The organism is Micromonospora sp. NPDC007220 (assembly GCF_040634035.1).
In the GTDB taxonomy this organism is placed as follows: domain Bacteria; phylum Actinomycetota; class Actinomycetes; order Mycobacteriales; family Micromonosporaceae; genus Micromonospora; species Micromonospora reichwaldensis.
Genome location: NZ_JBEYEU010000035.1, coordinates 1 through 42704 on the forward strand (window position 1 = coordinate 1; position 42704 = coordinate 42704).

Below are 42704 nucleotides of genomic sequence, written 5' to 3' on the forward strand. Positions count from 1 at the left end.
GCCACCTCCTGCACCGCCGCCGAATGCGACGCGTAGTCCACCGGGATCAACCGGGCCCGCACACCGTCGGCCTGGCAGGACTCGACCAGGTCGGCAACCGGCTGCGGCGGACCCGACACCACGACCGTGGACGGGCCGTTGACCGCCGCGACACCCACGCCGGGGAACTCCCCGAGCCGCTCCGCGACCGCCTCTGCGGAGAGGTCGACCGAGGCCATGGTGCCGGTGCCCCGCAGCACGGTCAGCGCCCGCGACCGCAGCGCCACGGCCTTCGCCGCGTCCTCGATGCTGAGGATCCCGGCCACGCACGCCGCACCGATCTCACCCTGCGAGTGACCGACCACCGCCGCCGGGGTGACCCCGGCGTGCTGCCACACGGCGGCGAGCGCCATGCCGACAGCCCACAGCACCGGCTGCACGACCTCGACCCGCGCCAACCACGACTCGTCGTCACCGGTGAGCACCGACACGAGGTCGACGTCCAGGTACGGCGCCAGGGCCCGCTGACACTCCGCCAGCCGCGCGTCGAACACCGGCGTACGACCCACCAGACCGGCCGCCATCCGCGCCGACTGCGCACCCTGACCCGGGAACACGAACACCGGACCCGCCCCGTGGGGCGTGGCGGTGCCTGCGACGACGTTGCCGGCCGGCGCCCCCGACACCAGCGCGTCCAGCCCCGCCAGCAACTCCTCCAGGCTCGACCCGACGACGGCGGCCCGCTGGTCGAACACCGACCGGGTGGCGGCGAGGGACCAGCCCACCGCCGCCGCATCGACCTCGCCGCGCTCACGCACGTACTCCGCCAGGCGGGCGGCCTGGCCCGCCAGGGCGGCCTTCGACCGCGCCGACACCGGCCACGCCACGACGCCCGACGCCACCAGTCCGGGGCCGGCCACGGCGGGGGCGACGGCCTCCGGCTCGTCGGCCTGCTCGATGATCACGTGGGCGTTCGTGCCGGACATGCCGAACGACGACACCGCCGCCCGGCGCGGCCGCTCCACCGCCGGCCACGGCCGCGACTCGATCGCCAACTCGACGGCCCCGGCGGACCAGTCGATGTGCGGGGACGGCTCGTCCACGTGCAGCGTCGCGGGGACCACGCCCTCGCGCATCGCCAGCACCATCTTGATCACACCCGCCACGCCCGAGGCGGCCTGGGTGTGGCCGAGGTTCGACTTGATCGAGCCGAGCAGCAGCGGCTCGTGCCCCTCGCGGCCCTGCCCGTACGTGGCCAGCAGCGCCTGCGCCTCGATCGGGTCGCCGAGCGTCGTGCCCGTGCCGTGCGCCTCGACCACGTCCACGTCGGCGGTGCCCAGCCGGGCACCCGCGAGGGCCTGCCGGATCACCCGCTGCTGCGACGGGCCGTTCGGCGCCGTCAACCCGTTGGAGGCACCGTCCTGGTTGACGGCACTGCCCCGCACGATCGCCAGGACGCGGTGGCCGTTGCGCCGGGCGTCCGACAGCCGCTCGACCAGCAGCATGCCGACGCCCTCGCCCCAGCCGGTGCCGTCCGCAGCCGCCGCGAACGCCTTGCACCGGCCGTCGGCGGCCAGCCCACGCTGCCGGGAGAACTCGAAGAAGGTGCCGGGGGTGGCCATGACCGTGACGCCGCCGGCGAGGGCCATGTCGCACTCGCCGCGCCGCAGCGACTGCACCGCCAGGTGCAACGCCACCAACGACGACGAACACGCCGTGTCCACCGACACCGCCGGCCCCTCCAACCCCAACGCGTACGCCACCCGACCCGACACCACACTGGCGGCGTTGCCCGTGGCCCCGAACCCTTCGGCCTGCTCCCCCGCAGCCATGAGCAGGGCCCCATAGTCCTGACCATTCGTGCCCACGAACACCCCTGTTCGCGAACCCCGTAGGACCCCAGGCTCAACCCCTGCCCGCTCGACCGCCTCCCACGAGACCTCCAGCAGCAACCGCTGCTGCGGGTCCATCGCCGCCGCCTCGCGCGGCGAGATCCCGAAGAAGCCCGGGTCGAACTCCGCCGCCCCGTCGAGGAAGCCGCCCTTGTCGGTGTAGGTGGTGCCGGGGTTGGCCGGGTCGGGGTCGTAGAGCCGGTCGAGGTCCCAGCCCCGGTCGGTCGGGAAGTCGCCGATGGCGTCCACGCCGTCCGCGACGAGGCGCCACAGCCGCTCGGGGTCGTCGACGCCCCCGGGGTAGCGGCAGGCCATGGCGACGATGGCCACCGGTTCGTCGTCGTCGACGGCGGCCGGGGCGGCGACGGGGGCCGGCCCGGCGTCGGCGTCGGCGCCGAAGAGGCCGGTGAGCAGGAGCCGGGCCAGCACGACCGGGGTGGGGTGGTCGAAGACCAGGGTGGTGGGCAGCGCCTGCCCGGTGGCGGCGACGAGCCGGTTGCGCAGCTCCACCGCGGTCAGCGAGTCGAAGCCGAGGTCCCGGAACGCGGTGGTCGCCGGGATGGCCGCCGCCCCGCCGTCGTGGCCGAGCACGTCGGCGGCGAGTTCCCGGACCAGGTCGGCGACGGCCTCCTCGCGGCGGGCCGGGGCCAGCCCGGCGAGCCGCCGGCGCAGGGTCGCCGCCGGGCCCTCGTCGCCGTCGTCGACCGCGACGCCGCCGTCGAGGGCGGCCCGCGCCTCCGGTACGCCCTCCAGCAGTGGCCGGCGGCGGGCGGAGGCGTACGCGGGGGCGAACCGGGCCCAGTCCACGTCGGCCACCGTCACGGTGACGTCGTCGTGGTCGAGGGCCTGTTGCAACGCGCCCATGGCGACGGTCGGGTCCATGGCGGGCAGGCCCCGGCGGCGCAGGTTGCGCTCGGCGTCCGCCGCGTGCATGCCGCCGTCGGACCACGGTCCCCAGGCGATGGCGGTGCCGGCCCGGCCCTCGGCCCGCCGCCGCTGCACCAGCGCGTCGAGGTAGGCGTTGCCTGCCGCGTACCCGGCCTGCCCGCCGCTGCCCCAGGTGGCGGCGATGGACGAGTAGACGACGAAGGCGTCCAGTTCCCGGTCGGCAAGGAGGTCGGCGAGGTGGGCGGCGCCGGCGGTCTTGCCGACGGTCACCTCGGCCAGCTCGGCGGGGGTGACCTCCGCCAGCGGGGTGGCCTGCGCGATGCCGGCGGTGTGCAGGACGGTGCGCACGGGCGGGCCCTCGGCCTCGACCCGGTCGAGCAGGTCGGCAAGGGCGGCCCGGTCGGCGATGTCGCAGGCGGCGACGGTGACCCGGGCCCCGAGGCCGGTCAGCTCGGCCTCCAGCTCGGCGGCGCCGGGGGCGTCGGGTCCGCGCCGGCTGACCAGCACGACGCGCTCGGCTCCGGCGGCGGCGAGCCAGCGGGCGGCGCGGGCGCCGAGTCCGCCGGTGCCGCCGGTGATCAGGGCGGTGCCGGTGGGCGTGAAGCGGCGCGCCGGCGGGCGGTCGCCGAGGGCGGCGCGCACGAGGCGGCGGGCGAAGACGCCGGGGCCGCGTACCGCGAGCTGGTCCTCGCCGGTCGATCCCGTGAGGATCGCGGCGAGCCGGGTGGCGGCCCGGTCGTCGGGCTCCGGCGGCAGGTCGACCAGGCCGCCCCAGCGGTGCGGGGCCTCGACGCCGACCACCCGGCCGAGGCCCCAGACGGCGGCCCGCGCCGGGTCGGTGAGCCGGTCGTACGAGGCGGCGGCGACCGCGCCCCGGGTGACCAGCCACAGCGGCGCGGCCAGGTCGGCGTCGCCGAGCGCCTGCACGAGCGCGAGGGTGGCCGCCAGGCCGGGCAGGGCGGTGCTGTCGGCGGCGGGCGGCTCGGCGGCGAGCAGGGAGACGACGCCGGCGGGGTCGGTGCCGGCGAGGGACGCCGCGAGGCCGGCCCGGTCGGCGTCCGGCTCCACGGTCAGCGGCAGCACGTCGGCGCCGGCGCCGGTCAGCGCGGCCCGGACGGTCTGCACCGCCGGGTCGTCGGCGCCGCCGGCGGGCAGCGCCAGCAGCCAGGTGCCGGCCAGCCGGGCGGGGGCGGGTTCTCCGGTCACCTGCCAGTCGGCCCGGTACCGCCAGCCGTCGAGCACCGAGTGTTCCTGCCGCTGCCGCCGCCAGTCGGCGAGGACGGGCAGCAGGGTACGCAGCGACTCGGCGGCGGCGGTGTCGGTGACGGCGAGGGTGTCGCGCAGCGCGTCGAGGTCGGCGCGTTCGACGGCTGCCCAGAACCGCCGGTCGAGCGCGCCGGCTCCGCCGGCGGTGGCCTCGTCGGCGGGCGCCTCGGCCGGCACCCAGTAGTGCTGCCGCTCGAACGGGTAGGTGGGCAGGCCGACGAGCCGGCCGGGCCGGTCGGCGAGCAGATCCGCCCAGCGCACCGGGGTGCCGGCGACGTGGAGCTGGGCGAGGGCGGCGAGCAGGGCGCGACGGTCCGGGCGGTCCCGGCGCAGCACCGGCACCACCACGGCGGGGGCGGCGTCGCCGGCTTCGGCCTCGGCGAGGGTCTCCTGGATGCCGGCGGTGAGGACGGCGTCGGGGCCGACCTCCACGAAGGTGCCGACGCCGTGGGCGCGCAGGGTGCGTACGCCGTCGGCGAAGCGGACCGCCTCCCGGACGTGGCGCACCCAGTAGTTCGGGTCGGTGAGCTGCGCCGGGTCGGCCAGCTCGCCGGTCAGGTTGGACACCACCGGCAGGGTGGGGGCGCGCAGGTCGAGGCCGGCGGCGACGGCGGCGAACTCGGCGAGCATCGGCTCCATCAGCGGGCTGTGGAAGGCGTGGCTGACCCGCAGCCGCCGCACCTTCACCCCCCGGCCGGTCCAGAGGTCGGCCAGCTCGTCGATGGCCGCGCCGTCGCCGGAGACGACGACGGCGCCGGGGGCGTTGACGGCCGCGACGGCGACCCGGTCGGTCAGCGCGGCGATCGACTCGGCGACCCGGGCCTCGTCGGCGGCGACGGCGAGCATCGCGCCGCCGGCGGGCAGGGCCTGCATGAGCCGGCCCCGGGCGGCGACGAGGGCGCAGGCGTCGTCGAGGGTGAGCACGCCGGCGACGTGGGCGGCGGTCAGCTCGCCGACGGAGTGCCCGGCGACCATGTCCGGGGCCAGCCCCCAGGAGCCGAGCAGCCGGTGCAGCGCCACCTCGACGGCGAAGAGCGCGGCCTGGGTGAAGACGGTCTGGTCGAGCAGCGCCGCCTCGTCGGTGCCGGGCTCGGCGTGCAGCAGCGGCTTCAGCGGCCGGGGCAGCCGGTGGTCGAGGTGGGCGCAGACCTCGTCGAGCGCCTCCGCGAAGACGGGGTACGTCTCGTACAGCTCCCGGCCGGCGCCGGCGCGCTGGGCGCCCTGGCCGGAGAAGAGGAACGCGACCCCGCCGCGTTCGGCGGCGGCACCGGTGACCAGGCCGGGGGCGGGCCGGTCGTCGGCGAGGGCGTGCAGGGCGGCGAGCAGGCCATCGCGGTCGTCGGCGAGGACGACCGCCCGGTGTTCCAGGGGCGAGCGGGAGACCACCGAGGTCCAGGCGACGTCGGCCGGGCGCACGTCCGGGTCGTCGGCGACGTACCGCGACCAGCGCCCGGCCTGGTGGCGCAGCGCGGCGCGGGTGCGGCCGGTGAGCAGCACCGGCGCGGGCGCGGGCGGCTCCGGCCGGTCGGCCTCGACGCGGGCCGGCTCGGGCTGTTCGAGAATGAGGTGGGTGTTGGTGCCGCTCATGCCGAAGGAGGAGACGGCGGCGCGGCGCGGCCGGTCCACGGCCGGCCACGGCGTGGCCTCGGTGACCAGGGTGACCGCGCCGGTGGCCCAGTCCACGTGCGGGGTGGGCTCGTCGACGTGCAGGGTGGCCGGCACGACGCCGTGCCGCATCGCCTCCACCATCTTGATCACCCCGGCGATGCCGGCGGCGGCCTGGGTGTGGCCGATGTTGGACTTGATGGAGCCGAGCAGCAGCGGCGCGGCGTCGCCGCGCTCCCGGCCGTACGTGGCGAGCAGGGCCTGGGCCTCGATCGGGTCGCCGAGGGTGGTGCCGGTGCCGTGCGCCTCGACCACGTCGACCAGGTCGGGGGTGAGCTTCGCGCCGGCCAGGGCCTGCCGGATGACCCGCTGCTGGGACGGGCCGTTGGGGGCGGTCAGGCCGTTGGACGCGCCGTCGGAGTTGACCGCCGAGCTGCGGATGACGCCGAGCACCGGGTGGCCGTTGCGGCGGGCGTCGCTGAGCCGTTCCAGCAGCAGCATGCCGACGCCCTCGGACCAGCCGGTGCCGTCGGCGGACGCGGCGAAGGACTTGCACCGGCCGTCGGCGGCGAGGCCACGCTGCCGGGAGAACTCGACGAACGGGCCGGGGGTGGCCAGCACGGTCGCGCCGCCGGCCAGGGCCAGGCCGCACTCCCGCTGACGCAGCGCCTGGCAGGCGAGGTGGATGGCGACCGACGCCGACGAGCAGGCGGTGTCCACGGTGACCGACGGGCCCTCGAGGCCGAACGTGTACGCCAGCCGGCCGGAGACCACGCTGGCGGCGGTGCCGGTCAGCACGTACCCCTCGACGCCGGGGGCCCGGTGCAGCACGGCGGCGTAGTCCTGGCCGGAGGTGCCGACGAAGACGCCGGAGCGGCTGCCGCGCAGCGACAGCGGGGCGATGCCGGCCCGCTCGAACAGCTCCCAGGTGGTCTCCAGCAGCAGCCGCTGCTGCGGGTCCATGGCGACCGCCTCGCGCGGCGAGATGCCGAACAGCGCGGCGTCGAAGCGCCCCGCGTCGTGCAGGAACCCGCCGGAGGTGGTGTACGAGGTGCCGGCGTTGTCCGGGTCGGCATGGTAGAGCCGCTCCAGGTCCCAGCCCCGGTCGGTGGGGAAGTCGCCGATGGCGTCCCCGCCGGACGAGACGAACTCCCACAGCTGTTCGGGCGAGCTGATGCCGCCCGGGTAGCGGCAGCTCATCGCCACGATCGCCACCGGCTCGGACTCCTCGGCGGTGACCTCGCGCAGCCGTTGGCGGGTCTGCTGAAGTTCGGCGACGACCCGCGTCAGGTATTCGCGCAGCCGCTCTTCGTCCGCCATGACATCTCGCTTTCTCGTGACACCACAGGTCCCCGGGCGGCTCAGGAGAGCCCGAGGTCCTGGTCGATGAGGTCGAACAGCTCCTGGTTGCTGGCCACCCGCAGCCGGTCGGCGACCTCGGCGGTCTCCTCCCGGCGTTCCTCGGCGGTGCCGAGCCGTTCGAGCAGGCTGTGCAGCCGCATCGTGATCCGCACCCGGCCGATGTCGTCCGGGTCGCGCAGCGCGAGGGCGCTCTCCAACTGGTCCAGCTCCGCCAGCGTCGGCAGGGCCTCCACCGAGGCCTCGCTGAGCAGTTCGGCCCGCAGGTGCTCGGCCAGCGCCTGCGGCGTCGGGTAGTCGAACACCACCGAGCTGGGCAGGCTCAGCCCCGTCGAGCGGGCCAGCCGGCCCCGCAGCTCCACGGCGGTCAGCGAGTCGAAGCCGAGGTCCCGGAAGGGCCGGCCGGCCTCGACGGCGTACGGGCTGTCGTGGCCGATGACCTCGCCGGCGGCGGTGCGGATGAGGTCCACCAGCAGCCGTGCCTGTTCGGCCTGCGACAGCTCGCCGAGCCGCTTGCGCAGCTCGCCGGCGACCTGGTCGCCGTCCTCGGCGTCGGCCCGCGCCGCCGCGGCCTGGGCGGCCACCTCGGCGATCTCGCTGATCAGCGGCCGGGGCCGGGCGGAGGCGAACACCGGCGCGAAGCGGTCCCAGTCGATGTCGGCGACGGTGAGGGCGGTGTCGTCGCCGTCGAGGCCGGCGCGCAGGGCGGCCATCGCCGGTTCCCGGTCCAGCAGGGACACCCCGCGCCGGCTCATGGCCGCCGCGTGCGCGTCGGTCACCATGCCGCCGCCGGCCCACGGCCCCCAGTTCACCGAGAGGTGCCGGGGACCCCCGGCCGGCCGGGACTGCGCCCAGGCGTCCAGGAAGGCGTTGCCGGCGGCGTACGCGCCGTGGTCGCCGACGCCCCAGACGGCCGCGATGGAGGAGAAGTGCACGACCAGGTCGAGCGGCTCCGGGTCGAGGAACTCGTCGAGGTGCCGGGCGCCGGCGATCTTGCCGGAGACGACGTCGGCGAGTTCCGCCCCGGTCACCGCGGCGACCGGGTTGAGCCGGCCCACCCCGGCGGCGTGCACCACCGCGTGCACGGTCTCGCCGTCGGTGCGCAGGCCACGGACCAGCTCGGCGACCGCGTCCCGGTCGGCCAGGTCGCAGGCCAGCACCCGGGCCTCGGCGCCGAGGGCGGCCAGTTCCGCCACCGCCTCGTCCGCGCCGGGGGCCGCCGCGCCGCGCCGGCTGACCAGCAGCAGTCGCCGCGCGCCGTGCCGGGCGAACCAGGCGGCGGCGTACCGGCCGACGGCGCCCGTGCCGCCGGTGACCAGGACGGTGCCCGGCGCCTGCCAGTCGGCCGCCGCCTCGGCGCGGGGCGCGCGGGCCAGCCGGCGCAGGTACGTCCCGGAGTCGCGCACCGCGAGCTGGTCCTCGTGCCCGGCGGCGGTGAGCGCCGCCAGGACGTGCTCGGCGGCGGCCGGGGTCAGGGTCTCGGGCAGGTCCAGCAGGCCACCCCAGTGCCGGGGGTGTTCCAGCGCGGTCACCAGGCCGAGGCCCCACGTGGTGGCCTGGGCGGGGCGGACGACGGGGTCGCCGTCGGCGGTGGCGACGGCCTGCCGGGTGAGCAGCCAGAGTGGCACCGGGGGCAGGGCGTCCGTGACCGCCTGCACCAGGGCGAGGTTCGCGGTCAGGCCCAGCGGCACGGCGGGCCGGTCGGGCTGCGGTCGCTCGTCGAGGGCGAGCAGCGACACGATCCGGGTCGGCGCGGCGCCGGCCAGCTGCGCGGCGAGCGCCGTGCGGTCGGTCGTGGCCGGGTCGACGGCGAGCTGCCGCACGGTGCCGCCCCGGGCGGTGACGAGCTCGGCGAGCCGGTCGACGACCGGCTGGTCCGTGCCGCTGTGGACCAGGGTCCACGTGCCGTCGACGGCACCCGGGGCGAGGGCCTGCGGGCGCCAGGTGACCCGGTAGCGCCAGCCGCCGGCGAGGGTGTCCTCCTGCTGCTGGCGCCGCCACCGGTCCAGGTCCGGCAGCAGTTCGCGCAGCGGCCGGTCCGCGTCGAGGCCGAGCCGGCCGGCGAGCGCGTCGCCGTCGCCCGACGCCACGGCCCGCCAGAACGCCGAGTCGACGTCGTCGGGCGCGGCGGCGGGGGTGTGCGCCGGCGCCGCGTCGAGGGTCGGCCAGAACCGCTGGTGGTCGAACGCGTACGTGGGCAGGTCCACGGGACCGGCGCCGGGCAGCAGCCGCGACCAGCGGACGGCCACGCCGTGGCAGTGCAGTCGGGCCACCGCGCCGAGCAGGGTGGCCACCTCGTCCTGGCCGGGCCGCTGCACGCCGGTCACCATGACCGGGGCGTCCGCCGGCAGCGCGTCGGCGGTCAGGGCGGTCAGCACGGTGTCCGGCCCGATCTCCAGGAACCGGGTCACCCCGTGGGCGTGCAGGTGGGTGACGGTGTCGGCGAAGCGGACCGCCTCGCGGACGTGCCGGACCCAGTAGTCGGGGGTGCAGAGCTGCTCGGCGTCGATGACCGCGCCGGTCAGGTTCGACACCAGCGGCACCGTCGGCGGGGCGTACGACAGGCTCGCCGCCACGGCCGCGAAGTCGGCGAGCATCGGCTCCATCAGCGGGCTGTGGAAGGCGTGGCTGACCCGCAGCCGCTTCGTACGCACGCCGAGGCCGGCGAAGTGGTCCGCCAGCTCGGTCAACGCGTCCTGCGCCCCGGCGACGACGACGGCGGCCGGCCCGTTCACGGCGGCGACGGCGACCTGTCCCGACGTGCCGTCCAGCGCCCGCAGCACGTCGACCTCGGGCGCGGCGACGGCGAGCATCCCGCCGCCGGCGGGCAGGGCCTGCATCAGCCGGCCCCGGTTGCCGACGAGCGCGCAGGCGTCGGGCAGGTCGAGCACCCCGGCCACGTGGGCCGCGCTGATCTCCCCGACGGAGTGCCCGGCCACGAAGTCGGGCCGGATCCCCCAGTGTTCGAGCAGCCGGAACAGCGCCAACTCGACGGCGAAGAGCCCGGCCTGGGTGAAGGCCGTCTGGTCGAGCAGGTCGGCCTCGGCGGTGCCGGGCTCGGCGAAGAGCACCGTGCGCAGCGGCTGCGGCAGGTACGCGTCCAGGTGCTGGCACGCCTCGTCGACCGTCGCGGCGAAGACCGGGAACGTCTCGTACAGGCGACGGCCCATCCCGGCGTGCTGGGCGCCCTGGCCGGAGAAGAGCGCCGCCAGCGCGCCGCCGGGCTCGGCGACGCCCCGGGTGAGTCCGGGGTGCTCCTCGCCGGCGGCGAGTGCCCGCAGGCCGGCGAGGGCGGCGTCGGCGTCCGCGGCGAGCAGCACCGCGCGATGCCGCAGCGGGGAGCGTCCGGTGGCCAGTCCCCGGGCCACGTCGGCGGCGGGCGTCGCGGTGCCCGGCAGCCAGTCGGCCAGCCGGGCCGCCTGGGCCCGCAGGCTGCCGGCGGCGTCGGCCGAGACGACCCAGGGCAGCACCGGCGGTCCGTCGGCCGGCCGGGGCGTCCCGGTGTCGGCCGGCGCGGCGGCGGGCGCCTGTTCGAGGATGACGTGCACGTTGGTGCCGCTGACCCCGAACGACGACACGCCGGCCCGGCGCGGCCGGTCCGCCTCCGGCCACGGCTGCGCCTCGGTCAGCAGCGCGACCGCGCCCGCCGACCAGTCCACGTGCGGCGAGGGCTCGTCCACGTGCAGGGTGGGCGGCAGCAGGTCGTGCTGGAGCGCCATCACCATCTTGATCACGCCGGAGACGCCGGCGGCGGCCTGGGTGTGGCCGATGTTCGACTTGACCGAGCCGAGCAGCAGCGGCCGGTCGGCGGGCCGGTCCCGCCCGTACGTGGCCAGCAGCGCCTGCGCCTCGATGGGGTCGCCGAGGCGGGTGCCGGTGCCGTGCCCGTCGACGGCGTCCACGTCGGCGGCGGTCAGCCGCGCGTTGGCCAGCGCCTGGCTGATCACCCGCTCCTGCGCCGGCCCGTTGGGGGCGGTCAGCCCGTTGCTGGCGCCGTCCTGGTTCATCGCCGAGCCGCGCACGACGGCCAGGATCCGGCGGCCGTCGCGCTGGGCGTCGGAGAGCCGCTGCAACATCACCAGGCCGACGCCCTCGCCCCAGCCGGTGCCGTCGGCGGCCCCGGCGAACGACTTGCACCGGCCGTCGAGGGCCAGCCCCCGCTGCCGGGCGAACTCCAGGAACGGGCCGGGGGTGGCCATCACCGTCACGCCGCCGGCGACGGCGACGTCGCACTCGCCCTGCCGCAGGGACTGGCAGGCCAGGTGCAGCGCCACCAGCGACGACGAGCAGGCGGTGTCGACGCTGACGGCGGGGCCCTGCAACCCGAAGTGGTACGCCAGCCGACCGCTGATGACGGCGGCGACGTTGCCGGTGGCCTGGTAGCCCTCGGTCTCGACCCGGGCGGCCATCAGCAGCGTCGCGTAGTCCTGGCCGTTGGTGCCGACGAAGACGCCGGTGTTGGTCTCCCGCATGTCGGCCGGCGCGGTGCCGGACCGCTCGAACAGCTCCCAGGCGCTCTCCAGCAGCACCCGCTGCTGCGGGTCCATCACCATCGCCTCGCGCGGAGAGATGCCGAACAGGGCGGCGTCGAAGCCGGCGGCGTCGGTGAGGAAGCCGCCCTCCCGCACGTACGAGGTGCCGGGCCGGTCGGGATCGGGGTCGTAGATCGCCGCTAGGTCCCAGCCCCGGTCGGCCGGGAACTCCGCGATGCCGTCGCGCCCCTCGGCGACGAGTCGCCACAGGTCCTCCGGGCCGGCGACGCCGCCGGGGTAGCGGCAGCTCATCGAGACGATGGCGATCGGCTCGTCCAGCGCGGTGGCGGCCCGCACGGGCTCGGCCGCCGGGGTGTCGTCGCCGGTGAGCCGGGTCGCCAGGTGCTCGGCGAGGGCGTCGGGCGTCGGGCGGTCGAAGACCAGGGTCGCCGGCAGGTTCAGCCCCACCGCCTCGGCGAGCCGGTTGCGCATCTCGACGGCGCTGAGCGAGTCGAAGCCGATCTCCCGGAACGACCGGTCCGCCGCGAGCGCCTGCGGCGAGGACAGTCGCAGCACCGCCGCCGCGTGGACCCGGACGAGGTCGAGCAGGACGCGGCGCCGTTCCGGTGCGGCGAGTCCGGCCAGCCGGCCGCGCAGCGGCGAGGCCGCGTCGGGCCCGTCGCCGTCGCGCTGCCCGGCGGCGAGCAGCCGCGCCACCTCCGGGACGTCGGCGATCAGCGGCCGGGGGCGGGCCAGCGTGTAGGTCTGGAGGAACCGGTCCCAGGCGATGTCCGCCACGGTGAGCGTGGTGTCGCCGTGGTCCAACGCCTCGGCCAGGACGGAGACCGCGAGGTCGGGGCGCATGGCCCGCACGCCCGAGCGGAACATCTGGTCGGCGGCGCCCTCGGCGTCGACCATGCCGCCGCCGTCCCAGGCGCCCCAGGCGACGGCGGTGGCGGCCCGGCCGCGCCGGCGCCGGTCCTCGGCGAGCGCGTCGAGGAAGGCGTTGGCCGCGGCGTAGCCGCCCTGGTGTCCGCCGCCCCAGACGCCCGCGCCGGAGGAGAAGAGCACGAACGCCGACAGCTCGTCGCCGCACACCTCGTCGAGGTTGACCGCGCCGGCCACCTTGGCCCGCAGGGCGTCGGCGAGGTCGGCCACGTCGGTGGCCGCGACCGGTGCGGCGTGGGCGACGCCAGCGGTGTGGAACACGGCCCCGATGCGGGTGCCCTGCCCGGCGAGCCGCTCGACGAGGGCCCGCACGGCGGCGGGGTCGGCGACGTCGCAGGCGGCCACGGTGACGGTGGCGCCGGCGGCGCGCAGTTCGTCCGCCAGCTCGTCGGCGCCGGGCGTGGCGGGGCCCTGGCGGCCGGTCAGCACCAGCTCGCCGACGCCCTCGCGGGCCAGCCAGCGCGCCACCTGGGCCCCGATCGACCCGAGGCCGCCGGTGACCAGGACGGCGCCGCTGGCGGGACGCCAGTCCCCCGTCGCGGTGCGCTCGGCGCGGGCCCGGACCAGTCGCCGGGCGAACACCCCGGAGGGGCGCAGCGCCAGCTGGTCCTCGGCGTCGACGCCGGCCAGCACCGCCACGAGGCGGCCCCGGTCCCGGGGGTCCAGCTCGGTGGGCAGGTCGACGAGGCCGCCCCAGCGGTCCGGGTGTTCGAGGGCGACCACCCGGCCGAGGCCCCAGAGCATCGCCTGGCGGGGGCGGTCGAGCGGGTCGGCCCGGCCGGTGGAGACCGCGCCGGTGGTGGCGCACCACAGGGGGGCGGTGATCCCGGCGTCGCCGAGGGCCTGGACCAGGGCGTACGTGCCGGCGAGTCCCGCCGGCACCACCGGGTGGGTCGGGTGCGCGACGTCGTCCAGGCCGAGCAGGGAGAGCACGCCGGCGACGGCGCCGGTGCGCGCCAGCCGCTCGGCCAGCGCCTGCCGGTCCGTCCCCGGCACGTCGATCCGGACGACCTCGGCCCCGCCCTCGGTGAGGGCCCGGGCGACGCCGTCGACCAGGGGGCGCGCGGCGCCGTCCGCCGGCACCAGCAGCAGCCAGGCGCCGGACAGGGTGACCTCCGGCGCGACGGTCACCGGCTTCCAGGTCACCCGGTAGCGCCACGAGTCCACCGTGGACTCGTCGCGGCGGCGTCGGCGCCACGAGGAGAGCAGCGGCAGCGCGGGGTCGAGGGACCGGGCCGCCGTCTCGTCGATCCGCATGGCGGCGGCCAACGCCTGCGGGTCGGCGCGTTCCACGGCCTCCCAGAAGTGCCGGTCCGCCTCGTCCTGGCCGGCAAGGGCGGGGCCGGTCGTGACCTGCGCCTGCGGCCAGTACCGCTGGCGCTGGAAGGCGTACGTCGGCAGTTCCACCGGCGGGCCGGTGCGGGCGCCCAGGACGGCCGTCCAGTCCACGGGCACGCCGTGCACGTGCAGCCCGGCGAGGACGGTCAGCATCCGGGGCCAACCGCCGGCGTCGGTGTCGTCGGCGGCCACCACGACGGCGTCGTCGACGCCCTGCGCGATCTCCCGCATTCCGGCGGCGAGCACGGGCCCGGTGGCGGCCTCGACGAGGACCTGGTGGCCCTCGTCGAGCAGGGCGCGCACGACCGGGTCGACGTCGACGCCGTCGGCCAGCCCCCGGTACCAGCGGGCGGCGTCGAGGCCGTCGGTGTCGACCCGTCCGCCGGTCGCCGCCGAGTACAGCGGCACCTCGGCCGCCCCGAGGGTGGTCCCGGCCAGCGCGCCCGGGTCGGCGTCGGCCCGGCTGCCGAGGGCGATCGTCCTCGCCGCGTCCTCCAGCGACAGCGCGCCGGCCACGCAGGCGGCCGCGACCTCGCCGTGGGCGTGCCCGACCACGGCGGCGGGCCGGACGCCAAGCGAGCGCCACCAGCGGGCCAGCGAGACCGCCACGGCCCACCGGACGGGGTGCGTCACCCAGGTGTCCGTCGCGGGCGGGGCGCCGTCCGCGCCGCGCAGCACGGCGGTGAGCGACCAGTCCACGTGGGGTGCGAGGGCCGCTTCGCAGGCGGCGATCGAGGCGGCGAACTCCGGCGCCCGGTCCAGCAGCTCGACGGCCGTGGCGGGCCATGGGTCGCCGTGGCCGGGGAAGACGAGGACCGGGTCGCCGCCGCGCAGCGCGGTGCCGGTGACCGTGTCGGGGGTGGCCTCGCCGAGGCGGAGCGACTCCAGGGCCCGCGTCAGGCCGACGGTGTCGCGGCCGAGGACGACGGCGCGGTGCCCGAACGCGGCCCGGGTGGTCGCCAGGGCGTGCGCGACGTCGGCCGGGGCCAGCTCCGGGTGCGCCGCGAGGTGCGCGCCCAGCCGGGCCGCCTGTTCGCGCAGCGCCGGGGCGTCCACGGCGGAGAGCACCAGGGGTACGACGCCGGCGCGCGGACGGTCGGCGGCGCGTGCCTCGACCGGCTCGGCGGGCGGCTGCTCGATGATCACGTGGGCGTTGGTGCCGGAGATGCCGAACGACGACACCGCCGCCCGACGCGGCCGGCCGACCTGCGGCCACGGGGTGGGCTCCGTCGCGAGGGCCACCGCCCCGGCCGTCCAGTCGACGTGCGGCGACGCCTCGTCCACGTGCAGGGTCGCCGGGACGAGGCCGTGCCGCATCGCCATGACCATCTTGATCACACCAGCCACACCGGCAGCCGCCTGCGTGTGCCCGATGTTCGACTTCACCGACCCCAACAACAGCGGCCGGTCCTGCGGACGCTCCTGCCCGTACGTCGCCAGCAGGGCCTGCGCCTCGATGGGGTCGCCGAGGGTGGTCCCGGTGCCGTGCGCCTCGACGGCGTCCACGTCGGCCGGGGTGAGGCGGGCGTTCGCGAGGGCCTGGTGGATCACGCGCTGCTGCGACGGGCCGTTCGGGGCGGTCAGGCCGTTCGAGGCGCCGTCCTGGTTCACGGCCGTGCCCCGCAGGACGGCGTGGATGCGCCGGCCTTCCCGCTGGGCGTCGGAGAGCCGCTGCACGAGCAGGACACCCACGCCCTCGCTCCAGCCGGTGCCGTCGGCCGAAGCGGCGAACGACTTGCAGCGGCCGTCCTGCGACAGGCCCCGCTGCCGGGAGAACTCGATGAACGTCCCCGGCGTCGCCATCACCGTCACGCCACCGGCCAACGCCAGATCACACTCGCCGGAGCGCAACGCCTGCGCCGCGAGGTGCAGCGCCACGAGGCTGGAGGAACAGGCGGTGTCGACGGTGACGGCCGGGCCTTCGAGGCCGAACGTGTACGCCACCCGGCCGGACAGGACGCTGCCCGAGTTGCCGGTGCCGACGTAGCCCTCCACCTCGTCGGCCAGCTCCATGAGCTGGGAGGCGTAGTCGTGGTACATGACGCCGGCGAAGACGCCCGTCCGGCTGCCCCGCAGCCGCTGCGGATCGAGACCGGCGGACTCGAACGACTCCCACGACGCCTCCAGCAGCAGCCGCTGCTGCGGGTCCATCGCCAGGGCCTCGCGCGGCGAGATGCCGAAGAAGCCGGGATCGAACTCGCCGGCGCCGTAGAGGAAACCGCCGTGGCGCGTGTACGACGTGCCGGGGTGGTCGGGGTCGGGGTCGAACAGGCTCTCCAGGTCCCAGCCGCGGTCGGTGGGGAACTCCCCGATGCCCTCGCCGCCGGCGGCCAGTAGCGCCCAGAGCTGGTCGGGCGTCTCGACGCCGCCCGGGTAGCGGCAGGCCATGCCGACGATGGCGATCGGCTCGTCGAATCCGGCCGTGGCCCGCGCCCCGGACGCGGCGGGACCGGCGGCGGCGCCGGCCAGTTCGGCGTGCACGTGGGCGGCGAGCGCCTGGGGCGTCGGGTAGTCGAACACCAGCGTCGAGGGCAGCCGGAGGCCGGTGGCCGCGTTGACGCGGTTGCGCAGGTCGACGGCGGTCAGCGAGTCGAAGCCCAGCTCCCGGAACGCCCGGTCGGCCGGCACGGCCTCCGCGCCGCCGTGCCCGAGCACCTGCGCGACGAGGCCGCGTACCAGCACGTCGATCTGGGCCCGCGCCTCGTCGGCGGCGAGGCCGCTGACGCGGGTCGCCCAGGTGGTGCCCTGTCCCGCCTGGCGGCGCGTCGTGGTCGTACCGACCAGGGCGCGGAGCATCGGCGGCACCAGGCCGGCGCCGGCCGCGGCCCGGAGGGCGGTCAGGTCGATCACGGCCGGTACGAGGGCCGGCCGGTCGGCGGTCAGGGCGGCGTCGAACAGCCGCAGCCCGGTCTCGGCGCTCATCGCGGTGACGCCGCCCCGGGTCGATCGCGCCCGGTCCGCCTCATCGAGGGACGCGCCCATGCCGGGGGTGTCCCACATGCCCCATGCCAGGCTGACGGCCGGCAACCCGAGCTGCCTCCGGTGGACCGCCAACCCGTCCAGGAACGCGTTGCCCGCCGCGTACGCCGACTGGCCCGGCGAGCCGAGCACCCCAGCCACCGACGAGAACACCACGAACAAGTCGAGATCCAGCGACGCCGTCGCCTCGTGCAGGAACCAACCCGCCGACACCTTCGGCGCCAACACTCCGGCGAGGCGCTCGGCCGTCAGCCCTTCCACGATCCCGTCGTCGAGGACACCAGCGGTGTGCACCACGCCCGCCAGGCGTTCCCCGGCGGTGACCTCGGCGACCAGCGCACCGACCTGGTCCCGGTCCGTCACGTCGCAGGCGGCAATCCGTACCGACGCACCCAGCGCCGACAACCGCTCCGACAGCTCGCCAGCGCCCGCAGCCTCCGGACCGCGCCGCGACACCAGCACCAGCGACCGCACGCCGTGCACCGACACCAGGCGCTCCGCCACCAGCGCACCCAACGCACCCGTACCACCGGTCACCAGCACCGCACCGCCACCCACAACCGGCGCCTCCACCGACGCCGAGGCGACCGCGCGCACCAGACGCGGCACAAACACCCCACCCGCACGCACCGCGACCTGACCACCGAACGCCACCGGCTCGTCAGCCACCGAGGCCAGCACACCCAGCAGCCCGGCATCCACGTCACCGTCGACGTCCGCCAACACGATGCGACCCGGGTGCTCCGACTGCGCCGAACGCAGCAGACCCCACACCGCCGCACCGCCCAGGTCGGACACCCGGTCGTCGGCACCCACCGACACCGCGCCCCGGGTCACCACCACCAGCCGCGACTCCGCCAGCGCGTCCGCCGCCAGCCAGGACCGGACGGTCGCCAGCACGGCCGTGGTCGCCGCGCGTACCGCGTCGGGGTCGTTGTCGGCGGCGTCCGCCGGCAGGTCGGCGTCCTCGTCGTGCGCCCCACGGTGGACCGGAAGGGTCCCCGTCCCGACGCGGTCGGGTCGGCGCAGGCTGCCCGCCGGCACCAGCAGCAGGCGCGGCGCCACGCCCGACGATCCGGCGGCGGCCGCGGTCACCGCCTCGACGTCGGCGAACGCCGGCAGGTCGGCGGCGGCGGGCGAGCCCACCAGCGCCCACCCGGAGACGTCCCCGGCCGGGGTGACCTCCTGGGCCTGCCAGGCGACCTCGAACAGCGACCGGGCCGACGCGTCCGGGGACGACGAGACCCCGGTCAGCTCCCGCAGCGCCAGGGAGTCCACCGACACCACGGCCGCACCCGACTCGTCGCACGCGACCAGGCGCACCGCCGAGCCCGCGCGCGACAGCCGCACCCGCAGCACCCGCGCACCCGAGGCGTGCACCTGCACACCCTCGAACGCGAACGGCACCCGCGCCCCGCCCGAACCCTCCGCACCGGGCAGCAGCCCGATCGGGTGCAGGGCGGCGTCCAGCAGCGCCGGGTGCACCCCGAAGCCCGCCGCGTCGCCCGCCACCTCGTCCGGCAACGCCACCTCGGCGAACACCTCGTCGCCGCCGGTCGTCCACACCCGGCGCAGCCCCCGGAACACCGGCCCGTACGCCAGGCCGCGCTCGGCCAGCGCCGGGTACCAGCCCGCCACGTCCACCTCGGCCGCGCCGGCCGGCGGCCACTCCCCCACGCCCGGCTCGTCGGCCGTCGCCGGCTCCAGCACGCCCTCCGCGTGCCGGACCCACTCCGGGTCGACGGTCTCCTCCGGCTGGGAGTGCACGGTCACCGACCGGGTGCCCGCGTCGTCGGCCGCGCCGACGCGCACCTGCACCCGCACCGCGCCGGCCTCCGGCAGCACCAGCGGCGCGGCCACGGTCAACTCCCGCACCCGCGACGCGCCCACCTCGTCGCCCGCCCGCACCGCCAACTCCACCAGGGCGGCGCCCGGCACGATCACCACGCCGGAGACCGAGTGGTCGGCGAGCCACGCGTGCGTCGACGTGGACAGGCGGCCGGTCAGCACCACCATGTCCTCGCCGGCCACGGAGACGGCCGCGCCGAGCAGCGGGTGCCCGGCCGCCCCGAGGCCAGCCCCGGAGACGTCCGTCCACCGGCCCGCCGGCTCCAGCCAGTAGCGCTGGTGCTGGAAGGCGTACGTCGGCAGGTCCAGGTGCCGACCGCCGGCCCGGTCGAGCAGGTCGGCCCACCCGACGGTCACGCCGTGCACGTGCAGCAGCGCGAGGGCCTCCAGGAGGGCCTGCGGCTCAGGCCGGTCGTGGCGCGACACCGGGGCCAGCAGGGGCGCGGTGTCCTCCTCCGCCCGCTCGGCGAGGCAGTTCTGCGCCATGGCGGTCAGGACGCCGTTCGGCCCCACCTCCAGGTAGGTGTCGACCTCCTCGGCGCGCAGGCAGTCGACGGCGTCGGCGAAGCGCACGGTGCCGCGTACGTGGCGCACCCAGTAGCCCGGGTCGCAGAGCTGGTCGGCGTCGGCGACGCGGCCGGTCAGGTTCGACACCACCGGGATCGTCGGCGGCCGGAACGTCAGCCCCTCGGCGACGGCCGCGAACTCGGCCAGCATCGGGTCCATCCGCGCGCTGTGGAAGGCGTGGCTGACCCGCAGCCGGCGGGTCTGCACGCCCCGCTCGGACCACACCCGCTGGACCTCGTCGAGGGCCTCGACGTCGCCCGCCACCACCACGGCGGCGGGGCCGTTCACGGCGGCCACGTCCAGCCGGCCGGGCAGCCCGGCGAGGGAGGCGGCAACGGCGGCCTCGTCGGCCGCCACGGCGAGCATGCCGCCGCCCGCCGGCAGGGCCTGCATGAGCCTGCCCCGCGCGGCGACCAGCGCGCACGCCTCGGCCAGGGAGAGCACGCCCGCCACGTGCGCCGCCGCGATCTCGCCGATGGAGTGCCCGGCCACCAGGTCCGGCGCGACCCCGAACGACTCGACGAGCCGGAACAGGGCCACCTCGACGGCGAACAGGCCCGCCTGGGTGAAGACCGTCTGGTCCAGCAGCTCCGCCTCGGGCGTGCCCGCCCCGGCGAACAGCACCTCGCGCAGCGCGCGCGGCAGCAGCGGGTCGAGGTGCCCGCACGCCTCGTCGAGGGCGGCGGCGAAGACCGGGAAGGCCGCGTACAGCTCGCGACCCATGCCGGCGCGCTGCGCGCCCTGACCCGAGAAGAGGAAGGCCACCCGGCCGCGCGGGGCCGACGCGCCGGTGGTGACGGCGCCGGTCGGCTCGCCGGCGGCGAGGGCCCGCAGCCCGGCGAGCAGGTCGTCCGCGTCGCCCGCCAGGACGACCGCGCGGTGTTCGAGCCCCGCGCGGTTGACCGAGGAGGCCGCGACGTCCAGCGGGCGCAGGGAGTCGACGCGGGCGAGGTGGTCGGCCCAGCGGCCGGCCTGCCCGGCGAGCGCCTCGGGCGTACGGGCGGAGAGGAACACCGGGGCGAGCGGGAGCGCCACCGGCGCGTCGGCGGCGGTCGGGGCCTCGTCCGTGGACGGGGCGTCGTCGACGGGCGCCTCCTCCAGGATGACGTGCGCGTTCGTACCGCTGATGCCGAACGACGACACGGCGGCCCGGCGCGGCCGGTCGGTGCCCGACCACGGGCGTGCCTCGGTCAGCAGCGACACCTGCCCGGCGGACCAGTCGATGTGCGGGGACGGCTCGTCGACGTGCAGGGTGGCGGGCATGGTGCGGTGCCGGATCGCCTCGATCATCTTGATCAGTCCGGCGGCGCCCGCGGCGGCCTGGGTGTGGCCCAGGTTCGACTTGACCGAGCCCAGCCAGAGCGGCCCGCCCTCGCCCCGGTCCTGCCCGTACGTGGCCAGCAGCGCCTGCGCCTCGATCGGGTCGCCGAGGGTGGTGCCGGTGCCGTGCGCCTCGACCACGTCGACGTCGGCCGGGGACAGCCGGGCGTTCGCGAGGGCCTGCCGGATCACCCGCTCCTGCGACGGGCCGTTCGGGGCGGTGAGCCCGCTGCTGGCGCCGTCCTGGTTGACGGCGCTGCCCCGGACCACGGCGAGGATGCGCCGGCCGTCGCGGCGGGCGTCGGAGAGCCGCTGCAACAGCAGCACGCCGACGCCCTCGGACCAGCCGGTGCCGTCGGCGGCGGCGGCGAACGACTTGCACCGGCCGTCCGAGGCAAGGCCCCGCTGGCGGGAGAAGTCGGCGAAGGTGCCCGGGGTGGACATGACCGTCACGCCGCCGGCGAGCGCGAAGTCGCAGTCGCGCTGGCGCAGCGCCTGCGTCGCGAGGTGCACGGCGACCAGCGACGACGAGCAGGCCGTGTCCACCGTGACCGCCGGGCCCTCGAGCCCGAAGGTGTACGCCACCCGCCCGGACACCACGCTGCCGGAGTTGCCGGTGCCGATGTAGCCCTCGACGCCGTCGGGCAGGTCCAGCACCCGCGACGCGTAGTCGTGGTACATCACCCCGGCGAAGACGCCGGTCCGGCTGCCGCGCAGCCGCTGCGGGTCGATGCCGGCGTGCTCGAACGCCTCCCAGGAGGTCTCCAGCAGCAGCCGCTGGTGGGGGTCCATCGCCAGGGCCTCGCGGGGGCTGATGCCGAAGAAGCCCGGGTCGAACTGCGGCGCGTCGTAGAGGAAGCCGCCCTGGCTGCTGGTCGACGTGCCCGGGTTGTCCGGGTCGACGTTGAAGAGCCGCTCCAGGTCCCAGCCCCGGTCGGCCGGGAAGTCGCCCACCCCGTCGCCGCCCCGGTCGACGAGGTCCCACAGCTCGGCCGGGCTGGACACGCCGCCCGGGAACCGGCACGCCATCCCGATGACGGCCATCGGCTCGCGGTCCTTGGCCTCCACCTCGCGCACCCGCCGACGCGCGTCGCGCAGGTCGGCAGTCGCACGCCGGAGGTAGTCGAGGAACTCTGCCTCAGTGGGCATCGGGCCACTCCGTATCGGGGTTCGAGGTGTGCGACATGCCGGATCAGGCCGAGCCGAACTCTTCGTCCAGCAGGCTGAAGATCTCCTCGGCGGAGGCCGACTCGAGGCTGGCGCCCTCGTCGGCGGCGGAGTCCGCACCGGACTCGGTGTAGGTCCACAGGGAGAGCAGTTCACGCAGCCGGGCGCCGACGGCGGCCCGGTCGGTGTCGGCCGAGGCCACCGCCCGCATGGCGTGCTCCAGCTTGTTCAGCTCGCCGAGCACCGTCAGCGCGGAGGTGCTCCGCTCCGCCAGCAGCGCGCCCCGCAGGTACTCGACCAGCGCGGCCGTGGTCGGCCGGTCGTAGATCAGCGTGGACGGCAGCCGCAGCCCGGTGGCCGCGTTGAGCCGGTTGCGGAACTCGACGGCGGTCAGCGAGTCGAAGCCCAGCTCGACGAAGCCGCGCTCGACGTCGATCGAGCGGATCGACGCGTAGCCGAGGACCGCCGCGGCGTGGGTGCGGACCAGGTCGGAGAGCACCTGGTCGCGGTCGGCCTCCGCCGTGGCGGCGAGGGTCTCCCGCAGCGCCTCGGCCGGATCGCGTTCGGCGGCCCGGGCCGCGCCGGTCGTCGCCGGCCGCACCAGCGACCGCAGCACCGGCGGCACCGCCGCCGGACCGTGCCGGCCGATCAGGGCGAGGTCCAGGTTGACCGGTACGACCACCGGCTCGGCGAAGCGCAGCGCCTCGCTGAACAGGTCCATGCCCTCGTCGGCGCCGAGCGGCACGAAGCCGCCCCGGTTCATCCGGGCCTCGTCGACGTGCCCGGTCTGGCCGTCGCCGGTGTCGTTGACCCACGGCCCCCAGGCCAGCGAGAGCGCCGGGAGTCCCCGGTCGCGCCGGTGCTGGGCGAGGGCGTCGAGGAAGCAGTTCGCCGCCGCGTGGTTGGCCTGCCCGGGGCCGCCGAAGAGGCCGGCCGCCGAGGAGAAGAGCACGAACGCGGCCAGGTCCAGCTTCTCGGTCAGCTCGTGCAGGTGCCAGGCCGCGTCGACCTTGGGGCGCAGCACGGTGTCGAAGCGGTCCGGGGTGAGCGCGGGCAGGACGCCGTCGTCGAGCACCCCGGCGGCGTGCACCACGCCGGTCAGCGGCAGGTCGGCGGGGATCTGGTCGACCAGCAGGGCGAGCGCGTCGCGGTCGGTGACGTCGCAGCCGACCACCCGGGCGGTGGCGCCCAGTCCGGCCAGCTCGTCGACCAGCGCGGCGACGCCCGGGGCGTCCGCCCCGCTGCGGCTGACCAGCAGCAGGTGCCGTACGTCGTGCCGGGTCACCAGCCGTCGCGCCACGAGCCGCCCGAGCAGGCCGGTCGCCCCGGTCACCAGGACGGTGCCGGCGGCCAGGTCGGGGCCGGACGCCTCGGCCGGGGGCGGGCCGAGCCGGGCCAGCCGGGGCACCCGGAGCTGGCCGGCGCGTACCGCGAGCTGGGGTTCGCCCGTGGCCAGGGCCGCCGGCAGCAGCGCGGCGGCCGAGGCGTCGTCGTCGACGTCGAGGAGCACGATCCGGTCGGGGTTCTCCGACTGGGCGGAACGCAGCAGGCCCCAGGCGGTGGCGGCCGGCACGTCGGCGATCCGCTCGTCCGGGTCGACCCGGACCGCGCCGCGGGTGACCACCACCAGCCGGGCGGCGGTGAGGGACTCCTCGGCGAGCCACTGCTGGGCCAGCGCGAGCATGCGGTGGGCGACGCGGTGCGCCTGGCGGGCCGGGTGCGGCTCGTCGGCGGCGGGTCCGACGCAGGTCACCACCACCGCGTCGGGCACCGGACCGCCCGCGCGCACCTCGGCGACCAGCGCGGAGAGGTCCGGGTGCCGGTCGGCGCCGGGCCAGTCGTCGCCGAGGGCGACGAGCCGGGACGTGCCGTCGGCGCGGCCGGTGGCGGGGGCGACCCAGTCGAGGCGGTGCAGGGACCGGCTGGCCGACCGGCGGGCGGCGCTGAGCTGCTCGCCGGAGATGGGCCGCAGGACCAGACCGTCGACGGAGGCGACCGGGGTGGCGCCGGTGTCGGTGATGGTCAGGGCCACGGATGAGGCGTCGGTGGCGCGCAGCCGGATCCGCAGCTCGCGGGCGCGGGTGGGCCGGATGGTCACGCCCGACCAGGTGAACGGCAGGCCCGGGCGGATGTCGGGGCCGCCCGCGGCGCCCGACGCGCCACCGGCGGGGTCGCCGGCCGTGGCGTCGGTGGCGCCCGCCGTGGCGCTGGCGCCGATGGCGTGCAGCGCCGCGTCCATCAGGGCCGGGTGCACCGAGAAGGCCGTGGTGTCGGTGGACGCGTCGGCGTCCAGGGCGACCTCGGCGAGGATGTCCGGGCCCGACCGCCAGGCGGCGCGCAGCGCCCGGAAGGCCGGGCCGTAGTGGTAGCCCTGGGCGGCGAGCCGGGCGTAGAGCCCGTCGAGGGCGATCGGCTCGGCGTCGGCGGGCGGCCACACGGCAGCCGGCGCGGGCTCCGGGTCGACGGTGTCGGCGAGCTGGCCGGAGGCGTGCCGCTGCCAGGCGCGGGAACCGTCGGGTCCGGTGTCGTCGTCGCGCCGGGTGTGGATGGCGACGGGCCGGTGCCCGGTCTCGTCCGGCGGGCCGACGCGGACCCGCAGGTCGATTCCTCCCTCGGTGGGGATCGCCAGCGGCGCCTCCAGGTTCAGCTCGGCGACGGTCGCCGCGCCGGCCTGCCGGCCGGTCCAGGACGCCAGCTCCACCAGCGCCGTCCCGGGCAGCAGCACCGTGCCCAGCACGGCGTGGTCGGCCAGCCAGGGGTGGGTGGCGAGGGTGATCCGGCCGGTGAACAGCAGCCCCTCGTCGCCGGGCAGGTCGGCCACCGCGCTGAGCAGCGGGTGGTCGACCACGTCGAGGCCCACGGCGGGCAGGACCGAGCGGTGCGCGCCGGTGCGCTCCAGCCAGTAGCGGTTCCGGTCGAAGGCGTACGTGGGCAGGTCGACCGGCTCGGCCTCGGGCAGCAGCCGGCGGTGGTCCACCGTCAGACCCAGGGTGTACGCGGTGGCGAGGCCGGTCAGCAGCCGGGTGGCTGCGTCGGCCGACCCGGCGAGGGTGTCCAGGACGTGGCCGGTGACGCCGGTCGCGTCGAGGACGGCGGCGACCCGGTCGGTCAGCGCCGGCTCCGGCGAGATCTCCACGAAGGTCACGTGTCCGGCGCCGACGGCGGCGCGCAGGGCGGCGTCGAGCTGCTCCGGCCGGGCCGCCTCGTCGGTGCCCGGACCGGCCGGGTGCGCGGCCCCGGAATCGGCCGGGGCGTCGGCGCGGAGGTCGGCCCAGTGGTCGGCGCCGAGGGTGGCCGCGTCGGCCCAGTCCCCGGTGAGCGTGGAGGCCAGCCGGGCGGTCCCGGGCTGCGGGGCGAGCCCCGCCAGGGCGACGCGGAGACCGTCGGGGTCCAGCTCGCCCGCGGCGGCCCGGGCCCGCAGCGCCACCGTCCGGGCGGCGTCGGACAGGGACAGCAGGCCCGCCACGTGGGCGGCCACGACCTCGCCGTCGCCGTCGCCGACGACCGCGGCCGGGGTGAGCCCGGCGTGCCGCCAGACGGCGGCGAGCGCCACCCCGACGGCGAACAGCACGGGCCGGGCCAGCTCCGGCCGCTCGCCCCAGGAGGCGTCCGCGCCGGTCAGCAGGGCGGCCGGGTCGACGTCGACCCAGGGGGCGAGGGCCTGCCGGCACTCGGCGAGGGCGTCGTCGAAGACCGGACAGCGGCCCACGAGTCCGGCCGCCGCGCCCGCCGGGGCGGCGCCCGGGAAGACGAACACCGGGCCGGCGCCGTGGTTGGCGACGGTGCCGGTCAGCACGTTGCCGGCCGGGGTGCCGGCGGCGAGCGCGTCCAGGCCGGCCAGCAGCTCGCCGGGGGTCGCGCCGAGCACCGCGGCACGCCTGTCGAACGCCGAGCGGGTCGCGGCGAGGGACCAGCCGACCGCCGCCGGGGCGAGGCCGGGGTGGGCCCGCAGGTGCCGGGCCAGCCGGGACGCCTGCGCGGCCAGGGCCGAGGTCGAACGGGCCGAGACCGGCCACACCACCACGTCGGCGGCGACCAGCCCGGCGGCGTGTTCCCGCGCCTCCGCGCCAGCGGCCAGCGGCGTCGGGGCGTCGGCCGCCTCGGCGTCGGCGGGCGCGTCGATGGGCAGCTCGACGACCACGTGGGCGTTGGTGCCGGAGATGCCGAACGAGGAGACCGCCGCGCGGCGGGGCCGGTCGACCGCCGGCCACGGCCGGGACCGGGTCACCAGCTCCACGTCGCCGGCCGACCAGTCGATGTGCGGCGACGGCTCGTCCACGTGCAGCGTCGCCGGGACGGTGCCCTCCCGCATCGCCAGGATCATCTTGATCACGCCGGCCACGCCGGCGGCGGCCTGCGCGTGGCCCATGTTCGACTTCACCGAGCCCAGCAGCAGCGGGCCCGCGTCGCCCCGGTCCTGCCCGTACGTCGCGAGCAGCGCCTGCGCCTCGATCGGGTCGCCGAGGACGGTGCCGGTGCCGTGGGCCTCGACGACGTCCACGTCGGTGACCGCCAGCCGGGCGCTGGCGAGCGCCTGCCGGATCACCCGCTGCTGGGAGGGGCCGTTGGGGGCGGTCAGGCCGTTCGACGCGCCGTCGGAGTTCACGGCGGAGCCGCGTACGACGGCGAGGATGCGCCGGCCCTGCCGGCGGGCGTCGGAGAGCCGCTGCACGAGCAGCATGCCGACGCCCTCGGACCAGCCGGTGCCGTCCGCCGTGGCGGCGAAGGACTTGCACCGCCCGTCGGAGGCGAGGCCGCCCTGGCGGGAGAACTCCTGGAACGCCGTGGGGGTGGCCATCACGGCCACGCCGCCGGCCAGCGCCAGGTCGCACTCGCCGCGCCGCAGCGCCGCCCCGGCGAGGTGCAGCGCCACCAGCGACGAGGAGCAGGCGGTGTCGACGGTGACGGCGGGTCCCTCCAGCCCGAGGGCGTACGCGACCCGGCCGGAGATCACGCTGTGCGCGGCACCGGTCATCAGGTAGCCCTCGACGCCCTCGGGGACCTCGGTCAGCCCGGTGCCGTAGCCGGAGGTGGAGGCGCCCACGAAGACGCCCGTACGGGTGCCGCGCAGCGTCGCCGGGTCCACCCCGGCCCGCTCCAGCGCCTCCCAGGACGTCTCCAGGGCGAGCCGCTGCTGCGGGTCCATGGCGAGGGCCTCGCGGGGCGAGATCTCGAAGAAGGCGGGGTCGAAGTCCGCCACGTCGTAGAGGAAGCCGCCCGCCGGGGGGTGCGTCCCCTCCGCCGGCTCGGGGATCTCCCAGCCCCGGTCGGTGGGGAACGGCGAGATGGCGTCCACCCCGTCGGCGACCAGCCGCCAGAACGCCTCCGGCCCGTCGATGCCGCCGGGGTAGCGGCAGGCCATCCCGACGATCGCGACGGGCTCGTCGGCGTCGACGACGACGGTCTGCGGGGCGTCGGCCGGAGCGGCGCCGGAGACCAGTTCGCGCAGGTGTGCGGCCAGCTCGGCGGGGGTCGGGTAGTCGAAGACCAGCGTGGTGGGCAGCCGCAGGCCGGTGGCCGCGTTCAGCCGTCCCCGGAAGTCCACGGCGGTCAGCGAGTCGAAGCCGAGGTCCTTGAACGGGCGTCCGCGCAGCTCGTCGGGCGTGGCGTGCCCCAGCACCGCGGCGGTCTGCTCGTTGACCAGCCGCAGCAGCTCCCGCTCCTGCTCCGCCGCCGGCAGCGCCGCGAGGTGGCGCAGCGGCGCGGCGACCCCGCCCGTGGGCGCGGCGGCCTCCTCCTCCTGCGCGACGAGCGCCCGCACCTGCGGCACGCCGCCCAGGAACGGGCTGGGCCGGGCCACGGTGAACGCGGGGTGGAACCGGCTCCAGTCGACGTCGGCGACGGTCACGCAGGGCGTCGGGCGGCGCAGCGCCCGGTCGAGGGCGACGAGCGCCTTCTCCGGGTCGATCGGCGGCAGGCCCATCCGGTTGAGCTGCTCGGTGGCCACGTTCTCGGCGGCCATGCCGTGTTCGCCGCCCCAGGCCGTCCAGGAGACGGCGGTGGCCGGCAGGCCCCGGTCGCGCCGGTTGACGGCCAGGGCGTCCAGCAGGGAGTTGCCGGCGCCGTAGGCGCACTGCCCGGCGCTGCCCCACACGCCGGAGATGGAGGAGAACATGACGAACGCGCCGAGGTCGCGCTCGGCGAGGCAGGCGTCGAGGTGCAGGGCGCCGAGCACCTTGCCCGCGACGACGTGGGAGAACTCGTCGAGGGTGGTGTCGGTCAGCGGGGTGAGCTGGTCGGTGCCGGCGGCGTGCACGACCGCGGTCAGGTCGGGCAGCGCGTCCACCAGGTCCGCCACGGAGCGCCGGTCGGTGACGTCGCAGGTGGCGACGGTGACCCGCCCGTCGGCGCCGTACCGGTCGACCAGGTCCGCCACGCCCGGGGCGGCGGTGCCCCGGCGGCTGGCCAGGACCACCCGCCCGGCGCCGCGGCCGAGCAGCCAGCGGGTGACGTGGCCGCCGAGGGCGCCGGTGCCGCCGGTGACCAGGACGGTGCCGGAGCACCAGTCGCCGGTGGGGGGCTCGTCCGCCGCCGGCGGGGCCGGGGTGAGCCGGCGGGCCCAGGTCCCGCCGGGCCGGACGGCCACCTGGTCCTCGCCGACGTGACCGGCCAGCACGGCGGCGAGCCGCCGGGTGGTGGCGTCGTCGACGGTGGCCGGCAGGTCGACCAGGCCGCCCCAGCGGTGCGGCTGCTCGACGGCCGCCGCGCGGCCGAGGCCCCAGACCTCGGTCTGCAACGGGTGCGCGACCCGGTCGCCCGGGGCCGCCGCGACCGCGCCGCTGGTGACGCACCACAGCGGCGCCACCAGGTCCAGGTCGGTCATCGCCTGGACCAGGGCGAGGGTGCTGGCCGCGGCGAGGGTCACGCCGGGGTGCTCGGCCAGCAGCCGGTCCTGGCCGGCGACCACGGCGAGCACGCCGTCGACCGGCCGGCCGTCGAGGAGGTCCCGCAGCCGGGCGGTGAGCGCCGCGCGGTCGAGGTCCGCCGCGCCGACGCGCAGCACCAGCGGCTCGTCGTCGCCGAAGAGCCCGGCCAGGCCGTCGGCCCACGCCGGCGCGTCGTCGGCCGGCAGCACGACCAGCCAGCGGCCCGCCGGGCCGTCGCCGTCCTCGACCGGCACGGGCTGCCAGGTCACCTGGTACGACCAGCCGTCCACGAGGGAGCGTTCCCGCCGGGAGCGGCGCCAGGAGGTGAGTACGGGCAGGGCCGGCAGCAGCGCCTGGACCTGCTCGTCGTCGTCGCCCAGTTCGCCGCGCAGCGTGTCGACGTCCGCCTGCTCCAGGGCGGTCCAGAACTCGTCGTCGCCGTCCGCCGACACGGTGTCGGGGGCGGCGGGCGGCGGCTCGGGCCAGAAGCGCTGCCGGCGGAAGGCGTACGCGGGCAGGGGCACCCGCGCGGTGTCGGCGCCGGCGAACAGCTCCGCCCAGCCGACCTCGACCCCACCGACGTGCAGCTCGGCGAGGGCGGTGAGGGCGGAGGCGGGCTCGGGGCGGTCGCGGCGCAGCAGCGCCACGGCGGCGGTGTCGTCGTCGGCGCCGGCGGCGGTCAGGACGTCGCGGGCCAGCGCGGTGAGCACGCCGCTGGGGCCGACCTCCAGGAACGTACGCACACCCAGGGCGCGCAGCTGGTCGACGCCGTCGGCGAACCGGACGGCCTCCCGCACGTGCCGCACCCAGTACTCGGCGGTGCGGATCTCGTCGGGGTCGGCGACCGTGCCGGTCAGGTTCGACACGATCGGCAGCGTCGGCGGGTGCAGTTCCAGCCCGCGCACCACGGCGGCGAACTCGGCGAGCATGGGTTCCATCAGCGGGCTGTGGAAGGCGTGGCTGACCCGCAGCGGCCTGGTGCGTACGCCCTGGTCGGCCCAGCGGCGTTCGAGTTCCTCGACGGCGTCGGCCGCGCCGGAGACGACCACGGCGGTGGGCCCGTTGACGGCGGCCACGGCGACCCGGTCCTCGACGCCGGCCAGGGCGGCCCGGACGGCGTCGGCGGGGAGCTGGACGGCCAGCATCGCGCCGCCGGCCGGCAGGGCCTGCATCAGCCGGCCCCGGGCGGCGACGAGGGTGGCGGCGTCGGGCAGCGACAGCACGCCGGCCGCGTGCGCGGCGGAGAGCTCGCCGATCGAGTGGCCGAGCAGGACGTCCGGGACGATCCCCCAGCTCTCCAGGAGCCGGAACAGCGCGACCTCGACGGCGAACAGGCCGGCCTGGGTGTAGAGGGTCTGGTTGAGCAGCCCGGCGGCCTCGTCGCCCTCGGGCGCGAAGAGCACCGGGGTGAGCGGGCGGGGCAGGTGCCGGTCCAGCTCGGCGCAGACCTCGGCGAGCGCCCGGCCGAAGACGGGGACCGCGGCGGCCAGCTCGCGGCCCATGCCGCTGCGCTGCGCGCCCTGGCCGGAGAAGAGTAACGCGAGCTTGCCGCCGCGCGGGCCGGCGCCGGTGACCAGGCCCGGGGCGTCGCCGCCGGTGGCGAGCGCGCGCAGGCCGTCGGCCAGGCCGGCGCGGTCGGCGGCGAGCAGCACGGCCCGGTGCTCGAGGCTGGCCCGGGTACGCGCCGACGACCAGCCGACGTCGGTCAGCCGCAGCTCGGGGCGGTCGTCGAGCCAGTCGGCCCAGCGGGTCGCCTGCGCGGCCAGGGACCCGGCGTCGCGGGCGGAGACCAGCACCGGCACGAGGCCGGCCCCGTCGACCGGGGCGGTGTCGGCGGCGGCCGGCACGGCGACCGGATCGGTCGCGGCGGCGCCGTCCGGGGCGTCCACGGGGGCCGGGTCGGCGGCGGGCGCCTCCTCGATGATCACGTGGGCGTTGGTGCCGCTCATGCCGAAGGAGGAGATGCCCGCGCGGCGGGGCTGCTCCCCGGCGGGCCACGGCTGCGGCTCGGTCGCCAGCGACACCGCGCCGGCCGTCCAGTCCACGTTGGGGGTGGGCTCGTCGACGTGCAGCGTCGCCGGCACGGTCTCGTGCCGCAGCGCCATCACCATCTTGATCACCCCGGCCACGCCGGCGGCAGCCTGGGTGTGCCCGATGTTCGACTTGACCGAGCCGAGCCAGAGCGGCCGGTCCGGCTGCCGGCCCTGCCCGTACGTCGACAGCAGCGCCTGCGCCTCGATGGGGTCGCCGAGGGTGGTGCCGGTGCCGTGCGCCTCCACGACGTCGACCTGCTCGGGCGCGAGCCGGGCGCTGGCCAGCGCCTGGAGCACGACCCGCTGCTGGGACGGGCCGTTGGGGGCGGTCAGCCCGTTGCTCGCGCCGTCCTGGTTGACCGCGCTGCCGCGCACGACCGCGAGGACGGGGTGGCCGTTGCGCCGCGCGTCGGAGAGCCGCTCGACGAGCAGCAGGCCGACCCCCTCGCCCCAGGCGGTGCCGTCGGCGGCGGCGGCGAACGACTTGACCCGGCCGTCCATGGCCAGGCCGCGCTGGCGGCTGAAGCCGATGAAGGCGGACGGGGTGGACATGACGGTGGCCCCGCCGGCGAGCGCCAGGGTGCACTCCCCCTGCCGCAGCGCCTGGCAGGCCAGGTGCAGGGCGACCAGCGACGACGAGCAGGCGGTGTCGACGGTGACGGCGGGGCCCTCGATGCCGAGCGCGTACGAGATCCGGCCGGACACGACGCTGGCCGCGGTGCCGGTGAGGATGTAGCCCTCGGTGCCGGGCGGCGGCTGCTGGAGCAGGCCCACGTAGTCCTGGCCGGTGGTGCTGGCGAACACCCCCACCTGGTGGCCGCGCAGCGCCGAGGGGTCGAGCCCGGCGTGCTCGAACGCCTCCCAGGCGGCCTCCAGCAGCAGCCGCTGCTGCGGGTCCATGGCGAGCGCCTCGCGCGGCGAGATGCCGAAGAACGCGGCGTCGAACTCGGTGGCGGAGTCGATGAAGCCGCCCTCGGCGACGTACGACGTGCCGGGGTGGTCGGGGTCCGGGTGGAACAGCCGCGCCAGGTCCCAGCCGCGGTCGGCGGGGAACGCGGAGAAGGCGTCGCGGCGGGAGTCGACGAGCTCCCACAGCTCCTCGGGCGAGCTCACCCCGCCCGGGAACCGGCAGGCCATGCCGACGATGGCGATCGGCTCCCGGTTGGCCGCCTCAAGCTCGCCGAGCTTCCTCCTGGTCTGGTGAAGGTCCGCCGTCACCCATTTCAGGTACTCCCGGAGCGTATCTTCAGTCGCCATTGACGCCACCTCTTCGGGCCGGAAAGAAACAGGCGGCCCAATACCGTCCACAGACGCCACAAGCCGCGAAGATCTAAGCCCATTCAGCCGACCACGAATTGCCAGACAAAAAGCGTTTCAGCCCCCACCAGGTCTTACGCGCCGGACGAAAGGTAATTGTCGCCGGACTGCGGTCACAACCCCTAGCGTGCCCCTACGGGTGCCCCTAGCCCGTGTTTCGTTAGGGACTGCCGGGCGGGGAGGTGGGCCCAGCGTGGCGGTGATCGATAAGAGCGGCGCTCCGGCAGATCGGTTAGCGGCCGAGGGAATCGACGACCGACCGGAGACCTGGCGCCAGGGTAGCGGCTGCGAGGCGGCCTGGCGTGCACGACGCCCGGTGGGCGAGGCTGCGGCTCGTCCGGCCTGCGGGTGCCGGGCCGAGGGCATCCGCCATATCGGACGAAACGGCAGATCGTCGACGGGGTCCGGTGGGCCGTCCCCGCCGTCGTCCGGCTCGCCGACCACCTCGATGCCGGCCATCCGACGGTCCGGACCGGGCCCGGGGCGGGATGAGCCCGAGGTGTACGCGCCGTGGCGGACCTCGTACCGCTGGTTCGGCGCCGGTGTGGCGTGGCCACCGGGGCACGGGCTGGCCCGCGGCCCCGGGACGGTCGACCGCCGGGACACGCCTCGCCTGCGAGCAGGGCCGCAAGCATCCCGGGCAGGGCGGCCAGGACACCCACCGGAAGGCCGAGAAATCCAGCGGTGGGCGGCCGCCCCGCGTGAACCGCCGTCGACTACCGCCTGCGACGCGCCGCGGAATGGGCCGTCACACGTGCTGCGAAGCCACCGGCACTGTCGTCGTCACCAGACCAATGGCCCGAGCCGCAGCAGCGGGATTGTCACGGAAACCCACTAGTACTGCATCACGCAATAGACGACAGTCGGATGCGTGAACCGGTACCAGCGGTTCCACCGGTAGTCCCGTGTGCAGTTTCTGTCGTTGGCCGCCCCTGGGACGATGTCGACGATGTGCACCGTGCCCTTTGCCTTGCACTTCGACGCGCCGACGATCCAGCCATTGCCCTTCGGGAATTTGTAGCAGTAGTTGCGCACCAGATGGCGCTCGAGACACAGGCGGTAGCCGTCTTCCCCGATGTACGCGGACTTGGGATCAGCGCACGCGCCCTGGTCGTAGTCCACCGACACCACCCGATAGGTGCCCCGCGTGCCGTTGCAGTTGCCGACACCCAGGAAGTCGCCGTCCTCGCTGACGACGATGCACTGCCCGATCTTCGCGGGCGGCGGTGGTGGTGGGGCCGCTTCGGTCGTGGGCGGCGGCTCCGGCGGAGCGTACGTCTCCCGCGTGGACGGTGGTGGGGGTGTCGTCGGCGACGGCACGGGAGGGGTTCCGTCCGCGACGGCCACCGGCCGGCCGTCGTCGCCCCTGTTGGCGACGACCAGCGCACCGGCCGCGACCACGCAGGTCCCGAGCAGGCACAGCGCCAGCACCCCGGCGATGACACCGATGATGAGAGGTCCGTTGTTCTTCGGCGGCGGCGCCGGTGGCAGCGGTGGCGGTGGCGGTGGTGGCGATGCCGGTGGCGGTGGCGGTGGCGGTGGCGCCGCGTTGCCGGGTCCCGGTGGGGTAGCACCCTGGTCGTCAGGCACGTCGGACGTCGGAGGCAGCGTCACCCGGGCAGTGTGGCACAGCTCCACTAGGGACGGCCAAATCTCCTGCCCGGGCCTGAGTTACCGCTGGCCGGCGGCCGGCGGAACCGGAGGGGCTTCCGTCCTCAGATCGCGAATCCGCTGCCGCAGCGTGTCTTCGGTCCCCGGCGGCGGCGGGTCGCCCCGGTGGCGGCGCCATCTGGCGAATGCCAGGTCCAGTTGCGCGGAGTGCAGACGCTTCATCCGCGTGTAGGCCGGACGGTCACCACGCAGGAGTGCCTGTAGCCGCATCCGGAGACGCAGCGACGGATTCACCAGTACGGGCACCTCGGTCCGGGTGATCGCGCCGCGCGGGTCGCACGCCTCACCCCGGAGCTGCCGATGCAGTGACCTGGTTTCCTGGCGCAGAGCGATGACGATGAGAAACAGCAGGATGGCGAACGCCGGCCCCTTGAGCACGATGAGGTTCAGCGGCTGCACAACGAACAACTGGAGCGTGGAATTGTCGGACTCCCAGTACAGGCGGCCCATTGCAAAGATGTCCCAGATCAGGTGGGCCGCGATGGCGACGGCGAAGCCGCTGCCAACGCAGACCGCCCGCCGTCGCCAGTCGCGGAACTGCATGGCGAGTCCGATGCCGGCGCCGATGATCCCCGTGTAGGTGGCATGGCTGACCAGGAGCCCGGTGACCTGCCGGTACCAGTGCTGGTAGAGCACGGCGCCGAAGTCCCCGGTCATGTAGGACATCGACTCGGCGAACTGGAAGCCGATTCCGACGCAGGCGCCGATGACGATGCCACCGAGCATGCCGTCGACGCGCCGCCAGGCGAGCAGGACGACCACGAGGACCCCGGCGCCCTTGCCCAGTTCCTCGGGGACCGCGGCGGCGGCCGCGTGACTGACGATCGCCGCGGTGCCCGGCATGAGCTCTGCCGTGATGACGACGTGCAGGATGCCCTCGACCATCTGGGCGAAGTAGGCGGCGACGAACAGGCCCCAGGCGAAGGCGGCCACGACCAGTCGCCACGGTGGCTTGCGGTTGCGCTGCATCCGGCGGAACGTCCACAGCGCGAAGAGGGTCGTCGGGATGCTCAGCAGCGCGCCCCGCCAGGCGATTCCCACCTGTAGGAGGGTGAGAAGCACGATCAGGAGGGCCGGCGCGGCGAACGCCAGCGCACCGCCGAAGGCCCAGGTCTTGAAGCGGCCACGCGGCGAGGCACCCGTGGCGGAGGTCATGGCGACGACGACGGCGGCGATGCAGGCGACGAAGAGCGAGACGCCGGCGGCCCCGAGGCTGACCATGCCAAGGACGCGTACCCCGGTGCCGTCGTCCCGGATGACGGCGACCAGCGACGCCACGGCGATCATCACCAGCAACGCCTCGCCGGTGGTGAGCGCGGCGCCGAGCCGGTCGAGCCGGTACGCAGCCGGCGCCGTCGGGTCCGCCACCACCGGGTCCGGTGCCACCGGCCGGTCCACCGACCGGGGCGGCGGGGCGCCGCTCGGCTGCGTGGTCGTCTCCGTCACCGCTCGATCTCCACGTGCACCCAGACGAGCACCTCCTCCGCCCGGTTCCCCCGGACGGTGGCCAACACGAACTGGTAGGTCCCCGCGGGTACGGCGGAGGTGGCGCTCAACGGCACCGGCTTGGCCCGCAGGTCGTCGAGATCCGGCAGGTCCACGCTGTTGGTCCGGTGGCCGAAGACGTCATACCAGCTCGCCCGCGCGGGTCGCGTGGCTGCTGCCCCGGCCACACCCTCGTCGATCGTGGCGGCCGGAATCTGCCCCTCTCGGAACCTCTTCTGCGGTCGATCGACGATGCGCGCGGTCGCCAGGTCGTACGCGTGCAGCCGGATCGCCAAGGCGGGAGAACGCTGTGGGGTGCTCGGCCAGGACACGGCCAGGACGCCGGCCGAGGCGAGGAGGACGATCACCGCGATCAGGCCGAGGACCGTCATTACGCGCACCGGAAGGTCGTCTTCCGTGGGCGCGGCCCCGTCTCCCGTGGGCGCGGCCCCGTCTGACACGGCTTCCTCCGTCCACGGTGGTGGGTTAACCTAGCCTAACCCGAAGCGACGGTCCCCCAGGTGCACGCGCTCACGCCTTCAGGTGGCTCGATTCCGACGCTCGGATGGGGAGGCCATGTCTGCGGCGGTGTCGGTCGAGGTGCTGGCCGAGGGCGTACCCATCGACTGTGGCGGGATGGCCGACGGCCTCGCCGGCTGCTACGGAGCGGTCCCCGCCGTCGGCATCGCCGCGGCTGCGGTGCTCGGTGCTGCCGCCCTCGCCGGCTACACGGCGTTCGCCGTGTTCTTCCCACAGGTGCTCAACGCCCTCATGGGAATACCGGCGACGACGGATCCGATGGGCCGCAGGTCGGACTGGGCCGATGCCCGCACGCACCCGCAGTCGCCGACCCGGCCGCCGGACTCGCACCTCGCCGGCGGCGACCCGGTCTACCACCGCCCCGGCGCCACGGCGATCGGCTACGACGAGTCGACCCTGCGGAACTTCGATGCCGTCGCGCCCGAGCCCGGCTACCACGACGTCGTGGTGCATGGTGAGCGCAACGGGCTCTTCCGCCCGGGCGTCGTCGGGGCGGACGGTGCCGGCCATCCCTCGAACTACACCCACCCGGCGCAGATCGCCGAGGCGATCCGCGGCAATCCGCACTACGGCGGCGGCCCGGTGCGCCTGGTGTCCTGCCACTCGGGCACCGTGGCGCCCGACGCGGGGGTCGCGCCGCCGGCCCAGCAGGTCGCGGACGCGCTGGGGGTGACGGTCATGGCACCCACCGACGCGGTCGGTGTGAACCGGTATGGTCCAGCGGGGCAGGTTCCTCGGATTAGGAACGGCGGCCAGTGGGTGACCTTCTATCCCGGCGGGAGGAGCGATGGGTGAGCCGGCGTTGCGGTTTGCCGGGATGTTCCGCGAGCTGGGACCCGTCGGCCTGGACCTGGTCCAGGAGAGCATCTTCGACAACGTCTCCGCCGAGGAGCTGCCGGATGTCGACGAGGTCGTCCGCTACCTCAGGGGCGGATACGTCCTCATCGACATGATGGACCTGGCCGACGACCCGTTCGACTCGACGCGACAGATCATGAACGGGTCGACGATCCGCACCGACGGTGACTGGCTGTGGCGCGACGACCTGGCGTACCACGTCCACCGGCACCGGGTGGCCCTCCCCGACGAGTTCCTGGCGCTGATCCGCGAACGCCGCTACGCCGTGCCGCACCGGGACGAGGAGCTGCTCCGCGAGAGGTCACTGGTGGCCGAGGAACTCGTGTTCTGACCACAACGCCCTGGTCGAGGTCCGAAGCGTCAGCGCCGGCGGCCTGCTGAACGCTCCGGCGCACCGTCCTTGCGGGCCGTGGCCGGGCGGGTGCGGCACCCCCGCCCGACCACGGGCGGCGCGACCGCCGACGACGGTCGCGCCAACCCGTTCCTACAGCCCCGGCAGGCTGCCCCCGGGGCCACCCAGCTCGCGGTGGATGAAATCGAAGATCTCGGCATCGGTGGCGTCGTCGAGGGTGTGCGTGGCCGGCTTCTCCTCGACGGGACCACGTTCGTCGCCCCACCGGGCGACGAACGCCTGCAACTGCACCAGCAGCTTCTGCCGGGTCAGCCGGTCCGGCGCGTCGGCCGCGAAGACGCCGTCGAGCCGCTCCAGCTCGGCGAGCAGCGGGGCCGCCGCGGCGGCGCCGTCCTCGACCAGCTGGTCGCGCAGGTGCCGGGCGAGCGCCGCCGGCGTCGGGTAGTCGAACACCACGCCCGCGGGCAGCTGGACGCCGGTGGCGGCACGGAGCCGGTTGCGCAGCTCCACGGCCGTCATCGAGTCGAAGCCGACCTCGCGGAACGCCCGGTCGGGCTCCAGCCCCCCGCCCCCGGGGTGGCCGAGCACGGCCGCCGCCAGGTTGCCCACGAGTTCGACGAGGACGCCCTCCCGTTCGCCGGGGCTCAGCGGCCGAAGCCGCTCCCGCAGCGCGGTCGCCGCCTCGTCGTCCGCCGGCTGGCGGTCGTCGTCGGCGGGCATCGCCGCGCCCGCCTCGGGGACCCCGGTCAGCAGCGGGCACGGCCGCATCGACGCGAACGTCGGCACGAACCGGTCCCAGCGCACGTCGGCGACGATCAGCCCCGCCTCCGCGCGCAGCGCCTGCCCGAACGCCTCGACGGCCAGCTCCGGGGGCAGGCCCGGCAGGCCCCGCCGGCGCAGCTGCGCCTGCTCGGCCGACTCGGGATCGTCGCTCCACGGGCCCCACGCCACCGCGGTGGCCGCCAGTCCGCCGTGCCGCCGGTTCGCCGCGAGCGCGTGCAGCAGCGCGTCGCCGGCGGACTGGCCGGCCCGGCCGCCCGCGCCCCACACCCCCGTGGTGGAGGTGCACAGCACGAACGCGTCGAGCGGCCGGTGCGCCAGCTCGTCGGCGTACCTCGGGACGTCGCCGACGGTGGCGGCCAGGTCGGCGGCGAGGCCGGCGAGGGTCAGCTCGGCCAGCGGCACCGACCCGGTCTCCGCCGGCACGTGCACGAGCGCCGTCACCGGCCGGCTCTCGGCGGCGAGCTGCTCCATCAGGTCACCGAGCTTGCCCGTCGCCGGCTCCGCCAGCGGGAGCACCTCCGCGCCCTGGCGGCCCAGCCAGTCCGTGGTGTGCCGGGCGAGGGCGCCGGTGCCGCCGGTGAGCAGGACCGTGCCGTTCGGGCGGTACCCGCCGCCCGTCGCCGGCCGCCCGGTGTCGCGGACCAGGCGTCGGGCGTGCACGCCGGCCTCCCGGACGGCGAGCTGGTCCTCCCCGTCGACGTTGACCAGGGCTGCGGCCAGGGCCGCGTACGCCGCCTCGGCCGGGCCCGCCGGCAGGTCGACGACTCCGCCGACGTGCCGGGGGTGTTCCAGCGCGGCGACGAGGCCGAGGCCCCACGTGGTGGCCTGCGTCGGGTGCACGACCGGTTCGTCGTCCACGGCGACGGCGCCGGCGGTGGCCAGCCACAGCGGCACGGGCGGGCCGGAACGGCGGGTGTGCGCCTGCACGAGCAGCAGGTTCGCGGCCAGGCCGGTCGGCAGCGCGGTCTGCTCCGGGTGCGGCGCCTCGTCCAGCGCCAGCAGGGAGAGCAGCGCCGTCGGCTGGTGCGCGGCGGCGAGCCGGTCGAGGTCGGCGGCCAGCCCGTCGCGGGTGGCCGTGGCCGGGTCGACGGTCAGCAGGTGCACCGTGGCGGCGCCGGCCGTGAGGGCGGCGAGCACCCGGTCGGTGACCTGGTGCGGCGGGGCCACCACCAGCCACGTGCCGGGGTCGGTGCCGGTCAGCGCCCGGCGCTCCCAGGTGACCCGGTACCGCCAGCCGGCCAGGGTGCCGTCGAGGTGCTGGCGGCGCCGCCACGACTCCAGTTCCGGCAGCAGCTCGCGCATCGGCTGGTCCGGGTCGAGGCCGAGGCGGCCCAGGTCGCCGTCGGTGACGGCCCGCCAGAACGCGTCGTCGACCGGGTCGGCGGCCGGCGTCGGCGCCGCGTCGAGGGTCGGCCAGTAGCGCTGCGGCCGGAACGCGTACGTGGGCAGCTCGGGCAGCCGGCGGGCATCCGGACGGGGGCCGGCCAGCACGGCGAGCACCGCCGCCCAGTCGACGTCCCGCCCGGTGCCGTCCACGACGGCCAGCGCGGCGAGCAGGGCGGCCGGCTCGTCGACGCCGGCGCGCAGCGCCGCCACGGCCGTCCCGTCGTCGTCGCCGGGCAGCAGGCCGGCGGTCATCGCGGTCAGCACCGCCTGCGGGCCGAGCTCCAGGAAGGTGTCGACGCCCGCGTCGCGCAGCGCGGCGATCCCGTCGGCGTACCGGACGGCCTCCCGGACGTGGCGCACCCAGTAGTCGGGCGTACGGATCTCGTCGGGCCCGGCGAGCCGCCCGGTCAGGTTCGACACGATCGGCAGCAGCGGCGCGGCGAACGTCAGCCCGTCGAGGACGGCGCGGAACTCGGCCAGCATCGGCTCCATCAGCGGGCTGTGGAACGCGTGGCTGACCCGCAGCCGGCGGGTGCGCACCCCGCGCTCCCGCCAGGTCCGCTCCAGCCCGTCGAGGGCGTCGAGGACCCCGGCGAGCACCACGGCGGTGGGGCCGTTGACGGCGGCGACGCCGACCCGGTCGGTCAGCCCGGCGAGGGACTCGACCACGGCCGCCTCGTCGGCGGCGACGGCGAGCATCCCGCCCCCGGCGGGCAGGGCCTGCATGAGCCGGCCCCGGGCGGCCACCAGCGTGGCGGCGTCCGCGAGGGACAGCACCCCGGCGACGTGCGCGGCGGTGATCTCGCCGATGGAGTGCCCGGCGACGTGCCCGGGCACCACCCCGAACGACTCGACCAGCCGGAACAGGGCCACCTCCAGCGCGAAGAGCCCCGCCTGGGTGAACACCGTCTCGTCGAGCAGCGCGGCCTCGGCGCTGCCCTCGGCCGCGAACAGCACCGGCTTCAGCGGCTGCGGCAGCTGGTGGTCCAGCGCCGCGCAGACCTCGTCGAGGGCCGCCGCGAAGACGGGGAACGTGTCGTACAGCTGCCGGCCGGCGCCGGGACGCTGGGCGCCCTGGCCGGAGAACTGGACGGCGAGGCCGCCGCCGTGCCGTCGGGCGGTGACCAGCGCGGGGTGGTCCTCCCCGCCGGCCAGCGCCCGCAGCGCGGCCAGCCGGGTCTCCCGGTCGGCGGCGACCACGGTGGCCCGCCGGCCGAGGTGGGCCCGGCCGTCGGCGAGCGCCCAGGCGACCAGGTCGGCGGGGTCGTCGTCCGTCGCCACCCGGTCGGCCAGCCGGCCGGCCTGCTCGCGCAGCGCGGGCAGGTCGGCGGCGGAGACCGGCCACGGCAGGGCCACGGCGCGGTGGTCGCGTCGCGCGTCGCCGTGCCCGACGGTCGCCTCGGGCCCTTCCCCGTCGGCGGCGACCGGTGCCGGCCGCTGCGGGGCCTCTTCGATGATCACGTGCGCGTTGGTGCCGCTGATTCCGAACGAGGAGACGCCGGCCCGGCGCGGCCCGTCCGTGGTGGTCCACGGCCGTGCCTCGGTGAGCAGCGCCAGCGTGCCGGAGGTCCAGTCGACGTGCGGGGTCGGCGCGTCCACGTGCAGGGTCGCCGGCAGCACCTCGTGTTGCAGGGCCAGCACCATCTTGATCAGGCTGGCGGCGCCCGCCGCGGCCTGGGTGTGGCCGATGTTCGACTTCACCGACCCGAGCCAGAGCGGCCGCTCGGCGGAGTGGTCCCTGCCGTACGTCGCCAGCAGCGCCTGCGCCTCGATCGGGTCGCCGAGGGTGGTGCCGGTGCCGTGCGCCTCGACGACGTCCACGTCGCCCGGGGTGAGGCCGGCGTTGTCCAGCGCGTGCCGGATGACCCGCTGCTGCGCGGGCCCGTTCGGCGCGGTGAGGCCGTTGCTCGCGCCGTCCTGGTTGACGGCGCTGCCCCGTACGACGGCGAGGATCCGGTTGCCGTCGCGCTGGGCGTCGGAGAGCCGCTGGAGCAGCAGGACGCCGACGCCCTCGCCCCAGCCGGTGCCGTCGGCGGCCTCGGCGAACGCCTTGACCCGCCCGTCGGCGGCGAGGCCGCGCTGCCGGGAGAACTCCAGGAACGCGCCGGGGGTCGACATCACCGTCACGCCGCCGGCGAGGGCGAGGTCGCACTCGCCGCTGCGCAGGGCCTGCGCGGCCAGGTGCAGTGCCACCAGCGACGACGAGCAGGCCGTGTCGACGGTGACCGCCGGGCCGTGCAGCCCGAACGAGTACGCCAGGCGGCCGGAGACCACCGACGCGCCGTTGCCGGTCGCCTGGTAGCCCTCCACCTGGGAGCGGGCGCCCAGCAGCAGCGTGGCGTAGTCCTGCCCGTTGGTGCCCATGAAGACGCCGGTGGCGGAGCCACGCACCCGGTGGGGGTCGATGCCGGCGCGTTCGAAGACCTCCCAGGTGGTGTGCAGCAGCAGCCGCTGCTGCGGGTCCATGGCGAGGGCCTCGCGCGGGTTGATCCCGAAGAACGCGGCGTCGAAGCCGGCCACGTCCCGCAGGAAGCCGCCGCTGCGCGTGTAGCTGGTGCCGACCCGCTCCGGGTCGCTGTCGAACAGGGCGTCGAGGTCCCAGCCCCGGTCGGTGGGCATCGGCGTCACCGCGTCCACGCCGTCGGCCAGCAGCCGCCACAGTTCCTGCGGCGAGGACACCCCGCCGGGGAAGCGGCAGGCCATGGAGACGATCGCGATCGGCTCGTCCGCCGGCGGCCGGGCCGAGGCCACGCCGCCGGTGGCCGGTCCGCCGTCCGCGCCGATGACGATTTCGGTACGCAGGAAGCGGGCCAGTTCCGCCGCCGACGGGTGGTCGAAGACCACTGTCGACGGCAGGGTCAGGCCGGTGACCCGGCCCAGCCGGTCGCGCAGCTGCACGGCGGCGAGGGAGTCGAAGCCCAGCTCCCGGAACGCCCGGCCGGCCGGCACCTGGTCGGTGGTGGGGTGGCCGAGGACGGCCGCCGCCTCCGCGCGGACGAGGTCGACCAGCAGCGCCTCCTGGCCGGTCGCCGGCAGCGTGGCGAGCCTGGCCCGCAGCCCGTCGGTGGCGGCGGCGCTCTCCGGCCGCTCCGGCTCCTCGGTGACGGCGGGGGCGACCCGGTCGAAGAGGTGGCTCGGCCGCGCGGCGGTGAACGCCGTGACGAACCGGGCCCAGTCGACGTCCACGATCACCGGGGCCGCCTCGGGGGCGTTCACCCAGCGGCCGAGCGCCGCGACGGCGGCGTCGGGTGTGAGCGGGCTGAACCCGCGGCGGCGCAGGCCGTCGGCCGTCTCGCCGGAGGCCATGCCGTCCTCCGCCCACGGGCCGTAGGCCAGGGCGGTGGCGGGCAGGCCGGCCGCCCGGCGGGCGGCGACGAGCGCGTCGAGCAGGGCGTTGCCGGCCGCGTAGCCGGCCTGCCCGCCGCCGCCCCAGACGCCGGCGACTGAGGAGAAGACCACGAACGCGTCGAGGTCCCGGCCCCGGCAGGCGGCGTCGAGGTGCACGGCGCCGAGCACCTTGCCGGCCAGGGTCTCCGACAGCTCGCCGTCGGTCACCTCGTACGCCGGGGTGGTGCCGCCGGACGCCCCGGCGGTGTGCACGACGGCGGTCAGCGCCGGCAGGTCCGCCACGAGGGCGTCGACCGCCGCCCGGTCGGTGACGTCGCACGCCACCACCCGCACCGCGCCCAACTCGGCCACCAGCTCGGCCGCGCCCGGCGCCGCCGGACCCCGCCGCGAGGCCAGCACCACCTCACCGGCCCCGTTGGCCAGCAACCAGCGCGCCA

The 42704-nt window shown here is 76.5% G+C and carries 9 protein-coding genes; 2 read left to right on the forward strand and 7 right to left on the reverse strand.

Going from position 1 to position 42704, the window contains the following annotated elements; all coding sequences use genetic code 11:
• From ABZ573_RS30205 to ABZ573_RS30230, 6 genes are all read right to left on the reverse strand, one after another.
• Positions 1–6950: type I polyketide synthase (locus tag ABZ573_RS30205; protein ID WP_358122420.1), on the reverse strand; the 6950-nt coding region annotated here is incomplete at its 3' end.
• Positions 6951–6991: 41 nt separating this feature from the next.
• Complete coding sequence (locus tag ABZ573_RS30210; protein ID WP_358122422.1) at positions 6992–21610, reverse strand: type I polyketide synthase; 14619 nt, start codon at positions 21608–21610, stop codon at positions 6992–6994.
• Between the two features lie 43 nt (positions 21611–21653).
• Positions 21654–31784, reverse strand: a complete 10131-nt coding sequence (locus ABZ573_RS30215) for a type I polyketide synthase (protein ID WP_358122424.1) — start codon at positions 31782–31784, stop codon at positions 21654–21656.
• An 894-nt stretch (positions 31785–32678) separates the two neighbouring features.
• Positions 32679–33458: a hypothetical protein gene (locus tag ABZ573_RS30220; RefSeq protein WP_192581215.1), complete on the reverse strand. Its 780-nt coding sequence runs from the start codon at positions 33456–33458 to the stop codon at positions 32679–32681.
• Positions 33459–33515: 57 nt separating this feature from the next.
• Complete coding sequence (locus ABZ573_RS30225; protein WP_358122426.1) at positions 33516–34961, reverse strand: PrsW family intramembrane metalloprotease; 1446 nt, start codon at positions 34959–34961, stop codon at positions 33516–33518.
• Entirely contained in the window at positions 34958–35392 is a 435-nt protein-coding gene (locus ABZ573_RS30230; RefSeq protein ID WP_327028044.1) for a hypothetical protein, read from the reverse strand. The genes ABZ573_RS30225 and ABZ573_RS30230 overlap by 4 nt, the downstream gene beginning before the upstream one ends.
• Positions 35393–35576: 184 nt before the next feature.
• Between ABZ573_RS30230 and ABZ573_RS30235 the strand changes: the two genes are divergently transcribed.
• Entirely contained in the window at positions 35577–36335 is a 759-nt protein-coding gene (locus ABZ573_RS30235) for a hypothetical protein (RefSeq protein ID WP_358122428.1), read from the forward strand.
• Positions 36328–36729: a hypothetical protein gene (locus ABZ573_RS30240; RefSeq protein WP_358122430.1), complete on the forward strand. Its 402-nt coding sequence runs from the start codon at positions 36328–36330 to the stop codon at positions 36727–36729. The genes ABZ573_RS30235 and ABZ573_RS30240 overlap by 8 nt, the downstream gene beginning before the upstream one ends.
• A 153-nt stretch (positions 36730–36882) precedes the next feature.
• On the opposite strand, the gene ABZ573_RS30245 is transcribed toward ABZ573_RS30240, so the two are convergent.
• Positions 36883–42693: a beta-ketoacyl synthase N-terminal-like domain-containing protein gene (locus ABZ573_RS30245; RefSeq protein ID WP_358122432.1), complete on the reverse strand. Its 5811-nt coding sequence runs from the start codon at positions 42691–42693 to the stop codon at positions 36883–36885.
• Positions 42694–42704: the final 11 nt, after the last annotated feature.

Coding starts and splice junctions, on each gene's coding strand:
- ABZ573_RS30240 (WP_358122430.1), top strand. CDS start 36,328: ATGGGTGAGCCGGCGTTGCGGTTTGCCGGGATGTTCCGCGAGCTGGGA.
- ABZ573_RS30215 (WP_358122424.1), bottom strand. CDS start 31,784: ATGGCGACTGAAGATACGCTCCGGGAGTACCTGAAATGGGTGACGGCG.
- ABZ573_RS30210 (WP_358122422.1), bottom strand. CDS start 21,610: ATGCCCACTGAGGCAGAGTTCCTCGACTACCTCCGGCGTGCGACTGCC.
- ABZ573_RS30230 (WP_327028044.1), bottom strand. CDS start 35,392: ATGACGGTCCTCGGCCTGATCGCGGTGATCGTCCTCCTCGCCTCGGCC.
- ABZ573_RS30235 (WP_358122428.1), top strand. CDS start 35,577: ATGTCTGCGGCGGTGTCGGTCGAGGTGCTGGCCGAGGGCGTACCCATC.